Source organism: Chishuiella changwenlii, assembly GCF_900142565.1.
In the GTDB taxonomy this organism is placed as follows: Bacteria; Bacteroidota; Bacteroidia; order Flavobacteriales; family Weeksellaceae; genus Empedobacter; species Empedobacter changwenlii.
Genome location: NZ_FRBH01000011.1, coordinates 57,672 through 115,342, shown reverse-complemented (window position 1 = coordinate 115,342; position 57,671 = coordinate 57,672). Strand labels below are relative to the sequence as shown.

48 protein-coding genes and 1 pseudogene (2 of these 49 cut by a window edge) are annotated in these 57,671 nt (G+C 30.4%); 32 read left to right on the top strand and 17 right to left on the bottom strand.

Translation table 11 applies throughout. The annotated features are described in order from the left end of the window. From mutS to BUA86_RS13835, 4 genes are all read left to right on the top strand, one after another. Positions 1 to 1,289: the 3' portion of a DNA mismatch repair protein MutS gene (gene mutS / locus BUA86_RS13850; RefSeq protein WP_072933647.1), read on the top strand. Its footprint begins 1,267 nt before the window's first position; 1,289 of the gene's 2,556 nt are visible here — the last part of the coding sequence; its start codon lies off the left edge, out of view; its stop codon occupies positions 1,287 to 1,289. 20 nt (positions 1,290 to 1,309) lie between these two features. Beyond that, positions 1,310 to 2,116 (top strand): M48 family metallopeptidase, encoded by an 807-nt coding sequence (locus tag BUA86_RS13845; RefSeq protein WP_072933645.1) that lies wholly within the window; start codon positions 1,310 to 1,312, stop codon positions 2,114 to 2,116. Between the two features lie 98 nt (positions 2,117 to 2,214). Then, the gene (gene acs / locus BUA86_RS13840; RefSeq protein ID WP_072933643.1) at positions 2,215 to 4,119 is read left to right on the top strand and encodes an acetate--CoA ligase; all 1,905 of its coding nucleotides are present in this window, start codon (positions 2,215 to 2,217) and stop codon (positions 4,117 to 4,119) included. Positions 4,120 to 4,298: 179 nt separating this feature from the next. Beyond that, entirely contained in the window at positions 4,299 to 4,634 is a 336-nt protein-coding gene (locus tag BUA86_RS13835; RefSeq protein WP_143147337.1) for a hypothetical protein, read from the top strand. A 259-nt stretch (positions 4,635 to 4,893) separates the two neighbouring features. Here BUA86_RS13835 and BUA86_RS13830 read toward each other — a convergent pair whose 3' ends face one another. Further along, positions 4,894 to 5,961, bottom strand: a complete 1,068-nt coding sequence (locus tag BUA86_RS13830) for a patatin-like phospholipase family protein (RefSeq protein ID WP_072933639.1) — start codon at positions 5,959 to 5,961, stop codon at positions 4,894 to 4,896. Between the two features lie 91 nt (positions 5,962 to 6,052). Between BUA86_RS13830 and BUA86_RS13825 the strand changes: the two genes are divergently transcribed. From BUA86_RS13825 to BUA86_RS13810, 4 genes are all read left to right on the top strand, one after another. Continuing rightward, complete coding sequence (locus BUA86_RS13825; RefSeq protein ID WP_072933637.1) at positions 6,053 to 6,943, top strand: AraC family transcriptional regulator; 891 nt, start codon at positions 6,053 to 6,055, stop codon at positions 6,941 to 6,943. A 102-nt stretch (positions 6,944 to 7,045) separates the two neighbouring features. Then, complete coding sequence (locus tag BUA86_RS13820) at positions 7,046 to 9,178, top strand: TonB-dependent receptor (RefSeq protein WP_072933635.1); 2,133 nt, start codon at positions 7,046 to 7,048, stop codon at positions 9,176 to 9,178. Positions 9,179 to 9,348: 170 nt separating this feature from the next. Beyond that, entirely contained in the window at positions 9,349 to 10,791 is a 1,443-nt protein-coding gene (gene ccoG / locus BUA86_RS13815; RefSeq protein WP_072933633.1) for a cytochrome c oxidase accessory protein CcoG, read from the top strand. A gap of 231 nt (positions 10,792 to 11,022) precedes the next feature. Then, positions 11,023 to 12,489 (top strand): M20/M25/M40 family metallo-hydrolase, encoded by a 1,467-nt coding sequence (locus tag BUA86_RS13810; RefSeq protein WP_072933693.1) that lies wholly within the window; start codon positions 11,023 to 11,025, stop codon positions 12,487 to 12,489. Between the two features lie 56 nt (positions 12,490 to 12,545). On the opposite strand, the gene BUA86_RS13805 is transcribed toward BUA86_RS13810, so the two are convergent. Next, a complete protein-coding gene (locus BUA86_RS13805) occupies positions 12,546 to 12,872 on the bottom strand; it encodes a HopJ type III effector protein (protein WP_072933632.1) in 327 nt (108 codons plus the stop codon). Between the two features lie 83 nt (positions 12,873 to 12,955). Beyond that, entirely contained in the window at positions 12,956 to 13,438 is a 483-nt protein-coding gene (locus BUA86_RS13800; protein ID WP_072933630.1) for an SPOR domain-containing protein, read from the bottom strand. A gap of 382 nt (positions 13,439 to 13,820) precedes the next feature. On the opposite strand from BUA86_RS13800, the gene BUA86_RS13795 reads away from it, so the two are divergent. The 6 genes from BUA86_RS13795 to BUA86_RS13770 are packed head-to-tail and all read left to right on the top strand — an operon-like array spanning position 13,821 to position 22,438. Next, positions 13,821 to 15,239, top strand: coding sequence for a c-type cytochrome (locus BUA86_RS13795; RefSeq protein ID WP_072933628.1), 1,419 nt, complete (start codon positions 13,821 to 13,823; stop codon positions 15,237 to 15,239). 22 nt (positions 15,240 to 15,261) lie between these two features. After that, a complete protein-coding gene (locus tag BUA86_RS13790; RefSeq protein WP_072933626.1) occupies positions 15,262 to 18,423 on the top strand; it encodes a TAT-variant-translocated molybdopterin oxidoreductase in 3,162 nt (1,053 codons plus the stop codon). Positions 18,424 to 18,456: 33 nt separating this feature from the next. Continuing rightward, positions 18,457 to 19,860, top strand: coding sequence for an NrfD/PsrC family molybdoenzyme membrane anchor subunit (gene nrfD, locus BUA86_RS13785; RefSeq protein WP_072933624.1), 1,404 nt, complete (start codon positions 18,457 to 18,459; stop codon positions 19,858 to 19,860). Further along, a complete protein-coding gene (locus tag BUA86_RS13780) occupies positions 19,841 to 20,407 on the top strand; it encodes a DUF3341 domain-containing protein (protein WP_373282289.1) in 567 nt (188 codons plus the stop codon). Before nrfD ends, BUA86_RS13780 begins: the two co-directional genes overlap by 20 nt. Then, complete coding sequence (locus BUA86_RS13775) at positions 20,407 to 21,078, top strand: c-type cytochrome (RefSeq protein WP_072933622.1); 672 nt, start codon at positions 20,407 to 20,409, stop codon at positions 21,076 to 21,078. The genes BUA86_RS13780 and BUA86_RS13775 overlap by 1 nt, the downstream gene beginning before the upstream one ends. Positions 21,079 to 21,100: 22 nt before the next feature. Next, positions 21,101 to 22,438: a hypothetical protein gene (locus BUA86_RS13770; RefSeq protein WP_072933620.1), complete on the top strand. Its 1,338-nt coding sequence runs from the start codon at positions 21,101 to 21,103 to the stop codon at positions 22,436 to 22,438. A 100-nt stretch (positions 22,439 to 22,538) separates the two neighbouring features. Here BUA86_RS13770 and BUA86_RS13765 read toward each other — a convergent pair whose 3' ends face one another. The 3 genes from BUA86_RS13765 to dnaG form a co-directional block, all read right to left on the bottom strand. Further along, positions 22,539 to 22,847 carry a hypothetical protein gene (locus BUA86_RS13765; protein ID WP_072933618.1) on the bottom strand — a complete coding sequence of 103 codons (309 nt, stop codon included), beginning with the start codon at positions 22,845 to 22,847 and terminating at the stop codon, positions 22,539 to 22,541. A 127-nt stretch (positions 22,848 to 22,974) separates the two neighbouring features. After that, positions 22,975 to 23,466: a septal ring lytic transglycosylase RlpA family protein gene (locus BUA86_RS13760; protein WP_072933616.1), complete on the bottom strand. Its 492-nt coding sequence runs from the start codon at positions 23,464 to 23,466 to the stop codon at positions 22,975 to 22,977. A gap of 217 nt (positions 23,467 to 23,683) precedes the next feature. Next, positions 23,684 to 25,630, bottom strand: a complete 1,947-nt coding sequence (gene dnaG, locus BUA86_RS13755) for a DNA primase (RefSeq protein WP_072933614.1) — start codon at positions 25,628 to 25,630, stop codon at positions 23,684 to 23,686. A gap of 150 nt (positions 25,631 to 25,780) precedes the next feature. Here dnaG and BUA86_RS13750 point away from each other — a divergent pair, with 150 nt between their 5' ends. From BUA86_RS13750 to sucD, 3 genes are all read left to right on the top strand, one after another. After that, a complete protein-coding gene (locus BUA86_RS13750) occupies positions 25,781 to 26,554 on the top strand; it encodes an META domain-containing protein (protein WP_072933612.1) in 774 nt (257 codons plus the stop codon). 85 nt (positions 26,555 to 26,639) lie between these two features. After that, positions 26,640 to 27,566: a UDP-3-O-(3-hydroxymyristoyl)glucosamine N-acyltransferase gene (locus BUA86_RS13745; RefSeq protein WP_072933611.1), complete on the top strand. Its 927-nt coding sequence runs from the start codon at positions 26,640 to 26,642 to the stop codon at positions 27,564 to 27,566. A 161-nt stretch (positions 27,567 to 27,727) separates the two neighbouring features. After that, a complete protein-coding gene (sucD, locus tag BUA86_RS13740; RefSeq protein WP_072933609.1) occupies positions 27,728 to 28,597 on the top strand; it encodes a succinate--CoA ligase subunit alpha in 870 nt (289 codons plus the stop codon). A gap of 454 nt (positions 28,598 to 29,051) precedes the next feature. Here sucD and BUA86_RS13735 read toward each other — a convergent pair whose 3' ends face one another. From BUA86_RS13735 to BUA86_RS13715, 5 genes are all read right to left on the bottom strand, one after another. Next, entirely contained in the window at positions 29,052 to 29,702 is a 651-nt protein-coding gene (locus tag BUA86_RS13735; protein WP_072933607.1) for a DUF4240 domain-containing protein, read from the bottom strand. A gap of 312 nt (positions 29,703 to 30,014) precedes the next feature. After that, complete coding sequence (locus BUA86_RS13730; RefSeq protein ID WP_072933605.1) at positions 30,015 to 31,157, bottom strand: glutathionylspermidine synthase family protein; 1,143 nt, start codon at positions 31,155 to 31,157, stop codon at positions 30,015 to 30,017. Positions 31,158 to 31,167: 10 nt separating this feature from the next. Beyond that, the gene (locus BUA86_RS13725; protein ID WP_072933603.1) at positions 31,168 to 31,542 is read right to left on the bottom strand and encodes a hypothetical protein; all 375 of its coding nucleotides are present in this window, start codon (positions 31,540 to 31,542) and stop codon (positions 31,168 to 31,170) included. Between the two features lie 2 nt (positions 31,543 to 31,544). Next, positions 31,545 to 31,823 carry a hypothetical protein gene (locus tag BUA86_RS13720; RefSeq protein WP_072933601.1) on the bottom strand — a complete coding sequence of 93 codons (279 nt, stop codon included), beginning with the start codon at positions 31,821 to 31,823 and terminating at the stop codon, positions 31,545 to 31,547. 107 nt (positions 31,824 to 31,930) lie between these two features. Continuing rightward, positions 31,931 to 33,439 carry a succinyl-CoA:acetate CoA-transferase ScpC gene (locus tag BUA86_RS13715; RefSeq protein WP_072933599.1) on the bottom strand — a complete coding sequence of 503 codons (1,509 nt, stop codon included), beginning with the start codon at positions 33,437 to 33,439 and terminating at the stop codon, positions 31,931 to 31,933. A gap of 195 nt (positions 33,440 to 33,634) precedes the next feature. Here BUA86_RS13715 and BUA86_RS13710 point away from each other — a divergent pair, with 195 nt between their 5' ends. The 3 genes and pseudogenes from BUA86_RS13710 (at position 33,635) to BUA86_RS13700 (ending at position 35,731) form a co-directional block, all read left to right on the top strand. Beyond that, the gene (locus BUA86_RS13710) at positions 33,635 to 34,456 is read left to right on the top strand and encodes an AraC family transcriptional regulator (RefSeq protein ID WP_072933597.1); all 822 of its coding nucleotides are present in this window, start codon (positions 33,635 to 33,637) and stop codon (positions 34,454 to 34,456) included. A gap of 3 nt (positions 34,457 to 34,459) precedes the next feature. Continuing rightward, a complete protein-coding gene (locus BUA86_RS13705) occupies positions 34,460 to 35,122 on the top strand; it encodes an alpha/beta fold hydrolase (RefSeq protein WP_072933595.1) in 663 nt (220 codons plus the stop codon). Then, positions 35,123 to 35,731: pseudogene (locus BUA86_RS13700) on the top strand (CDP-alcohol phosphatidyltransferase family protein). A gap of 36 nt (positions 35,732 to 35,767) precedes the next feature. Here the strand turns inward: BUA86_RS13700 and truB are convergent. From truB to BUA86_RS13680, 4 genes are read right to left on the bottom strand one after another with little or no spacing between them, the layout of a single operon-like run. Next, positions 35,768 to 36,475, bottom strand: coding sequence for a tRNA pseudouridine(55) synthase TruB (truB, locus tag BUA86_RS13695; protein ID WP_072933593.1), 708 nt, complete (start codon positions 36,473 to 36,475; stop codon positions 35,768 to 35,770). 1 nt (position 36,476) lies between these two features. Next, positions 36,477 to 37,355 (bottom strand): undecaprenyl-diphosphate phosphatase, encoded by an 879-nt coding sequence (locus BUA86_RS13690; protein WP_072933591.1) that lies wholly within the window; start codon positions 37,353 to 37,355, stop codon positions 36,477 to 36,479. Beyond that, positions 37,355 to 37,657, bottom strand: a complete 303-nt coding sequence (locus BUA86_RS13685) for a DUF3098 domain-containing protein (protein WP_072933589.1) — start codon at positions 37,655 to 37,657, stop codon at positions 37,355 to 37,357. The genes BUA86_RS13690 and BUA86_RS13685 overlap by 1 nt, the downstream gene beginning before the upstream one ends. Continuing rightward, positions 37,657 to 38,550, bottom strand: a complete 894-nt coding sequence (locus BUA86_RS13680) for a cell division protein FtsX (protein ID WP_072933587.1) — start codon at positions 38,548 to 38,550, stop codon at positions 37,657 to 37,659. The genes BUA86_RS13685 and BUA86_RS13680 overlap by 1 nt, the downstream gene beginning before the upstream one ends. A gap of 107 nt (positions 38,551 to 38,657) precedes the next feature. Here BUA86_RS13680 and rsmA point away from each other — a divergent pair, with 107 nt between their 5' ends. From rsmA to BUA86_RS13665, 3 genes are all read left to right on the top strand, one after another. After that, on the top strand, positions 38,658 to 39,425 hold the full coding sequence (gene rsmA / locus BUA86_RS13675; protein ID WP_072933585.1) for a 16S rRNA (adenine(1518)-N(6)/adenine(1519)-N(6))-dimethyltransferase RsmA: 768 nt from the start codon (positions 38,658 to 38,660) through the stop codon (positions 39,423 to 39,425). A gap of 3 nt (positions 39,426 to 39,428) precedes the next feature. Beyond that, positions 39,429 to 40,784 carry a magnesium transporter gene (mgtE, locus tag BUA86_RS13670; RefSeq protein ID WP_072933583.1) on the top strand — a complete coding sequence of 452 codons (1,356 nt, stop codon included), beginning with the start codon at positions 39,429 to 39,431 and terminating at the stop codon, positions 40,782 to 40,784. 73 nt (positions 40,785 to 40,857) lie between these two features. Further along, positions 40,858 to 41,370 (top strand): YqiA/YcfP family alpha/beta fold hydrolase, encoded by a 513-nt coding sequence (locus BUA86_RS13665; RefSeq protein WP_072933581.1) that lies wholly within the window; start codon positions 40,858 to 40,860, stop codon positions 41,368 to 41,370. Between the two features lie 85 nt (positions 41,371 to 41,455). On the opposite strand, the gene BUA86_RS13660 is transcribed toward BUA86_RS13665, so the two are convergent. Together BUA86_RS13660 and BUA86_RS13655 are read right to left on the bottom strand one after the other, a co-directional pair. After that, complete coding sequence (locus BUA86_RS13660) at positions 41,456 to 42,172, bottom strand: MBL fold metallo-hydrolase (RefSeq protein WP_072933579.1); 717 nt, start codon at positions 42,170 to 42,172, stop codon at positions 41,456 to 41,458. Continuing rightward, positions 42,169 to 43,413, bottom strand: a complete 1,245-nt coding sequence (locus BUA86_RS13655) for an MFS transporter (protein WP_072933577.1) — start codon at positions 43,411 to 43,413, stop codon at positions 42,169 to 42,171. The genes BUA86_RS13660 and BUA86_RS13655 overlap by 4 nt, the downstream gene beginning before the upstream one ends. 91 nt (positions 43,414 to 43,504) lie before the next feature. Between BUA86_RS13655 and BUA86_RS13650 the strand changes: the two genes are divergently transcribed. From BUA86_RS13650 to BUA86_RS13610, 9 genes are all read left to right on the top strand, one after another. Next, positions 43,505 to 44,371, top strand: a complete 867-nt coding sequence (locus tag BUA86_RS13650; protein WP_072933575.1) for a LysR substrate-binding domain-containing protein — start codon at positions 43,505 to 43,507, stop codon at positions 44,369 to 44,371. Between the two features lie 65 nt (positions 44,372 to 44,436). Then, complete coding sequence (locus BUA86_RS13645) at positions 44,437 to 44,817, top strand: hypothetical protein (RefSeq protein WP_072933573.1); 381 nt, start codon at positions 44,437 to 44,439, stop codon at positions 44,815 to 44,817. 268 nt (positions 44,818 to 45,085) lie between these two features. Continuing rightward, the gene (locus BUA86_RS13640) at positions 45,086 to 49,411 is read left to right on the top strand and encodes a CusA/CzcA family heavy metal efflux RND transporter (RefSeq protein ID WP_072933571.1); all 4,326 of its coding nucleotides are present in this window, start codon (positions 45,086 to 45,088) and stop codon (positions 49,409 to 49,411) included. Positions 49,412 to 49,415: 4 nt separating this feature from the next. Next, on the top strand, positions 49,416 to 50,546 hold the full coding sequence (locus BUA86_RS13635) for an efflux RND transporter periplasmic adaptor subunit (RefSeq protein WP_072933569.1): 1,131 nt from the start codon (positions 49,416 to 49,418) through the stop codon (positions 50,544 to 50,546). A gap of 278 nt (positions 50,547 to 50,824) precedes the next feature. Next, on the top strand, positions 50,825 to 51,649 hold the full coding sequence (locus BUA86_RS13630; protein WP_072933567.1) for a metallophosphoesterase family protein: 825 nt from the start codon (positions 50,825 to 50,827) through the stop codon (positions 51,647 to 51,649). Positions 51,650 to 51,671: 22 nt separating this feature from the next. Next, a complete protein-coding gene (locus tag BUA86_RS13625) occupies positions 51,672 to 52,223 on the top strand; it encodes a phage tail protein (RefSeq protein ID WP_072933565.1) in 552 nt (183 codons plus the stop codon). 2 nt (positions 52,224 to 52,225) lie between these two features. Further along, a complete protein-coding gene (locus tag BUA86_RS13620) occupies positions 52,226 to 53,380 on the top strand; it encodes an ABC transporter substrate-binding protein (protein WP_072933563.1) in 1,155 nt (384 codons plus the stop codon). Positions 53,381 to 53,398: 18 nt separating this feature from the next. Beyond that, on the top strand, positions 53,399 to 57,082 hold the full coding sequence (locus tag BUA86_RS13615) for a hypothetical protein (RefSeq protein WP_072933561.1): 3,684 nt from the start codon (positions 53,399 to 53,401) through the stop codon (positions 57,080 to 57,082). Positions 57,083 to 57,248: 166 nt separating this feature from the next. Continuing rightward, on the top strand, positions 57,249 to 57,671 hold the 5' portion of the coding sequence (locus BUA86_RS13610) for a hypothetical protein (protein ID WP_072933557.1). It continues 258 nt past the right edge of the window; the window shows 423 of its 681 coding nt (coding positions 1-423); it begins with the start codon at positions 57,249 to 57,251; its stop codon lies beyond the right edge, outside the window.

Sequence of the window (57,671 nt, the reverse complement as noted above, 5' to 3'; positions counted from 1 at the left end):
GCATTCAATTTTCTGGGAAAGATTATCTGGAACAAATGTGTCAAAGAGAAACTGAACGAACAGGAATATCTTCTCTAAAAATTGCTTTTAATAATGTTTTTGGTTATTACATAGAAGTAAGAAATACACATAAAGATAAAGTTCCTACAGAATGGATTCGTAAGCAAACATTGGTAAATGCGGAACGATACATTACAGAGGAATTAAAAGAATACGAAACACAGATTTTAGGTGCAGAAGAGAAAATTCTAGCCATCGAAAATCAATTGTTTATTGAGTTATTACAAGAAATAATTACCAAACTATTAGCTATTCAACAAACAGCGAAAGCAATTGCTTTTTTAGACGTTTTATCCAATTTTGCAGAAATTGCAGAGAAGAATTCTTATATCAAACCAATTTTAAATGATGGTTTTGATTTAAAAATTCAGGATGGACGACATGCTGTTATCGAACAACAATTGCCAATTGGTGAAGAATATGTTTCGAATCATGTAGAGTTAAATCAAGATAATCAACAGATTATTATGATAACAGGGCCAAACATGTCCGGTAAATCTGCATTACTTCGTCAAACAGCATTAATTACTTTAATGGCACAAATGGGAAGTTTTGTTCCTGCGAAAGCTGCTGAGTTAGGAATTATAGATAAAGTTTTTACGCGTGTAGGCGCTTCAGATAATATTTCTTCTGGTGAATCTACGTTTATGGTCGAGATGAATGAGACGGCTAGTATTTTAAATAATATTTCGGAACGAAGTTTGATTCTGCTTGATGAAATTGGTCGTGGAACATCAACATATGATGGGATTTCTATTGCTTGGGCAATTGCAGAGTTTTTACATCAAAGTAAATTGAAACCAAAAACATTGTTTGCTACGCATTATCATGAATTAAATGAAATGTCAAAATCAATGGAACGCATTAAAAATTTTAATGTAAGTATCAAAGAAACAAAAGATACTATTTTGTTTCTAAGAAAATTAGTTCCAGGAGGAAGTGAGCATAGTTTTGGTATTCATGTTGCAAAAATGGCGGGAATGCCAGTAAATGTTGTAAACAGAGCAAATGATGTTTTAAAAGTGTTAGAAGCTTCAAAAACAGATGAAGCAATCTCAAATAAAACAGAAAAAATTACGCAAGATAATATGCAGTTAAGTTTTTTCCAGTTAGATGATCCAATTTTAGAATCAATTAGAGAAGAAATAATGAACACTAACATTGATACTTTAACACCTGTTGAAGCATTGATGAAATTAAACGAGATAAAAAAGAAACTAGGTAATTAAACTTATAAACTTAAATTAATATGAAAAAATTATTTTTAACACTAGCTGGAGTATTGGTTTTAGCTTCTTGTGCAACCAATCCAGTAACTGGACGCAAGTCGTTAGCATTGGTTTCAAATGCAGAATTGTTTCCTTCGTCTTTTACAGAATATTCTAAAGTTCTTAAAGAAGGAAAAGTAGTAACAGGAACAAATGATGCTAAAATGATTCAGACTGTAGGTACGCGTTTAGAATATGCAGCAAAAGAATATTACAAACAAAAAGGAATATCTTCTCAGTTAGATGGTTATCAATGGCAATTTACATTGTTACAAGCTAATGAAGTAAATGCTTGGTGTATGCCAGGTGGTAAAGTTGCAGTTTATTCTGGTATTTTACCAGTAACAAAAGATGCAACTGGATTAGCAGTAGTTTTAGGACACGAAATTGGTCACGCATTAGCAGGACATGGAGCAGAAAAAGTATCTCAAACAGTAATGGCACAATATGGAGGTCAAATACTTGGTGGAGCAACTTCTAACTCTCAATGGGCGAATGCTATTGGACAAGTTTATAATGTTACTGGTCAAGGTGTCTTATTAAACTATTCTCGTAAAATGGAGCTAGATGCAGATATTACAGGTTTATATTTAATGGCAATGGCTGGTTATGATCCATCTCAAGCAACTTCTTTCTGGGAAAGAATGTCTGCTAATAGTGGAGGTGCTGGAAATAATAATGATTTTTTTAGTACTCACCCTTCAGACGCAACTCGTATTGCAAAAATTAGAGAAGCTCTTCCTACTGCATTAGCATATTACAATGCTAGTCCTTATAAAGGAAAATAATAAAGGAATTTATTTATTTTGAAAATATAAGCGTGTTAATTTGATAAATTAATGCGCTTTTTTTATATTGTGTATTCAAAACCATAAAATTAACAATAATGAGTAATGATTTTAGAATTAATTCTTTTTCTGAATATAAAAAGGAGTATAAAAAGAGTGTAAAGGATCCAGAGAAATTTTGGAATAAAATTGCAGATAATTTTATTTGGAAAGAGAAATGGAATAAAACATTAGAATATAATTTTGAAGAGGCAGATTTTAAATGGTTTCAAGGAGGTAAATTAAATATCACCGAAAATATTTTAGATCGTCACTTAGAAAAAAAAGGAAATAAAAGAGCATTAATTTGGGAACCTAACAATCCTTTAGAAGAAACACGTAGTATCACTTATCGCCAATTACATTCAAAAGTTTGTCAATTTGCAAATGTTTTAAAGAATAATGGAATTCAGAAAGGTGATAGAGTTTGTATCTATATGCCAATGATTCCTGAATTGGCTATAGCAATGCTTGCTTGTGCTAGAATAGGAGCAGTGCATTCTATTGTTTTTGCTGGTTTTTCTTCAGCTGCAATTGCTTCTCGTATTAATGATGCTCAATGTAAAATATTAATTACAGCAAATGAAGTTTTTCGTGGAACAAAATCTATCAATCTAAAAGCTATTTGTGATGAAGCTTTAAAAGATTGTCCTTCTGTACAAACGTGTATCGTTTACAGAAGAGCAATTGAGCCTACATCTATGGTTGGAGGAAGAGATAAATTTTGGATAGATGAAATGTATAAAGTAAATGATGATTGTCCTGCTGAAATTATGGATGCAGAAGATCCATTATTCATTTTATATACATCTGGTTCTACTGGAAAGCCAAAAGGAATGGTGCATACTTGTGGAGGTTATATGGTAGAAACAGCCTATTCTTTTGATAATATTTTTCAGATGAAATCTCATGATATCTATTGGTGTACAGCAGATATAGGTTGGATTACAGGGCATAGTTATATTATATATGGTCCATTATTATGTGGTGTTACTTCTGTAATGTTTGAAGGAATTCCTAGTTATCCAGATTTTGGACGTTTTTGGGAAATTGTAGAAAAATTAAGAATAACACATTTTTATACTGCGCCAACAGCTGTTAGATCGTTAGCACGTGAATCGTTAGATTATGTTGAAAAATATGACTTATCTAGTTTAAAAGTTTTAGGATCTGTTGGGGAACCAATTAACGAAGAAGCTTGGCACTGGTTAAATGATTATGTAGGAAAAGGAAAATGTCCAATTGTTGATACTTGGTGGCAAACAGAAACGGGATCTATTATGATATCTCCTTTGGCTGGTATTACACCATTAAGACCAACATTTGCAACTTTACCGCTTCCAGGAATTCAGCCCGTTTTAATGGATGAAAAAGGAGAAGAAGTAGAAACAGTAAATGAAAAGGCAGAAGGACGCCTAGCAATCAAATTTCCATGGCCATCTATGGCAAGAACAATCTATGGAGATCATAAACGTTACATCGAAACTTATTTTTCAACTTTCCCAGGTTATTATTTTACAGGAGATGGTGCTTATCGTGATGCAATGGATAATTATAGAATTACAGGTCGTGTAGATGATGTTGTTATTGTATCTGGACATAACTTAGGAACGGCTCCAATAGAAAATGCCATTAATGAGCATGATGCTGTTGCAGAAAGTGCTGTAGTTGGTTTTCCTCATGATGTGAAAGGAAATGCTCTTTACGCTTATGTAATTTTACAAGATGGTTTTGAAGCTTCTGCAGATTTAGAAGCTGAAATAAAAAACGGTGTAGCTCGTTTAATTGGAGCAATTGCAAAACCAGATAAAATACAATTTGTACCAGGTTTACCAAAAACTCGTAGTGGTAAAATTATGAGAAGAATTTTGAGAAAAATTGCAAGTAACGAAACTGACTTTGGCGATACATCAACATTATTAGATCCAGATGTTGTAAAAACAATACAAGAAGGTAAAGTTTAGAAATATTAATCAATTACAAACGAATAAATCCTTAATTATCATAAAGATAATTAAGGATTTATTTTATTGATAAAAAATACGAATCAATCTTTAATTTTTTTTAAATTAACTTAAATCTTTCCTTTTTAGTTGTTGTAACAATAAATCTTTTCATTATTTTTATACAAACAATGAATGCTATGAGAAGAATTTTTTTTGAAAAAGACAGCCACAAAGATTATTTATTTTTGCTAATTGATGATGAATCAGAATTAGACCAAGTTTATAAAGTAGATAATTTTACAGATGAAATGGGAAGGGAGTACGTTTACAATTTAATGGGTGAACGTAAGAATTTAACGGAAGAAAAGTTAAATGAACATGTAATTCCTTTAACGAACGGGAATTATAAAGACTTTCATAAAGATGATGAGGTGAAAACTCCTCAGGCTTGTATCGAAAGCATTATTGATTATTATAATTTTGATAGAAAATTAGAGATTTTTATTTACGTTAGATCTAAAGTGAATCCATAGTTTTACAGTTAGATTTAAGATTTAAGATTTAAGACTTAAGACTTAAGACTTAAGATTATAAGATGTAAGTTTTTTTTGTAAAAAGTACAATTGTATTTAAATTTCTCATCCAATTATGTTGATGATCTATAATTTTAAATTTTCAGCTAATCTTTATTCTCTGCGCAATCTTTTCTTAATTGCGGTTAAGGTAATTGTATGATATAAGTAGGCTTAAAATCATAATACTTTTTACTTGGTACTTTTTACAAAAAGTAACTTACAAAATCTCACTTTTATTAAAAATTAGTTTTTGAACTAATTCATCTAAATATTCTTTATTCTTTAAAACATAATCATTCGCAACATCTAATAAAGTTTTAATGTTGTTATTAGAAATATTATCTAAATCCATCGCAGATTCTGGAATTTCTGGATTAAAACGATAATAGTTTTGATGATGTTTTGGTTTCAGTAAAGAAAACATTGCTTTCATTTCTGTATCAATCATATCAACACCAGTAGAAATAAAAATGTCAACCAAAGGATCTGTCCATTTGGATTTAGAGATACCATTCAAATCTTCATGTTTATAAGATTTCGCACGAGATCCATTTCCTATAGATATAACAACAAACTCTTGTAATGGAGCTATTCCATCAAATTTTAAATCGTCTTTAAAATACTTTCTGAAATTAATTTTATGTGTTTCTATAAAACCTACAAATGTTGGGTTATTTGCAAACACACCACCATCAATACAACAAAACTCTTGTTCGGCAAAAGAACTTATTTTAGCTGGCTCAAAATAGGTAGGAGCAGCAGAAGAAGCTCTACAAATATCTTTTACATAAAAATTTCTAAAAGGAGATATTCCATCTATCGAATTAAATATTTTTGGCTTTTGATGTTCAGTGTCATAAGCAACAATAGCACATGGACGAGTTAAATCTTTTAATTCTGTTTGTCCAAAAACTAAATTCAATTGCTGTTCCAATACAACTGTTGCAAAATTATCTTTTAAGATAGATAATGGATTATTAATAATAGTCCAGAATGTTTTAGTAAAAATATTTTTTCCTTCTCCAAGATAAATATTTAAAGCATCTGTAATAGAATGTTTAGATCTTTTTGGATGATCATCTGATGGCATTAAAAGTAAAGAAGCAATAAGAGCACCAGTACTTGTACCAGCAATAAAATCTACATAATCACCTATTTTTGCGTCTTCATCGTGTAATTCTTTCAATTTATCTTCGATGTATTTTAAAATTACACACGAAATAATTCCTCTAATTCCTCCACCATCAAGAGAAAGTAAGATGATTTTCTTTTCTTTTAAATCCATTTTTTTTATCCTAGCACCTTAAAGGTAAAATTTTTCATTTCAATAAGTACTAAATTCTCTATATTTTTACCTTTTATTAATTTTGATTTCCATGGATAAGCGATTGTTTCCCACTTTTGATATTTGTAACCTTAATGCAGATAAAAATACAAATGAATTGTTTTCCGTTGATCGTTTTAGAGGATATGTAGACAGTAATCCCCATTTACAGCAAGTACATAACCATAATTATTACCATTTGGTTTTTTTTACAGAGGGGAGTGGAGAACATTTAATTGATTTTGAAAAATTTGAAGCAAAAGCAGGTACCATGTATTTTATGAAACCTGGACAAGTACATCAATGGTATTTTAAAGAAAGATATGATGGCTATGTGGTAAATTTTTCGACTAATTTTTTAGATTGGGTAGGTATCAATTCAAACTTATTATTAGAATTCAAATTTCTACAATCTATAAAAGTAGATGATCATGTTGTTACACTCGAAGAGCATATTCAGAAAGGAGTAGCCAATTATTTCGAATTGATGATAAAGGAAAATCAATTGAATGATCATTTCTCTAATTTGAAAATAGCATTTTCTTTAATGAATATGTTTATTGAAATTAATAGAAGTTTAGAACAAGAAAATCAATCTCATTTAAAGAGTCAATCTTTAATATTTAATCACTTTCAATCTTTGATAGAAGAAAACTTTAAAACAAAAAAACTACCAAAAGAATACGCCGAATTACTTCATATAACACCTAATCATTTAAATGTTTTATCTAAAGAAATTTCTGGGATTTCTGCGGGCGAATGGATTAGAAGTAGAATAATTTTAGAGGCTAAACGTCTACTTGTAAATAAAGATGTATCGATAAAAGAGATATCATATCTATTAAATTTTCAAGATGTATCATACTTTGTAAAATTCTTTAAAAAATATACCAATTTAACTCCAGAGCAATTTCGCAAGCAATATTATGTTATGCATTCGTAAAACTGTGTGATTTTTCTTATGTTTTATAACTTAAATGTTTAAAATTTAGATTAAATCTAAATAGTGGTATATTTGCTTTAAAATTATAATTTAAAGCATACAATGAAGAAAAAACTAATTTTACTATTATTACTACAAATTACATCTCAAATTCATGCACAAGAATCAGAAAACTTAGAGTTAAATGAAACAGTAGTTGAAACAACTAGAATTCCAGAAATTGTAAAAAACTCTTCTAGCTCTGTTATTGTAGTTTCCAAGGAAACAATAGAATCTTTAGCTATGTCAAATCCAGATATGTCTGTTATATTGGGCTTAGCAGTTCCATCAATAGGATTAAGTTCTAACACGACAAGTAATAGGTCTCAAACAATGCGTGGTCGACAAATGTTGATTATGATAGATGGTATTCCCCAATCAACACCATTAAGAAATACAGATAGAGATATACGTTCTATAAGTCCTTTCGCAATAGAACGTATAGAAGTTATAGAAGGAGCAAGTTCGCTTTATGGTTCCGGAGCTATTGGAGGAGTTGTAAATTTTGTAACTAAAAAAAATAATACAGACAGATTATTTAATGGAGAAACATCTATAGGAATTACAGATGCAAGATTTAAACAAGGTGACCATGCATTTGGATATAAACTTAATCAGCAATTTTATGGAAAAGTGAATAAGTTTGATTATTTAGTAAATGGAGGAATTGTTACAACAGGAAGAGGAGTAGATGGTGAAAGAAAATTTATTTCACCAAGATATGGTTTAAGCGATGTAATGGCGAAAAGTATTATGGCAAAAGTTGGTTATAACTTTTCAACTAACACACGTATAGAAGCTATGTACAATTATTTTTCTAGTGAACAAGATACTGATTTAATTGCTGCAGAAGGTAAGTACCTTCAATCACCAAGAATCGGAATAGTTGGAGAAAAAGATGTTAGAGCAGTTAATGAAGGTACAAGATATAATCATAATGCATATGTAAAGTTTATTAGTAAAGATATTTTTAAAAATACCAATTTAGATTTGTCTTTATACACACAAAACTTATACACTATTTTTGATTATAGAGCAAATAATCCTAGAAGTCCAAGATGGGAAGAAACAGGAGGTCAAGCTGCTATAAAAGCAGAAAAGTATGGAGCTAGATTAAATTTTTTATCAGCACTAAATCTATCTAAAGACATTAAAATGTCTGTTTTATATGGAGGAGATTTTATGTTAGATGAAACAAGTCAACCTCTTGTAGATGGTCGTCTATGGGTACCAAAATTAAAAGCATATAATTCAGCCGTATTTTTACAAACAGTAACTAATTTCTATCATAAATTCAGTTTGAAAGCAGGGGTTAGATATGATAATATTTTGGTTAAAGTACCAAATTATAAAACCATACCAACTAGAGCAAATCAAGAATGGGTTTCGATAGAAGGAGGAAATCTTAGTTATGAAAAACCAACATTTAATACGTTATTACAATATCATGTAGCAAAAGAGTTTAATCCTTATGTTTCTTTTTCACAAGGTTTTGCTATTTTCGATTTGGGTAGAGTTCTTAGAACAGCCAATGCGGATGTTGTTTCTAAAATAGAAACTGATCCAGTAGCAACAACTAATTACGAAGTTGGTTTTACGAGTAAGATTGCTAAAAAAATTAATTTAAAATTTGCCTATTATTGGTCACACTCTAAATTAGGAAGCGATTTAGCTGCTGGTGATGATGGCTTTTGGAAAGTAGTTAGAAACCCACAGTTAATACAAGGATTAGAAGTTCAAGCAGATACCAAAATCAATAAATATGTTTTTGTTGGAGGAAGTTATTCTTATTTAGAAGGAAAGTTGAAATCCGAAGGTTCGTCAACATATGATGATTATATGTCAGGATTAAGTATACCAGCTCCTAAACTTACCTTATTTACAACAATCACTCCTGTAGATAATTTTACTGTTAATTTAATGTATACACATACCCAAGAAAGAAATAGATTTCATCCAGTGCTTAATAATAGTGGAAATCTTGTTTACAAAGAAGGAGAGGGAAAAGTATCTCCAATAGATTTATTTAATTTATCATCTAATTATAAAATGAACAATATGAGAATAAGTTTAGGAATAGAAAATCTATTTAATAAAACTTATTATACAAGCTCTTCTATGTTAATGGCAAGAAATAATGAATATGCCAGAGGAAATGGACGATATTATACTTTAGGTTTTACAGTTAATTACTAAAATTTTATTATTTTAAAAATAGTCTGCATTTTTTTATCATAAATAAAACAATGCAGGTTTCATTTATGATAGATATCACTGCATAATTATTACCATAGAAATAAGGAATAGTGCCAAGAGAAAATCAGTGTTAGACTCTAGCTTTGTGTAGACAATTTACATAGAGAGATATGAATAATTTTAATGAAATTTTAGTTGCGGAGGAGAATGAAAAGTTTAGAACCGAAGTTGCCACAATGGATAAAAAAGGTACACGGAAATGGGTTTATGCAAAGAAAAGTTCAGGAAAATATACCAACTATAGAGCAATTGTTTCTACAATTCTCTTAACAGCATTAATCGTTTTACCTTTTATAAAATTACCAAATGGTAATCCAATTTTTAAGTTCGATGTTTTTAATACGGTATTTATACTTTTTGGTTATCCATTTTTTACAACAGATTTCTTTCTTTTAGCAATAGGAATGATTGTGAGTGTTGTATTTATTATATTGTTTACAACAGTTTATGGTCGACTATTTTGTGGATGGCTTTGTCCACAAACTATTTTTTTAGAATTTGTTTTTAGAAAAATAGAATTTTTAATAGAAGGAGATCGCGGAAAGCAAATACGTTTAGATAAGCAAGAATGGGATGAAGAAAAAATACTGAAAAGAGGTTCAAAATGGATAACCTATTATCTTCTCTCATTCTTTTTTACCAATATATTTATGGCTTATTTGTTAGGTTCGGATGTTTTAATTCAATTTATAAAAGAAGGACCAGCGGAACATATTGGGATGTTTATTGGGATAAATATATTTAGTTTATTCTTCTATTTTGTTTTTGCTTGGTTTAGAGAGCAGGCTTGTACTTTGGTTTGTCCTTATGGACGTTTTCAGGGTGTTTTAATTGATAAAAAAACAATACAAATCTCTTATGACTTTGTTAGAGGAGAAAAAACAAAAGGGCGTGCAAAATTTAGAAAAGGAGAAGATAGAAATGCAGAAGGAAAAGGAGATTGTATAGATTGTGGACAATGTGTTGCTGTTTGCCCAACAGGAATAGATATTAGAAATGGTTCTCAATTAGAATGTGTTAATTGTACGGCTTGTGTAGATGCTTGCGATGACATAATGACTAAAATTAACTTACCAACTGGATTAATAAAATATGCTTCGGAAGAAAACATAGCAGAAGGAAGTAAATTTAAAATTAATGTAAGGTTAATTGCTTTTACATCTATATTAATTATAATGTTAGTTGCAATGACTTCTTTTATGACAAATAGAAGTGATGTTGAGGTGAAGTTTTTACAAGTTCCTGGACGAGACTTTTCGGTAGAAGGACAATATATAACGAATACTCTACAGTATAATTTAATGAATAAAACAAACCATAAATATAAATTAACGGTAGATGTAAAAACATTCAAAGAAGGTAGAGCAGAAATTTTAAGTGAATCAAATCAATTTATTTCTATTGATGAAGGAAAATTAAAACAAGGTTTAGTTAAAATAAAAATTCCAAAAAGTAAATTAACATCCTATAAAGTACCAATCGATTTAGAAATAAAAGATGAAAAAGGAAGAGTTGTAGATCATTATGTAATTAGTTTTATGGCGCCTTTTTAATTTGAATATAAATCCTCATAATTAAATGTTATGAGGTTTTTCTTTTCCTATTATTTATATTTTTTGTGTAGATAAAATTCTTTTACATCTCTATAAATGATAAATAAAAAACACTAAAACCTACTTTTTATTGATTAATATCTAAAATATTATTTAATTGTAGTAATGTTTTCTTTCTATAAGAAAAATGCAGATTTCTACTTATTTTTACACTTATTAATTAATTATAAAATGAAGCAATATATAGTATTTGCCTTTAGTTTTTTAATGATTGGAGCAGTATCTGCACAATCGTATAAAAAGCCATTAGTTTCTGCAATTAAAGAGAAAGATCTTAAACAAGATATGTACGAACTTGCAGCAGACGAATTTTGGGGAAGAGAAGCAGGAACATTAGATGAACTAAAAGTTTCTATGTGGTTAGCAAATAAAGCAAAAGAAGCTGGTATGCAACCTGCGGGAGATAACGGAACTTACTTTCAGTTTTTTGATATGTACCGTCATCAAATTATTCCACAAAGTACATTGAAATTAGGAAATCAATCTTTAAAAATTTGGGACGACTTTTTAGTTGCTGAACCAGTAAATGCCCAAATAGAAGGAGATGTGGTTTATGCAGGAAATGCAGAGCCAGAAGATTTAGCAAAATTAAATTTAAAAGGAAAAGTTTTAGCTGTAAATGCTTCTGATAAAAATATATCAAAAGATATGACGCTTTTTGTAAGAAGATACCCTGGTTTTGTACGTGCAAAATATTATGAAACTGCTGTTAGTCTTGGAGCAAAAGGAATTATTTTTATAACAGATGATATTTCTGAAAAAAGTTGGATTGAGGTTTGGCATCAAATGACAAGAGGAACTTATGGAGGAGAAGGATTAAGAGAAAAAATCACGAACAATATTCCTGTACTTTGGTTGAAAAGAGAAAATGTAAATTGGGTAAAGAATAATCCAAAAATTTCTTTAAACCTTATTACAGAATCTTACAAGTATCCATCTGTTAACATTATTGGTAAAATAGAAGGAACAGATCCAAAATTAAAAGATGAATATGTTTTAATTAGTGGTCATCAAGATCACGATGGAATAAGACACCCTGTTAAAAACGATACCATATATAATGGTGCAGATGATAATGCAAGTACGTGTGTAGCGATGTTAGCAATGGCGAGATCTTATAAAGCTCAACCATCAAAAAGAAGTATCTTATTTGTATTTCATGGAGCGGAAGAAAGAGGTCTTTTAGGTTCTAGATGGCATGCGACTCATCCAGTTGTTCCAAAAGAAAAAATAGTTGCTGTTTTAAATGGTGATATGATTGGAAGAAATGATAATAATGAAGCAGCTCTTTTAGGAGGAAATGCACCTCATAAGAATTCTGAAGAGTTAGTTAAAATGGCTGAAGATGCAAATAATGAAAGTACTAAGTTTACGTATTTAAAGGATTGGGATTCTCCAAATCATTCAGAATACTTTTATTTTAGAAGCGATCATCTTCCTTATGCATTACAAGGAATTCCAGCAATCTTCTTTACAAGTGTTTTACACGATCAGTACCACACACCACAAGACGAGTCAGAAAATATCAATTTTAAAAAATTATATAAGATGACAGAATGGATGTACCGAACTTCTTGGAAAGTAGCCAACGAAAAAGATCGTCCGACAGTTATTAAGAATTTTACGTTAGAACGATAAATAAAAAAAGAGCTATCTAATTAAGATAGCTCTTTTTTTATTATATATTTTTAATTCTAGTTTTTAGCAACTAAAACTTCATTTTCAAATTTTATACCTTCCCAACCGTTTTCCATAAACTGTCTAATATTATTATGGTCAGTTCCATTCGGATTTTCTAAAACAGCTGCATAATGTTCTGCAAATAATTTTAAAGTATCATCTTTAGAAAAGTTATTTAGTTTTGCAAAAGCGAAAACTTTAGCACTTCCCTGATTTTGATCTGATGCATTTTCTTGATTTCCGTTTGTAAAAGCAGAAGCTGTATAAGTGTAATTATCTTCGATGTATTGAATAACATCATTAAATTTTGCTTCTTTATTATTTAGTTTATCTAAAATCATTATTTTGTTATTTGGTAGTTAAAATGAAAAAAATATAAGTGAGCAATTTTAATTAATAATTAAAAACTCATCACTCATCAGATTTATTGAGCTTTTCTACATAAAACCTTAAAAGGAATAGAGAATGAGCTATTATATTTTGATCTTAATCTTCTAATATCTTTAGAAGCAGAGTTTTTAGAAAAATAATCCCCAACTAAAACACGATAATCAGGTGTATAATATGTTACTTGAACAGACATATCAGGATATAATTTGCTAAACTCATCTTTTACTTTGTTCGCTTCTTGTCTGTTTTTAGAATAATAAATCTGAATTTTAAAACCATTCACTTGAGCATTTCCTGCACAAGGATCACTAGATTTTATAGTTGGTTTCTTTTCCACACTTTTTTTAGGTGTGTAAACACATGTTGCATCTTCTTTTGCTTTTATTACATTATATATAGAAGAATCAATTTCCATATTTAATGTTCCATTATTAATAATTTGAATAGTATCAATTTTCTCTTGAGCAAAAATTGAAGAAGAAAGTATTATAAAAAAAACTGCAATAAATTTTTTCATGGGATGAATTAATTTGTACAAATATACTTTTTCCTATTTAGTTATTAATGTTAATCAAATAATTATTTACTCATTTATATATAATAAGGATTAATTAATGCGAATAAAAATTGACTATTATTAATAAAAAGAGTGGTATTATGTATTTTTACATCAATGTTTTTGAAGCAGATTGTTGAGTAAATTATTAAACCAATAAATTATTTTTATGGATGTATTTTTTTTAACAATTAATTTAGAAACGTTTTAAATTAAGCTGAATGACAAAGTTCAGTATGCAAACTTTATGATTTTATTAAGTAATGAGGTTATTTTTGCTTCTAGTTAAGTGTTCAAATAAAAACGAATTAAAAGAAACAACGAACTGAGATTATTTAAGTAAATGAAGGCAAGATTTCTAAAAAGAATACGTTTATGGAGCTGCGCGATAGTTATGTCGGCATTCTCCTTAGCAAATGCCCAAGATGCAGGTAAAGGTTACGAGTTATTCGAAGCCAACTGTACGACTTGTCACCAGATTGATGGTAAGTTAATAGGGCCGGAATTACGTAATGTTGAGAAACGCGTACAAGAAGAAGCTGGACTTGGAAAAGAGTGGTTACACGCTTGGATTAAGGACAACAAAGCTTTACGCGAATCTGGAGATGCGTACGCAAACAAAATTTTTGCTGAGTACAATAACACTGAGATGTTAGCATTCCCTAACTTATCTGATGGTGATATTGATAATATCTTAGCATATACTGCAGACCCAGACGGAGGTCTAAAAGCATTTGAAGAAGCAAAAGCTGCTAAAAAGAAAGAAGCTGCTGATAAAAAAGCTGCTGAAGCTGCACAAGGTGGAGGAGCTAATTCAGGTGTAATAGCTGTTGGATTTGTAGTTTTAGCTGCATTATTATTGTGGATCTTGGTTCGCGTTAATGCATTAGTTAAAGCAACAGCAACAGAAGATTTAAATACTGCTGAAGAAAAAGCTGCTTTTTCATTCTCAGAAGTATTTGAAAAATACAAAAAAGTTGGTACTATAGCTGTAGCTATTTTGGCATTCTTTGCATTGTACAATGTTTATTGGGGATTAATGGGAATTGGAGTTGATAAAGGTTACGAGCCAGAACAACCAATTTATTTCTCTCATAAAGTTCACGCAGGTGTACAAGGTATCGATTGTCAGTATTGTCATAGCTCTGCAAAATATGGTAAGGTTTCAGGTATTCCTTCTCCAAATGTTTGTATGAACTGTCACAAAACAATCAAAGAATACAAAGGAGATTATTTCGAAGAAGAATTAATTACTTCAGGTAAATTTGCTGATGAAGATGCTGTTAAAACGTTCTATACAGGAGAAATCCAAAAAATGTATAAAGCGATTGGATGGAATCCAGAAACGAATAAATACGATGGTCCACAAAAACCAATCGAATGGGTTCGTATTCACAATATGCCAGATTTCGTATTCTTTAGCCATGCTCAACACGTTGTAGCAGGAGAGAAAGCAATCAAAAAAGCAATAAAAGACGGAACTATTCCAAACTCTAAAGAGTTAAACATTGGTTCAGGAGATCAAGTTTGTTTCGCATGTCACGGACGTGTAGATGAAATGAACGAGGTTAAAATGGCGAATGATTTCACAATGGGATGGTGTATAGAGTGTCACAGAACTACAGAAGTAGATATGGACAACGAGTATAACAAAGAATATTACGCAGAATTACACGAAAAACTTAAAAAACAGTATGGTGATGCAACTAAGATTACAGTTGATGCTATCGGTGGTTTAGAGTGTGGTAAATGTCATTATTAATATAAAAAAGAGAGGAGTATAAATGGCTTCGAAGAAAAATTACTGGAAAAGTTTTGAGGAGTTAACTGACAATACATTAAATGAAAAGTTAACTACCAATGAATTTGCAGAAGAGATTCCTGTAGATAATTTCTTAGGGAATACTAACGCCATGGAGAATAGTCAAACTTCACGACGTGACTTTTTGAAGATTTTAGGGTTCAGTACAGCTGCTGTTACATTAGCAGCCTGTGAAGCTCCAATCGTAAAATCTGTTCCTTACGTAGTAAAACCAGAGAATATTATGCCTGGTGTACCTACTTATTATGCATCTACAGTTTTTGATGGATACGATTATGCTAACGTTTTAGTAAGAACGAGAGAAGGTCGTCCTATCCGTATTGATGCAAATAAAGGAGCGCAATATTTTGGTTCTACAAATGCAAGAGTTCAAGCATCTGTATTATCATTATACGATTCAGATAAAATAAAATCTCCATTAGTAAATGGAGGAGATAAATTCAAAGCAACATCTTGGAAAGAAATTGATGCACGTGTTACAAAAGCATTAGCATCAGTAGGAGGGAAAAAAGTGGTTATTTTAACACCATCTTTACCATCTCCAACAACTAAAAATTTGATTGCAGAATTTGCTACAAAATATCCAACAACTCAACACGTAGTATATGATGCTGTTTCTTATTCTAACGCATTAGACGCTGCTCAAGAAGTATACGGAAAAAGAGAATTACCATTTTACGATCTTAAGAATACTGAATTAGTTGTTGCTTTCAACGCTGATTTCTTAGGAGATTTTAATGGTGGTGGTATGGAAGGTGATTACGGAGTAGTTCGTAAGCCAGGTCCAAACATGTTACGTCACATTCAAGTTGAGTCTGTTTTATCTTTAACTGGTGCTAATGCTGATACTCGTTATCCATTAAAACCAACTGATACAGAAAAAGTTTTAGCGGAAGTTTATAACGGATTAACAGGAGGTGCAGTTTCTACGAAAGAAGCTAAAGCAATTGTTGCTGAATTAAAAGCGAAAGGATCTAAAGCTGTTGTAATGGCAGACGGTTCTAAAGAAGCTATTGCTATTTCTTATGCAATTAACCAAGTTTTAGGTTCTGCTGCATTAAACGGAAAAGCTGTATTATTAAAAGAATCTAACGATGCTACTTTCAAACAATTTGTTGCTGAAGCTAAAGCTGGACAAGTAGGAGTTTTATTAAACTTCCAAACTAATCCAATTTACAATGCTAAAAATGCAAAAGAAATTGAAGCTGCATTTAAAAACATCGGATTAAAAGTTGGTTTAGTTGAAAAATTAGACGAAACTGCATCTGCAATGGATGTTATTGCTCCGGTTACTCATGGTTTAGAGTCTTGGAATGATTTCAGCCCAGTAACAGGTGTATATTCATTACAACAACCAACAATTCCTCGTATTTTTGATTCTCGTCAATTTCAAGATTCATTAATCGCTTGGTTAACTGGTGTTACTAAAGTAACAGAAGTAGAAGATCCAAATGATCCAATTATGGTGATGGCAACTTCTGCAACAAGACAAAAAGTTTCTCCATTCTATTTATATGTAAAACAAAACTGGGAAACAGTTATTTTACCTAAAGTAGGTGTAGATTTTAATAAAGCATTATACAACGGTTATAATGAGTCACCAGAAACTACTTCTTTTGTAGCTAATACTGGTGTTGCTGGAGCAGCTGCTTCTAAATTAGCTTCTGCTAAAGCAACAGAATGGGAAATTCAATTCTATTCAAAATCAGGATTAGGAGATGGTACTCAAGCAAATAACCCTTGGTTACAAGAATTACCAGATCCAATTTCTAGAAACTCATGGGATAACTATTTAACAGTTAATCCAAATGATGCTACGAAATTAGGAATCAAAATTCAAGATAACTATAACGTACATAACGGAAGAATGCAATTTGACGGTGAGTTTGTAAACTTAACTGTTAATGGAACTGTTTTAGAAAATGTTCCAGTATTCATTCAACCAGGTCAAGCAATTGGTACAGTAGGTTTAGCATTTGGTTACGGACGTACTAAAGCTGGTAAAGTTGCAAACAATGTAGGTGTTAACGCATTTGCATTATACTCAGGAAACGTAGGAGCTTCTAATGTTAAGATTGAAAAATCTTCTCGTACAGATAAGCACGAGTTTGCTAACATGCAACAACAACCAACTTTAATGGGACGTTATGAAATCGCAAGAGAAGTTTCTTTAGCAGATTTTATTAACACAGACCGTGAAGAATGGAATCCAACTGCAAAATTACCAACTTGGAGAGGAGATTCTCCAATGGGTGAGGTTGATTTATGGGCTAGTTTTGATCGTTCTACAGGACCTCATTTCAATTTAACAATTGATATGAACTCTTGTACTGGATGTGGAGCTTGTGTTATAGCATGTCAAGCAGAGAATAATACGCCAACTGTTGGTAAAGAGCAAATGCGTATGTCTAGAGATATGTACTGGTTAAGAATTGACCGTTACTACTCTGATGTAACTTACCAAGATCCAGAAGGTAAATTAACTCAAAAGATCGCGATAGAATCTGATCCAGATAACGAACCACAACAATATACACGTTTAATTAAGCCAGAGGCTGAAAATCCAGATGTGATTTTCCAACCAATGATGTGTCAACACTGTAACCACGCTCCTTGTGAGACTGTGTGTCCAGTAGGTGCAACATCTCATGGTCGTCAAGGTCAAAACATGATGGCATATAACCGTTGTGTTGGTACTCGTTACTGTGCAAATAACTGTCCTTATAAAGTACGTCGTTTCAACTGGTTTAACTGGGCGAATAACGATAAATATGACTTCCACATGAATAATGATTTAGGTCGTATGGTACTTAATCCAGATGTTGTTGTACGTACACGAGGAGTAATTGAGAAATGTTCATTCTGTATCCAAGAAACTCAAGCAACAATTTTAAGAGCGAAGAAAGAAAACAGAGCTGTTAGAGACGAAGAGTTTATGGATGCTTGTGCTTGTGCTGCAGCTTGTGGAACAGGGGCAATGAAATTTGGAGATATCAATGACGAAAAATCACAAGTAAGACAAGTATCTAAAGATAAACGTTCTTATGTGTTATTAGAAGAAATTGGTACAAAACCAAACGTTATCTATCAAGTAAAAGTTAGAAACAGAAAAGAACAAGCTTAATTAAATTATAAAGAATTAATAAGGTAAACAAATATGTCACATTACGAATCACAGGTAAGAGAACCCCTTATTTTAGGACATAAAACCTACCACGATATCACAGAAGACATTGCTCGTCCAATAGAGACGCCAGCAAGTAAGTTGTGGTGGACATGTTTCAGTATTGCAATGGTAGCTTTCATCTTCGGATTAGGAGCTATCGCATACACTATTGGAACTGGTATTGGTGTTTGGGGATTAAATAGAACGATTAACTGGGGATGGGATATCACCAATTTCGTATGGTGGGTAGGTATTGGTCACGCCGGTACACTTATCTCAGCCGTTTTATTATTATTCCGTCAAAAATGGAGAATGTCGGTAAACCGTTCTGCGGAAGCTATGACTATCTTCGCCGTTGTACAGGCAGCGTTATTCCCTGTAATTCACATGGGTCGTCCATGGTTAATGTATTGGGTATTCCCAATTCCTAATCAATTTGGATCTTTATGGCCTAACTTTAACTCTCCATTATTATGGGATGTATTCGCGATTTCTACTTATTTCTCTGTATCAACAGTTTTCTGGTTGATGGGATTAATTCCTGATTTCGCTATGGTACGTGACCGTGCAACTAAACCATTTGCTAAAAAAATCTATGGAATTTTAGCATTCGGATGGGGTGGTGGAGCAAAACACTGGCAACGTTTCGAAGAGTTATCTTTGGTATTAGCTGGTTTATGTACACCGTTAGTATTCTCGGTACATACAATTGTATCTTTTGACTTTGCTACATCGGTTATTAAAGGATGGCACTCAACTGTATATCCACCATATTTCGTTGCTGGGGCAATTTTCTCAGGATTCGCGATGGTACAAACATTATTGAGTGTTATGCGTAAGATTTTACATTACGAAGATTATATTACTCGTAAGCATATCGAATACATGAACATCGTAATTGTTGTTACAGGTGGTATGGTTGCAGTAGCATATTTAACTGAGTTATGGATTGCTTGGTATTCAGGTTCTCGTTATGAGGATTTCACATACTTCTCTCCAGGAGCTGCAACAGGACCTTATTGGTGGGCATTCTGGGCGTTAATTATCTGTAACGTTTTAGTACCAGGATTATTATGGATTCGTCCTATTAGACGTTCTTTCTTCTGGACATTCGTTATCTCTATTGTAGTTAACATCGGTATGTGGTTCGAGCGTTTTGATATTATCGTTATCAACTTATCTCGTGACTATTTACCATCAAGCTGGACAATGTTTATGCCTTCATGGGTAGACGTAGGTATCTTCTTAGGTACTATGGGATTCTTTTCTGTGTTATATCTATTGTACGCACGTACATTCCCAGTTATTTCACAATCTGAATTAAAAACTATTTTGAAATCATCAGGCGAAAGCTATAAAAAACATCATACTGAAGATGAGCATCACGAACACTAAAATCGTTTACGGTCTTTACGGAGACGACGATGATTTATTAAAAGCGGTAAAATCTATTCGTAAACAAGGTATTACAATAGATGAAGTATATACACCTTTCCCTGTACACGGTTTAGATAAAGCGTTAGGATTAAAGAAAACTCGTATTTCTGACTTAGCATTTTTCTATGGTGCATTTGGAACAACTTTAGCATCTTTAATGACATGGTTTATTATGAATCATGACTGGGCACAAGATATCGGTGGTAAACCATCATTTTCTTGGGGACAAAATATGCCAGCTTTCGTTCCGATTATGTTCGAGTTGACAGTATTTTGTGCTGCGCACTTTATGTCATTAACATATTTAGTACGTAACAAAATGTATCCAGGAGCTAAAGCAAAAAATCCAGATCCTCGTACAACAGATGACAAATTCTTAATTGAAATTGCTACTTCTGATGTAGAGAAAATCAAAAATGTTTTTGTTGAAACTGGTGCTGAAGAAGTAACTGTAAAAGGTGATTTTGTTCAATCAAATGATAATAATTTAGTACAAGAAGCATAATGAAAAAGATAGCATTACTTATAGGATTAGGAAGTATTATTATCACTTCTTGTTCTGATAAAAAACGTCACTCAAGTATCGTATATATGCCAGATATGTATTATGCAACAGCATATGATCCATATCAGAAAGCAACTATGGGATACCCTGACGATGAAGAAAATTCTGATGTTCCTGTATTTAGTAAAAATCACAACATGTCTGCATTAGAATCTGTAGAAGGTGCTGTGGCAAGAACAGATGGAAATATCTTACCTTGGACTTTTAAGAACAATAACGCAGGTTATGCACAAGCAAAAGCTGTAACAACATCTCCTTTAAATGCTGCTAATAAAGCTGCAGACTTAGAAAGAGGTAAATTATTGTTCGGACAAAACTGTGCTGTTTGTCACGGTGAATCGGGTGATGGACAAGGTTCAATCGTAAAATCTAAAGCTTATTCAGGAGTTCCTAATTATAGCGAAAGAGATGTTACTGTAGGATCTGTTTATCATGTAATTATGTATGGAAAAAATGCGATGGGTTCTTATGCCTCTCAATTAACTCCTGCAGACCGTTGGAGAGTTGCTGAATATGTAATGAGTTTAAAAGGTGGTTCTACTGCTGAAGCTGCACCTGCAGCCGCCGCAGAAACAACAACTGAAAAAACTGAAGAAGCAGCAACTAAATAAATAATAAAATAAGTTAATTATTATGCAATATACATTTTCCCCAAGATTAAAAAATGCATCTTTTATCATGATTGTGATAGGAGTTGTACTTTACGGGATAGGATTTTTCTTACATCAACAAGATGTGGCAAATTCACATGAATATATAAACGGTTTAATAGAAGCTCATCCAACTGAATTTTTCGGTGATTATATTTCAGATTCTTATGCGTCTTTAAATACTGATCATGATGCGCACATGCACCATTTAGAAAACTTATTGAAAAACAGACCATGGGCTGCATTTTATGTGCCAGCTTACTTATCTTTTGGTATTGCAGCTTCTGCATTGTTTTTCTTATGTATTCAATTTGTGGCTAATGCAGGTTGGTCTATGGTTGTTTCTCGTGTTATGGAAGCTATCGCAACATTTTTACCAATTGGATCTCTTTTAGTTGGTATCGTAGCTTTAGCATCTGCAGGAGGTTTAACTCACTTATACCACTGGATGGATCCAGATTTAATTGATCCAAATAGCCCTAAATATGATATTTTTATGGCGAATAAAGCAGATTTATGGTTAAATACACCATTCTGGACAATTCGTATAATTATCTATTTAGTTGTTTTATCATTCATGGTATTTGTAATTAAGAATGCAACTAGAAAATTAGATGAAGCTAATGGAGATTTAAAGTTATATTCTAAATTATACACTAAATCTGTAATTTACCTTGTAATCTTTGCAATTTGTTCTGCAGCGTTTTCATGGGATTTTATTATGTCATTAGATCCACACTGGTTCTCTTCTTTATTTATGTGGTACGGAATGGTTTCATACTTAGTTTCTGCGGTTGCTATTATGGCTATTATGTCTATCTACTTAAAAAAGAAAGGTTCTTTACCATTATTTAATGATAACCACTTACATGATTTAACTAAATTCATGTTCGGTTTCTCATTATTATGGTCATACTTATGGTTCTGTCAGTTTATGTTACAATGGTATGCAAACATTCCTGAGGAGGTACAATACTTCCAACAACGTATGGCTCAATATCCTTTATACTTCTGGATGTTGATTGTAAACTTAGTAGCTCCATTCTTGATTTTAATTTCATCAAGTATGAAACGTAGATTCCAAATCGTTTTTGTAATGGGATTTGTAATTATAGTAGGTCACTATTGGGATTTCTATAACCAAATTATGCCAGCAGCAGTTGGTCCATTCCACAACTTCGGATTTATGGAGATTGGTGCATTAGTTTCGATTTCTGGATTATTTACATTTGTTGTAATGAATGCAGTATCTAAATTAAACTTAGAAGCTAAAGGACATCCTTACTTCCACGAGTCTAAAATTTATGAATATCCTTTCTAATTGAAAGTTTCACAATAAACTAAAAAGCTCGATGCAATTTGCATCGAGCTTTTTTTATAACCTTTTGATTTAAATAGGCTATTAGATTAAATTTATTTTTCTAACTGTCTTTTCTTCGCTTGATTTCTAATTCAACTAAGAACTGATCTACTTCATCATCTAAAGATAAATTACCAACAACATATACACCTTTTTCATTGTTATTACTATTGACAATTCCATAAACAGATGATTGGTCATCTGGATCTGTCATTCCTTCGTATCGATAAATGAAAGTAATATCAAAACTCTCTGGATCAGATTTTAATTGATCTTTCTCAATATTATAATCAATCGTATAACCATCTTTTTTTAGCTCTTCTAGAGCCTCACTAACTGTTTTATAGCGGTATTGGATTCTTTCTTTCATGATCTGTTGTTTAAATAATTAAAAACAAATATTATTCCACTATATTTTGGTTACTTAAATTTTGGACATAAAAAAAGGATTAAAACAATGTTTAATCCTTTTTTTATCTAAATATCTAAAATTTGTTTTAATCTATTATTTCCATCTCTACATTTAATGTTCCAGAACTTGTAGAGCCGATAGATGAAAACGCTGCTCTGCTTAAATCCATTAATCTTGATTTTGTATGTGGTCCTCTGTCATTTACTTTTACAATTACAGATTTCCCGTTTCTTGTATTGGTAACTTTAACCTTTGTACCAAATGGTAAAGTTTTGTGTGCTGCAGTTAATCCTTCTTTATCATATAACTCACCACTTGAAGTTTTTTTACCGTGAAATTTATCTGCATACCAAGAAACGATTCCGCTAATTTTTTTACTAGCCTTTTCTACAATATCTTTTGCAGTTATTTCATTAGCAACTTTGTTTAATAAGTCAGAATTTAAAATTAACTTCTTTGTTAGTAAAGCTGGTAAAGGCTTCTCTATAGATAACATTTTTTGCTCTTTAGCTTTAGCTACCGAAATAGTTGCTATTAAAATAAAAAACGTTAAAATTTTTTTCGCTGCTTTATTCATTTTTTCAAAATCAGTATACTAAAATAAAAAATAAAACACTCGCTCGACCACCAGCTGTTTTTTTACAATGAAAATGAATAGTTTATGCACGTGTAAAACCTTATGTATAGTATTACTATACTTAAAAGTTAATGAAAAGTTAAAAAAAATAGTGTTTGCTAAAAAAATTAAGAATTAGAATGATTTAATATTTAAGTTATTGATAATTAATTGTTTATTAAATAACTCGATTTAAGTGTTCATTCAAAATATTCTTTAATCCTGTAAAATGAATAATTTGTTGCAAAGCTTGTCTTATTTCTTCTGGAGGTAATTCTGTATTTTTAGTCTTATTCATTAAATCCTTTATAAAATTATCAATGTAAATAATTTTAAATCGTAATAAGACATCAAACAAATCTTTATGAACAAATTCTTCTTTCTTCTTAATGTGAATACCTTGTTTTGTTGTCCAGTTTTCACTTAAGTTATATTTTTCAATCATCATTTCCGAAGCTAAATTCACAACTTCAGGATTTATAGAACGAGAAAAGAAAATACCTGTTCTTAATTCATCTTTTTCCAATCCATTTTTTACATCTTCTAAAATAAGTTGATAAAGTGGATTAGATAATTTTAATTCATTTTCATCGAACTGAGAGATGATTTCTTCGTTAACTGTAGTTTTATATAGTTCGTTGTTTTCATTTTTAAGTTCAACTTCTAAATCACCATTTTGCATAATTAGTTTAATAATTTCTGTTTCAACAGTCTGTTGAACATTAATTACTTCTTTATTACCAGTAACAATAGAAATATTAGGCTGTTTTTGTCTAGCCTTATCTGTTATATGAGAATTACTTTCAGAACTTTTATTTCCAGATTTTTGTAATTGAGCTAATTCTTTAAAAAGAACTTCTTCTCTAATTCCCATAATTTTAGAAGTCTCTGCAATATATACTTCCTGTTTTATGATATTTGGAATTAATGAAATAGATTTTACAATTTCGCGAATAAGTTCTGCTTTCTTTATAGGGTCGTTATTTGCTTCTTCTAAAAGAACATTTACTTTAAATCGAATAAAATCTGTAGCATTCTCTTTTATATAATTTTCAATTTCTGAAGAAGAATGTTTTTTAGCAAAAGAATCTGGATCCTCGCCTTCTGGTAAAAGAAGAACTTTTACATTCATCTCTTGTTCAAGAATCATATCAATTCCACGAAAAGATGCTTTTATTCCTGCATTATCACCGTCGTACATAACGGTAATATTTTCAGTTAATCTTTTTATTAATCTAATTTGTTCATTGGTAAGTGCTGTACCAGAACTGGCAACTGTATTTTGTAATCCTGCTTGATGTAGTGCTAAAACATCTGTATACCCTTCAACTAAGAAACACTGATCAGCTTTTATAATTTGTTGTTTGGCTTGAAATAAACCATAAAGCGTTTTACTTTTATGATAAATTTTATTTTCGGGAGAGTTTAAATATTTTGCAGCTTTTACATCATTACGTAAAATACGACCACCAAAACCTAATGTTCTACCAGAGAAACTGTAAATAGGAAAAATTACACGTTCGCGAAATTTATCATATTTTTTGTCGTCTTCTTTAAAAGTTGCTAAACCAGCTTCTTCTATTAATTCTTTAGAATAACCACTTTTTAAAGCATGTTCTGCAAAAGCATCCCATTGCTTAGGAGAATATCCTAACTCAAACTTATCAATGATTTCTTTGGTGAATCCTCTTTCTCTAAAATAACTTAACCCAATTAAATTACCTTCTTCTGAATTATGTAATTGATTTGTAAAATATTTTTTAGCAAAATCTGTCAAGATATAAAGACTTTCTCTTTCTTTTTCTTCTTGCTGTTGCTCAAAATTATATTCTACATCTTCTTCAATCTCTATATTATAGCGTTTAGCTAACCAACGTAAAGCTTCTGGATAAGTAAATTGCTCAACTTCCATTAAAAATGTAACCACATTTCCTCCACGTCCAGAAGAAAAATCTTTCCAGATTTGTTTGGCTGGTGAAACGACAAAAGAAGGCGTCTTTTCATTTCCAAAAGGTGAAAGACCTTTTAAGCTAGAACCTGCGCGTTTAAGATTTACAAAATCTCCAACTACTTCTTCTACACGAGCAGTTTCAAAAATAATATCGATTGTTCTTTGAGAAATCAAACTGATTAAATTTTAATAGAAAATTAATTAAATTCAAAATTAAGACAAATTCTTCACATCAATCTTTTTCTACTTAAATGATTTATTTAAAAAAGGTAAAAAATATGGTATGATATTCGCTTAATGCTAATCAATATAAAATTTTAATTTATGAAATCAGTAATTTTTAGACTAACATTAGTTCTTAGTTTAATTATTGTTATTACATCCTGTACTACAATGAATAATTCAACATCTGGAAACTCAGACAAACAATCCATTTTAGGAAAATGGGAGCTTGTACAAATTAATCAAATGAAAGCAACTAGCATTTCAGAGGCTTATCCTGGTGGGGCGCCTGTGCTTAATTTTATTTCTACTAAAATGTTAAGTGCTTCTGATGGTTGTAACTCATTAAATGGAGGTGTAACAGTTGCTGATGGTGAGGTTACTTTTGGTGATATGATGTCTACTATGAAAGCTTGTGCAAATGTAGAAGACAACAATTTTACTTCTAAATTAAAGGGTAAATTAAAATATTCTATTGTAGATGATAAATTATTATTAATACAAGGCGATATTGTTATTATGACTTTTGCCCGTCCATCTACTTTAGCAGGAACATGGGAATTAGAAGAATTTATTGGAAAAGATAAAAGTGCAAAAACTTTAAATGATCGCTTTCCAAATAAAAAACCAATGTTAACTTTCCAAAATAATATGGTTTCTGGTAATGACGGATGTAATAGTCTAAACGGTGCTTATATTGCTGTCGGAAATTCTTTAACAATGAAAAATGTAGCTTCAACAAGAATGTTTTGTGAAGGAGTAGATGATGCCGCTTTTATGGATCGTTTTAACAACGTAAATAAATTTGAAATGAAAGATGATAAATTAGTATTATTTGCGAATGATATTAAAACTATGGTTTTCAAGAAAAAATAAAATAACTATTTATTATAATTTTTTAAAAGCTAACTTTCTGAGTTAGCTTTTTTTTATATTTGTGCTACGTTTTTTAAGTAAGAATATGAAATTTCCACACGTACATAAATTAAAAGAAATAGCGTCAATAATTGATGCTAAGTATATTGGTGACGAAAATTTTCCAATTGAAGGAATAAATGAAATTCACAGAGTAGAGGCAGGAGACATTGTTTTTGTTGATCACCCAAAATATTATGATAAAGCGTTAGAATCTAACGCAACAATTATTTTAATTAATAAAGAAGTAGATTGTCCAGAAGGGAAAGCTTTATTAATCTCTGATGATCCATTTAGAGACTTTGTAAAAATTGGACAACATTTTCTTGCTTTTGAAGCAAGCACTAAACAAATTTCTGATTCTGCCGAAATAGGAGAGAGTACAATTTTGCAACCAGGTGTTTTTATAGGTAATCATGTAAAGATCGGTAAAAACTGTGTTATCCATTCTAACGTATCTATTAATGACCATTCAATTATTGGTGATAATGTGATTATTCGTTCAGGAACAGTTTTAGGAGCTGATGCATTTTATTATAAGAATAGAGAAACAGGATTTGATAGATTAAAATCTGTTGGAAATGTTATTATTGAAGATAATGTAGAAATCGGTGCAAATTGTACAATAGATAGAGGAGTTTCTGCTTCTACTATTATTAAGGAAGGAACAATTATGGATAACTTAATTCAAATTGGTCACGATACAATAATTGGTAGAAAATGTTTAATAGCTTCTCAAGTCGGTATTGCTGGTTGTGTAAATGTAGAAGATGAAGTTTCTATTTGGGGACAAGTGGGAATTACTAGTGGAGCAACAATTGGTAGTAAAGCTGTACTTTTAGCGCAAGCGGGTGTAAGTAAATCGCTAGAAGGAGGAAAAACTTATTTTGGTTATCCTGCGGAAGAAGCGAGAGGCCTTTACAAAAAAATGGCAATTACAGAAATTATGGTTAGAGAATATCGAAAAAAATAACAATTAAATAATTATAAATACTTAGCTCGATTATAAGCCATTTTTTTTAAATTTTATTTGATAATTTGACCCTTTTGAATAAAATTATGGTATATTTTTTAGGGTGAATATTTTTTAAAAAGAGAAAGACCTTTTATATTTGTCTAACTAAAAAAATCACAATGTCTGTATTAGTAAACAAAGATTCAAAGATAATCGTTCAAGGTTTCACAGGAAAAGAAGGAACTTTTCATGCCGAGCAAATGATTGAGTATGGAACTCAAGTAGTTGGAGGGGTTACACCAGGTAAAGGAGGACAAACTCACTTAGGATTACCAATTTTTAACACTGTAAAGGATGCTGTAGATCAAGCTGGAGCAGATGTTTCTATTATTTTCGTTCCGCCAGCATTCGCAGGTGACGCTGTTATGGAAGCTGCAGAAGCTGGAATTAAAGTAATTATTTGTATTACTGAAGGTATTCCTGTAGAAGACATGGTAAAAGTTCAGGCTTATGTTGATCAAAGAGATGTTACATTAATTGGACCTAACTGTCCAGGTGTTATTACATCTGAAGAAGCTAAAGTTGGTATTATGCCAGGATTTATCTTCAAAAAAGGTAAAGTAGGAATCGTTTCTAAATCAGGAACTTTAACTTACGAAGCTGCTGATCAAGTAGTAAAAGCTGGTTACGGTATTTCTACTGCAATTGGTATTGGTGGAGATCCAATTATTGGAACTACAACTAAAGAAGCTGTAGAATTATTTATGAATGATCCAGAAACAGAATGTATCGTAATGATTGGTGAAATTGGTGGACAATTAGAAGCAGAAGCTGCTCGTTGGATTAAAGCTAATGGAACTAAACCAGTTGTAGGTTTCATCGCAGGTCAAACTGCTCCAAAAGGACGTACAATGGGACATGCAGGTGCTATCGTTGGTGGTGCAGATGATACTGCTCAAGCTAAAATGGCAATTATGGAAGAATGTGGAATCCACGTTGTTGCTTCTCCTGCTGATATTGGTGCTACTGTTGCAAAAGTTTTAGGATAATAAAATTACAATATCTAGTAAAATATAAAAGGAACTCTAAATTAGAGTTCCTTTTTTTAATGGTTAATTTTTTCTTCTATTTAACCTGTTTAGAGTTTTAAATATTATATTTTAATTATTTAGCTAATTTTCTTTTTTAAACGGATTAAAAAAAATGGTATTTAAATGTTTGACGTTAATAAAATTGAAAGAGCGTAGGATACAAATGATTTAATGAACGTATGTGAATTTTTAAATCATTCCGTAGCGTTGATAATTTTTAGTCAAAGATTTACGACCTTGATGGATCTTGTACTGAGGCTCTCGAAGTATTGTTTCGTTTTTTTATCAAGATTCCCCGAACGGCATATGAATTCATATGAAAACAATTAAAAGTTCATGAATAAAAAATGAAAATAAAACTATATTCTTAGTATTAAAAATTCTATATAAAAACTTTTAACATGAAAAGAATTTATAATATATCATCCTCATCTTCTTCTTCATCTTCCTCGTCTACAAAATAGTCTTCGACAAATATTTTATATAGTTTGGGACAGAAGATTTGTAAATTGGTGAAATTTTCATCGTCCCAATCAAAATCTGGTTTAGGAAAATTCTCTGTGAAATTTTCTAATTGTTTTTTCTCTATGTAGTTGGCAATAGGTAGACCAACTTTTACCATGAAGAGTTCATTGGTAATAGAATGAAAATTCTCAAATTCGTACAAATCATCTTCGTTAAAGCCCTCTTTAAAATAATAAGAAAGCCTATCAGGATGCGATAAAGCTTTTTCGAATAATTCTCTACCTTGAGAAACAATCCAATTTTTAAAATAAAAAAAATGTTTTGGATCAGTTTCATCATTCATTATACAAGCAGCACACCATATTTCTGGTGAATGTAAAGAAAATAATAAATTTTCTAATCTTATTTGAAATCCAATAATATCTTCGGCAGTAAGTCTTTCTAATTCTAATGCTAAAGACTGTCTTTGTTCGTTCAAATTACTAGCTTCTTGTAAAGAATTTTCTATAATTTGCCAAAATAAATCTTCTTCGAGCATTCCCGAAATTGGTTCTGCTGGAACTGAAAAAGAATTAAATAAATCATCTAAAAAATCCATATAAAGCTATATTTAGGTTGTTGTTATGCTAAATTTTATTGACTGTTGCTTTCTCATTTTTTTTAATTGTCTAATTATTAATTATTTAAAATAAATTGAAAATAGTCATCAATCTTCTGTTTAATTTATGAAAAAAAAGTTTAAAAAACAAGATGAAAAAATGAAATAAGGTAATTTGGTTAGATTTAAAAAAGATGAGCATAATATGAAGTTTATTCAAATTATGCTCATTATTTTTTTTAATTGAAATCCGAGATTTGAAATTCGGAGTAGGAATTTAGAAACTAGATGTTGTTAATTCAATTCTAATTGTTATTCTATAATATGAGGAATAAATCTACTTTTATCTGTTGTAATAAATTGGTTACTTTCTCTGAAAGTAATTCCTGCAGATTCTTGACCAATTATCCAACTACCAATAATAGAATAACCCGTTTCTTCTTTTCGCAGATTTGCTAACTCTTGGTATATAAATCCTTCTTCACCATATTCACCCAAAGTCTGCTCTGTAATACGACCTTCTTTTACAACTTCTATATTTGCACCTTCACGAGATAAAAGAGGTTTTTTTACATAATTTTTCATCTCTTTAGGAGAATCAAAATAAGCCTCTAAAAGTAGAGGATGATTTGGATATAGTTGCCATAAAACAGGAAGTATAGCTTTATTAGAAAGAATCATTTTCCAAGCAGGCTCTATCCAATTTGCTTTTGCTTCATCATTTTTGATATTGTATGCAAAAAGCTCATTCGTCATCCATTCCCAAGGATAGAGTTTAAAAATATCAGTAATTATTTCATCTTCTAAATCAACAAAATTTATATTATTCCAACCAATATCATCAATAAAAATTAATTTAGTGTTTATACCAGCTTGTATTGCAGTATCGCGTAGATATTCTGCATTTGTTAAATCTTCTAATGATTCTTTTACACAAGAAAAATGTAACGTATCTCCTTTAAGATAGGGTTTTAAAATTTTCCATGTATCAATAAGTTTATCATGAACAGAATTAAATTGATCTTTAGTGTCTCCAAAATAATTTTCCATCCAAAGCCATTGCACAACGCCACACTCAAACAAAGAAGTAGGTGTATCAGCATTAAACTCTAATAATTTTATCTGATTATTTTTCTCATCATAAGAAAAATCGAATCTCCCATAAATACTTGGTACATCATTTTCCCATGTTTCAATAAGATAAGGTTGAATAAATTTTGGAATTTTAAACAAATCGAGCATATTATTTTCTATAACATGTTCCACTGCATGTAGGCACATATCCCACAATGTTTTTGTCGCATCAAAAATTTGGTCAGCTTCTTTTTCAGAAATAGAATAATAGTAATCTTCTATCCAATAAGGTATACCTTTCTCATCTGTATGATAACCAAAACCAATGTTCTCTAATCGTTCTTGCCAATTAGAATCTTTTTTTAATTGTTTAATTTCCATTGATTATTTTTTAAGATGAAGCAGATGAAGACGAACTTCCGAAACCACCACGTACTGCTTGGTCTCTCATAGCTTTATCTTTCATTGTATTTGTTCCAATATTAGATTTTTGATGTATACCTGGGCTCGAATATCCCATTCCTCCAGTTAAACTACGAAATGCCATAAACCAAAGTAAAGAATTTCCCATTCCTCCATTATGAGATTGGTTATTCTGAGAATAATTTTGTGTTACATCTGTATATGGTGCTGTAGAATCTGCACGCATAAATACTTTTTGAGGATTTGTAGCAACAGCTTCTTCTTTATTAACACAAGAACTAAGAACAGAAGAAATTAAAACCAATGTAACAAGTTTACTTGCTTTTTTATCTTTATTATTCATTTTTATTGTATTGTAACATAAATTGGAACAGAAGCAGAATCTGTTGGAGTAGATTTTTTTGATGTAATTAGTGTATCAATTTTTTCATTAATAACGACATCATTTGCCCAGATTTTTTGTTTTGTAATATGAAAAACAGAGTCACCAACAGTTTTTGTTGTTAAAACTACTTCACGAGCAGATTTTTTATCAATTTGTTCTAAATTTTCACTATTTCCCTGATTAGATTGACAAGAATAAAATAAAGTGAAAACAGAAATTATAAGTAATTTTCTTTTCATTGTCTTTTATGAGATAGTCACAAAGTTACATTATTTCATAAAAAAAAGCACAATTCAGAGTTGATCTGAATCATGCTTTTAAAAAAAAGTATAGTTTTATTATTTAGTTATTTCAAAGCAAATAGGCTCTCTTTTTTCATAGAACCAGTTTCTTTTAATCTTGTATGCCAAGAAAAAGCTTCTTCTAATATATGTGGTGTTTGTCCACCTCTTTCTGCGCATGCTCTCTCAAAATAAGATAATAATTCACCTTGATAATCAGCATGAACACAATTATTAATAATTTCAATTGCTCTTTCTCTTGGAGCTAATCCTCTTAAATCTGCCAAACCTTGTTCAGTAACAATAATATCTACATCATGTTCTGTATGGTCTGTATGAGAAACCATTGGAACAATAGAAGAAATATTTCCTCCTTTTGCAATAGATGATGTTACAAAAATAGAAATGTAGGCATTACGTGCGAAATCTCCAGATCCTCCGATACCATTCATCATATGAGTACCAGAAACGTGTGTAGAATTTACATTTCCATAAATATCACATTCTAAAGAAGTATTAATTCCGATAATTCCTAAACGGCGGATAACTTCTGCAGAGTTAGAGATAGATTGTGGACGTAAAACGATTTTGTCTTTATAATTCTCGATATTATTAATTACACGGTCATAACACTCTTGAGAGACTGTCATAGAAGATGCAGAAGCAAATTTCATTTTTCCAGAATCTATTAAATCAAAAGTAGAATCTTGTAAGACCTCAGAATACATTACTAAATCCTCGAAATCAGAATTTTCTAATCCACCTAAAACAGCATTTGCAACTTTACCAATACCACATTGTAAAGGCATTAAAGATTTTGTTAAGCGACCTTCTTCAACTTCTTTTTCAAAGAATTTTACAATGTTTTGAGCGATTGCAATCGTAGCATCATCAGCCGGCTGAATATCACCAGGCATATCTTGAATATCATGAAAAACAATACCAACAATTTTAGAAGGGTCAACTTTTATAGTTTCAGTTCCTATCTTAGTATCAATTGTTGTAATATTAATAGGTGTACGTTTTCCGTATTCTTCTACATTGTATATATCATGAATTCCTTTAATATTTGTAGGAATAGTCGTATTAATCTCTATGATTAATTTCTCAGCACTTTTTACAATTTCAACATTATTACCAATAGATGTTGTTGGGACTAAAGAACCATCTTCTAATATTTCAGCAACTTCTAAAATTCCTAAATCAATTTTAAATTGACCATTTAATATATGTTCAGCACTTTCACCTAAGTGTTGGTCTATAAAAAGTAGATTACCAGCATTAATATTTTTTCTCATTACAGTATCTACCTGAAATGGTAAACGCTTTTTTAATGCTCCACTTTCAACTAAAGCAGCATCGGTACCATGTCCTAATGAAGCTCCTGTAACTAAAGTTAATTTTAAATCTTCTGTTTTAGCACGTTCTGCAACAGCTTTTAATACAACTTTTGTATCTCCACCTCTTGTAAAACCACTTGAACCTACAGTCATTCCATCTTCAAAAAACTTAGCAGATTCATCCGCTGTCATTATTTTTGAATGTAAGTCAGTTAATTTTATTCTTTCCAACATATGCAACTTTTATTTTTGTCTCTTTTCTTAAAATATTTATCCTCTTTGTACAGAGGGAATTACAAATATTAGATAATTTGAAAAATTGTTAATATTAAAAAAGGTCAAATAATTATTCAAAACAGCCACTTAATTTGTGTACATTATACATTATATAAAAAATATCTGTATCTTAGTTGTCTATATAAACAAACAATGAATATACACTTAGATAATAAATTTGAGACACGATATTATTTAACCGAGATTGATAAATATCCAACATCAATTTTCTGTTACCACAAAGAGATTTCGGAAGCATACGTGGTTGAACATAAACATAATAAAGCTCAATTTCTATATTGTGAAGGTGGAATTGTTTATGTAAAAATAGGAAAAGATACATTTTATTTGCCTGCTAGACACTATATGTGGATACCTCCTCATGTAGAACATAGTATACACCCAAATACACCAGAGGTAATCATGAGAAATTTATATTTTCCGATTAATGAAGGCGATGATTCTTTTTACAAAAAAGTAGGAATTTATCCGACAGATGGATTATTACTTGAACTTTTATTGTTTTCTAATCAATGGAAAGGAGATATACTTCCAGATGATAAAAGCGAATTTATTATAGCACAAGCATTCAAAGAAATCTTACCTAAAGTAAGTAAAAATAGCTTGAGATTAGCTTTACCACTTCCTCATGACGAACGTCTTAAAAAAATTGTACAATTCTTAGATGATAACATGGATTCATCTATTACAATGAAAAAAATCACTGCTGAGTTTGGGTTTTCGGAACGTTCTTTGTCAAGATTATTTCAGAAAGATTTAAATATGACATTTGTTCAATATTTTACAATCTTAAGAATGTTAAGAGCTTTACAATTGTTAATTGATGGTACTTATTCTATTAGTGAAATATCTAACATGGTTGGATATAATAGTTTACCAACTTTTAGTAACACTTTTCAGAAAGTAATTGGTGTTCGACCAACAGATTATTCTAAAAAGAAAGATATATTATAAAGAATGAAAATTTATCAAGTAAGTGGTTTAGGAGCAAATGGAAATGCGTTTAGAAATTTGCGCTTAGCAGATGGATTTGAACAAGTTTATATTCCTTGGTTAAAACCAGAAAAGAATGAAACATTAGCTCATTACACAGAAAGATTAATTAATACTATAAATCCCACAGAAGATTTTCTTTTGATGGGATTATCTTTTGGAGGAATAATTGTGCAGGAAATGAATCGGTTTATTCATCCTAAACATACCTTTCTTATATCAACAGTAAAGAATAGAAGAGAACTTCCTAATCTACTTAAGTTTTCTGCCTCAACAAATGCTCATAAAGCAATTCCTATGAGTTTTCTTACATCAGATAGGGCTTTCTCTTATATGATGTTAAGAAAGTTATATTACACAGAGAAAGACAAGTCTAATATTGATGATATCTTTGAGTTTAAAGATAAAGATTACCTAAGTTGGTCTATTCATAAAATCGTAAACTGGGAACATTCTACTGCTTATCAAGAAGAAAATGTAACACATATACATGGTACGAAAGATATTGTTTTCCCTATCAATAATATTCAAAATGCGATTAGAGTAGAAGGGGGAACACATATTATGGTAATGCAAAAACCAAAAATTATTAGCGAAGAAATAAACAAGGTTCTTAATTTACTTTAAATGAAAAAAAGAATTCCTTTACTTCTTATTTTTTTTAGACTTTTATTAGCTCCAATTATAATAGCATTAGCTTATTATTTAAAGGAAGAATCTAGAGGTATTTTAGTTACTTTAATTTTCTTAGGGTTAATTTCAGATATTTTTGATGGAATTATCGCAAGAAAATTAAAAGTAAGTTCTGTAAAATTGAGAAGATTAGACAGTCAAGTAGATTTAGTTTTTTGGATTACTGTAATGATTGCATGCTACATATTAAACGCGGAAATACTACAATAAAATAAAGTAGGATTATTTCTTTTACTCTTCATGGAATTTTTATGTTATGCGATTAGTTTTATTCGGTTTTCTAAAGAAACTTGTACACATGCATTTCTTTCAAAAATATGGGGACTCTTTCTATTTTCTAGCTTTGTATCTATAATAGGATTTGGATACGGAGGTATTCTTTTACAATTAACTATTTATTGGGGAATAATCTCTCAGTTAGATGTCATTTTAATTATTCTATTATTACCAAAATGGCAAAATGATATTCCAAGCTCTTATCATGCAAATCTTATTAGAAAAGGAATTCCTTTCAAAAAAAGTAAATTGCTAAATGATGAATAAAAAAAACTTAATGTTTCCATTAAGTTTTATACTATTTTAAAGTTCTAATTTGTTTTCTGTTTCGAAATAACTTTTTTCTAAAGCTAAATTTTCAGCATTTATTACATCAAAATCTCCAATTTTAGTTCGACGTAGAGCAGTTAAATAACCACCAGAATTTACAGCTTTACCAAAATCGTACGCTAAACTTCTAATGTATGTTCCTTTACTACAATTTACTTCAAAATCTACAAAAGGCAAATCTATTTTAGTAATTTTAAAATCGTGAATTGTAATTTTTCTAGCTTTTCTTTCTATTTCTTGTCCTTCTCTTGCTAACTCATACAAACGTTTACCATCTACTTTTATAGCAGAATGCATAGGAGGAAACTGTTCTATTTCTCCAATAAACTGTTCTGTAGCTTCGTAAATTATTTCTTCTGTTAAATGATCTGTAGGAAAAGTTTGATCTTCTTCAGATTCTAAATCATAAGTAGGTGTAGTAACACCTAATTTTATAGTACCTGTATATGTTTTTTCTTGCGCCTGAAATTCATCTATTTTTTTAGTTAATTTTCCAGTACAAACTAATAAAAGACCAGTAGCTTTAGGATCTAACGTTCCTGCATGTCCAACTTTTATCTTCTTTAAATCGTAAGATTTTCTAATGTTCCAACGAATTTTATTTACAACATCAAAAGAAGTCCAATCTAACGGTTTATCAATCAGAAAAACATGTCCTTCTTGTATTTTCTCTACATTCATTCTATTTATGCTGAATCATTGTTGTTTCTACAGAAGTATTATTTTCTGTAGAAGATTGTGGATTATTCCAAAAGTAAATTAATAGTACAATTCCTATTATAATTCTGTACCAACCCCAAAATTTAAATCCATATTTAGTTAAAACAGAAATAAAAGATTTTACAGCGATTAATGCTACTACAAATGCAATAACATTTCCAAGAATAAATAACGTAATATGTTCTTGATCTTGTAAAATCATTTCGTAACCTTTCATAGGAGTTACAGTATCTTCTCCCCATGTTTTTACAAAAACTGAATAAACAGTTACTGCTAACATTGTAGGAACAGCTAAAAAGAAAGAAAATTCTGCTGCTGCTTTACGAGATAAACCTTCTGTCATACCTCCAATAATAGATGCTGCAGAACGAGAAGTACCAGGCATCATAGCTAAACATTGCCAAAAACCAATTGTAACAGCTTTCTTTATTGTGATATCTTTTTCGTTATCAATTTTAGGATTTTTAAACCATTTGTCTACAAATAATAAAATAAATCCACCAAAAACTAACATTCCAGAAATAGCGACTTGATTTCCTAAGACAGCTTCTATTTTATCATCAAATAATTTTCCTAAAATTAAAGCAGGCACAACAGCGCATGCTAATTTGATGTAAAAGTTAAAATTAAAATCCTGGAAGTTGAAAAACTTTTTCCAGTATAAAACGACAACTGCTAAAATGGCTCCAAATTGTATAGAAACCTGAAACATTTTTAAAAATTCGCTTTCAGGAAGTCCCATTAAAGCGGCAGTAAATCCCATGTGAGCAGTAGAAGAGATAGGCAAATATTCTGTCAATCCCTCAACAATTGCAATAATAATTGCTTGTAAAGTATTCATTATTTTTCCTTATTCGGATTGATTAAAATAGCATAAATTTCGACAATAAAACCAGCAACAACTAAAAATGGAGCTAAACGAATTCTACGAAATGAGTAAATATCATCATTCCAATAATTCGCATCCCAAGTTCCGTCTGGTCTTGTATTCGCATCATGTCCTGTCATTAATAAAAATCCAAGTCCAATTAATGCTAATCCAATTGCCATGAAAATATAATTTCTTTTCCCGAATAAAAAAGTAAAACCAGCACCATTAGTTGATGCTGATTCTTTAGTTGTATTTATTGAATTTGTTTTCATTAATAAAGTTGATCAGTTTTTAATCTTAAGTAACGCCATGCAGCAAATAATGTACTAAAAATAGCGATAATAACACCAATTGCAATTAAAATAAGAATTAATGCTGTGTAATTAGGATTCCATAATAGTAAACCTACTTTTGTTGCTAATGTGTACCATAAAGCACTTAGTCCAATAATTGCTATTGTCGCAGCAAAAAATCCTAAAATAGCTCCTTCTATAAGGAAAGGCTTCATAATAAAACGTCTGCGAGCACCAACCAATTGCATTGTTTTTATGCTGAAACGTTTTGCGTATATTTTTAATCGGATAGAGTTGTTGATTAAGATAACAACAATTACCAAGAATATTACAGCAAAAATCATTAACCAAAAAGTAATTTTATTAATGCTTTGGTAAATAGTTACCATTGCTTCTTTATCACTTTTTACTTCATCTATAATTGTATTTTTTGCTAAAACTTTATTGATAGAATCTATTTGCTCAACAGATTGTATGGTGTTTGGATTTAAAGTAATTTGTACAGAGGCAGGGAAAATACTTTCTTCAAAGAAATCACTTCCATCAGTTCCTAAATCTTTTTTAGCAATTTTACCAGCTTCTTCTTTGCTAATATACTTTGTAGCTTCAACAAAAGAATACTTCACCTTCAACGAATCGATATAAGATTTTTGCAAATCAAGCTCTTTATCTTTTAATTTTGGATCTTCGACATCTTTAAAATAAGCTTCAATTTTTAATTCTCTTTTTAGATGTTCTGCGTAACTTTGTGCATTAATGACAATTAAGCCGAAAATACCTAATAGAAATAAAACAAGCGAAATACTAATTATTACAGTAATATTAGAAGAACGCAGTCTTTTTTTCTCAAATTTATCGTTCGTTTTTGACATTTGGGTTAATTTTGGGGCTAATATAAAAAAAACTTATCTTGAAAGAAAGATATTCTAATAGATATTATAAGATAAGTGGGTTAAAGAAAACTTAAAATTTATAATTTTTGAAAGTAAAAGCTAAAAAACATTTAGGTCAGCATTTTTTGAATGATGAAAATATTGCTCGAGATATCGCCGAAGGTTTAACTTGGGAGGGATATGATCGTGTATTGGAAATTGGTCCAGGAATGGGAGTGTTGACAAAATATATTTTGCAAGCAAAGAAAAATATAGAGGTTGTAGAGATTGATGCAGAATCTGTAGAATATCTAAAAGAATATTATCAACCTTTTTATCCAGGATTTAAAATTCATTCCGAAGATTTCTTAAAAATGGATTTCTCTTCTAAATTTGACGAGCAAATCGCAATCTTAGGAAATTTCCCTTATAACATTTCTTCTCAAATTATTTTTAAAGCGTTAGAAGAAAGAGAAAATGTGCCAGAAGTTTGTGGAATGTTTCAAAAAGAAGTTGCAGAAAGAATTGCATCAAAAAAAGGAACAAAGGATTATGGTATACTTTCTGTGTTAGCACAAGCATATTACCATTGCGAGTATTTATTTACTGTTCCAGAGCATGTTTTTACACCACCACCAAAAGTGAAATCAGGTGTAATTATTATGCGTCGTTACAGAACAGAAATAGAAGGAGTAGAAAGAAAAAGATTTTTTCAGGTTGTAAAAGCCGGTTTCGGTCAAAGAAGAAAAACATTAAGAAATGCTTTAAAATCTTTAGGTATTCCAGAAGATTTAATGGAACATGAGTTCCTAAACATGCGTGCAGAGCAATTGTCTGTAGAAGATTTTATTGAGTTAACGAAAAGAATGAAATAAATTATGGAGGTAAAAATTACAAAAGAGTTTATAGAAATTTTAGTAGAAAGAATAAACGAACAAAATGCAAAAGAAGTTAAGGAGATGTTGCAAGATCTTCACCCAGCAGATATTGCCGAATTGTTTGATGAACTTTCGACCAAAGAACAATCTTTTGTAATTGATTTACTTGATAATGAGATTTCTGCTGACATCTTACTTGAATTAGAAGAAGATGATAGAAAGAAATTTCTAAAAACATTAACAGCCAAAGAAATTGCTGAAGATGTAATTACCGAAATGGATACCGACGATGCTGTTGATGTTATTAACGAGCTTTCTGAAGAGAAAAAAGATGAGGTAATTGCACAGTTAGAAGATCAAGAACATGCCAAAGAAATTGTAGACCTTTTACGCTATGATGAAGAAACCGCTGGAGGTTTAATGGGAAAGGAGCTCGTAAAAGTGAACAAAGATTGGTCTGTAATTACTGCTGTTAAACAAATGCGTAAGCAGGCAGAAGATTTAGAAGAAGTTTTTTCTATTTATGTGGTAGATGAAGACGATAAATTATTAGGAACTTTAAGTTTAAAGCGTTTATTGACAACATCTGCGAATGCTAAAGTTGCAGATGTTTACAACGAAAAAATACAATACGTAAAAACATATGCGAAAGATGCTGAAGTAGCAAAAGTTATTGAAAAATATGATTTATACGAAGTACCTGTTGTAGATGAATTAATGCGTTTAGTTGGCGTAATTACGGTTGATGATGTGATTGATGTAATCCGTGAAGATGCAGAAGAAAATTATCAATTAGCAGCCGGTATTACGCAAAATGTAGATTCTGATGATAGTATTTGGAAATTAACAAAAGCACGTTTACCATGGTTATTACTGGCATTGGTAGGTAGTTTTATCGCTGTAAATGTTTCGCAAAGTTTTAGCGATGCAATGAATTTATTTCCTCAGTTATTCTTTTTTACACCTCTTGTTGCTGCCATGGCAGGAAATGTTGGTGTACAATCCTCAGCCATTATTGTACAAGGTTTAGCGAATAATAATATTACAGGTTCTATTTGGAAAAGATTAGGAAAGGAAATGCTTTTAGCCATGCTAAATAGTGTTGTTTTAGCTATGTTACTTTTATTAGCAACTCATTTTATCATGAGTACGAGTTATGAAATCTCATCAACAATTGTATTGGCATTGGTTATTGTAATGATTTTGGCAAGTTTAATCGGAACATTTATTCCGATTATGTTACATAAATATGGTGTAGACCCTGCAATTGCTACAGGGCCATTTATTACCACAAGTAATGATATTTTTGGATTACTTATTTATTTTTCTATCGCAAAAATGATATTAGGGTTCTAAACTCTATAAATATCATAGTTTAATAAATTTTAATAAATTAATTTAGTTTTCGAATTATATAAATAAGAATATAATGAAATTTGCTTATTTACACGGTTATCAAGGATTTGTAACAGATGAAAAAAGAATTTATTTAGATTCTTTAGGAGAGTGTTATGCACCTTTAATTGATTACGATACAGATAATACAATTATACAAGAACTGTTGGTAAAGTTTAAAGAAGAACCTATAGACTTTATTGCAGGAACTAGTTTAGGAGGAATGATAAGTTATTATTTGGGAATGATGTTAAATATTCCAGTTTTAATGTTTAATCCTGCTGTAATTGCAATAGAGCGTTTAAAACCATTTCTACCAGAAGTTTTACTAAATAGTGTTCCATCTAAAAAAAATACTGTTTTTACAGGTTTAAAAGACGATGTAATAGAACCTCAGCTTCAAATAGAGTTTGTTGAAAATTTACAAAAACAAAACGGAAATATTGAACAATTTTTTGATGCAGAAATGACACATCTAGTAACCTTAGATGAGTTTGAAAGAGCTTTTAAGAAATTTATAGAGTTGAAGAAGGTTTCTAAGTTATAATGTTTTTAAGTTATTAAGTTTATAATTTAGAAAAACAATACAATAGCTTTGTTCATCTAAAACTTTAAAAACATAACCACTAAATTTAAAATTGAAATGTAGGATTCTTCAAATCATGATAGAATAAAACTTTCCAATGATTTTCTATTGCTAATTCTTCCCAGTTTAATCTATCTTGCATGGCTTTCTTTCCATCAAAATCACTTTTATATGCGATACGATGTTTAAGATAAGCTCTTAAAGGTAAATTATCAGAGCCAAAAAAAGCAATTTCATTTTGTTCTTCTATCCAAAAAACTTGTAGAAAAGGAGTGTGTCCTCCAGTAACTTCAAATCTAATTTTATCTGTTATGTTTCCTTTGTCATCATTCAACCAAATGATTTCACTATTTTTTATAATAAAATCTAAGACAGATAAATCATAAGACAAACTTTCTGTTTGAGTAATCGCAAATTCATATTCACGTTTCTGAATATAAAGAGAAGCATTCGGAAAAATTAATTCCATATTTCCATTTACTTTTTTCACTAAACCATCTACATGATCTTTGTGTAAATGAGAAAGTAAGATTTTAGATATAGTAGAAGGGTTAAGATTTAAATGCTCTAAATTCTGAATAATTTTTGGTTCATTATTTTCTAGCCATCCTAATCCAGCATCCAATAAAATATTTTCGTTATCAATTTGTATCAGAAATGGTTGTACAGCCATTTTTAATCCTTCATTTTCTTCATTTAATAAAGAAAAATTCTTCTCTTTATCTACATTAAAATGACCATCAATTAAAGGAAATATATTCATAAATGTATTTTTGATAATAATATTGTTTTGTATCGTTTAAGATTAATTCTATAACCTTTCAATACTTTTTGTAAAATAAATAACGGAACCAAGTTAAAAGCTGCTAGAAAACATAAACAGTAAACAAACGATTTTATTCCTAAATATTGTATAATCAATCCTCCTAAAAATGGAGTAGCAGCTTGTGCAACTAATGGTAATAATGCTAAATTCCCTATTATTTTTGCATATATTTTTGGACTAAATATCCACAAAGGCAATGTTCCTCTTAAAATAGAGCGCATACCATTTCCTAATCCAAATATAATAACTCCTATAAACGCTATTTTATAAGAAAGTAATAGCAAAACAAATGATATAAAAATTGCAAAAGAAGAGATTAACGCTGTAATAATAGGTGTTTTTTTAGGAAATAGAAGATCTAATAAACGTACACCAACTTGGCTTGGGCCTAATAAAGCTCCAATTGCTATAGCTTCTTTTAATCCAATCCCTTTATCTTTAAGAATTTCGATAATGTAAACATATAAACCAGTCATAAGAAATGAGCCAATAGAAAAATTGATGAGTAATAAATAGAATGATAATTTAAGATCAGGAACAACGTTTGTTTTCTGAATAATTATTTTATTTTCTTTCTTCTCATTTATTTCTTTGTGATCTTGCTGGTAAGCAAAACTAAAAAAGTGTATTGGAAGAGTAAATATGATTAATAAAATGGCAAAAATTAATAAAGAATTTCTCCATCCATAATTTGTGCTACAATAAGATAAAATTGGCCAAGCAACAGTTGTTGCAAATCCAGAAATTAATGTAATCTGTATTATAGATCCAGAAGCTTTTTTACCATATTTTTTTCCTAAAGAAGCAAATAAAGCATCATAAAGCCCAAAACCCATTGCAACTCCCAATAAAATCCATCCTATTAAGTAAACTATTTTTCCAGAAGAAAATGAAATGGTTATAAGACCTAATGCCATAATAATTCCAGATAAGAATAGAATATAATTTTTCTGTGAATTATTAATTATTTTTCCAATTTTTGGAGAAATTAGCCCAGAAATTAAGATTGAAATAGACAGACATCCATAAATAAATTGAGGAGACCAATTTGTTTCTTTCATAATAGGATCAGCTAAGATAGAAAGGACAAAATAAGAACATCCCCAAAGTAATATTTGGGCTATACCAAGAAAAAAACTCTCGATATATTGAAAATAGTTTTGATTTAAGAATTTCATTATCATATTGTAAAACAAATTTCTGTTATTTTTATAAATTTGTAAAACACTTTATTTCGATTAGATCAATCGATAAAACCGATTAATAAAAATGGAGCTAAGACAATTAAAATATTTTTTAAAAGCAAAAGAATTACTCAACTTTACAGCTGCTGCAGATGAGTTATATATTAGTCAAAGTACACTATCACAGCAAATAAAACAGTTAGAAATAGAGTTGGGAGTACCATTGTTTGATCGTATTGGGAAACGAATTGTTCTTACACAAGCAGGTGAAGAATTTGCAATTTATGCTAAAAAAAGCTTAGATAAATCGAAAGAAGGTTTTCTAGCTATGCAAGATTTGAAAGAATTAAAGAGTGGAAAATTAGAAATAGGCGTTTCTTATGGTTTACGTTTAACATTGTTAGCTGCATTAAAAAGTTTTACATCTAAGTTTCCATCTATTCAGATTAAAATTACTTTTAATACAACGCAAACATTAATTCACTTATTAGAGGAATCTAAATTAGATTTTATACTCACTTTTAAAGACGATTTTTATTATACAAATTTAGAGTATACGCCATTGTTTTCTTCAAAAATGTCTTTTGTAACAACAAAGGAGAATAATTTAAATAGGGAAGACATTAAATTGGCGGAAGTTGTAAACTATCCTCTTATTATGCCTTCTATGGAATATAGTACAACACATTTTATTATAGATGCATTACGAAAAGAAAATATCAAACCAAATTTTTCTATAGAAATAAATGACATTCCAACTTTAATAGAAATGGTAAAAACAGGACAATGGTATACGATTTTAGCAAAAACAACTATTTCTTCTGATACAGATTTGAAGAGTATTCCAATAAAAGGAAAAAATATGGAAAGAGAAGCTGTTATTATTTCTCAAAAAGAAGCATATAAAACAATGGCGATGCAAAAATTTTTAGAGATTTTAAAGCAAGTTTAATTATTTAATTCGATATAATTCTTTTAGAAAAAATAAAAAACGTTACTTTTGTTTCCGTGAAACTTTTGGTAACAAAAATATTAATCTTTTTATATATTACAACTTCAACACAGTTTTCTCAACTGTATAAGTTGCCAATATTCGTTTCGCATTTTATAGAACATGTTCAAAAAGATAAATTAGGAAGTATTTCCGAAGAAATGGTATTTTTTATAGAACACCATTATGGTGGGCATGAACAAGATGAAGATTGGCAAACAGACCAGAAATTACCATTTATTAAAATCGAAATTTCACATGTCGATCACAGTTATCTTCCTATTATTACTTTTGAAGTTCCACAATTAAATAAAGAAGTTCATCAAGAACATACTTTACAATTCTATGAAGAACAATTTTCTTCAGATTATCTAGATTCTATTTGGCAACCGCCTAAACAAGCGTAATTTTTTAGTTTTACTAAGAGCCTGTTTAAAATATTCATCTAATAATTTGTCTATGTCTCTTTTTGGCTATAAAAAGCGTTAAATTTTTCATGATAACTTCAGCTATCCTTGCAAAATTTGTCTATTTATTTCTCAAAAATAAACTATAAACAATTTCATAATATAAATTTAAACAAGCTCTTAATGCTGTAGATATACGCTACGCATTATTTACATTTATAGCTATTGAAAATTTCTTTAGCACAAATTTCAATTTTAAAATTTTACGATGTTAAATAAGATTATTGATTTTTCAATCAAAAATAAATTTATCGTGGGATTATTTACGTTCGCTTTGTTACTGTTTGGAGTTTACGAAGCAACAAAATTACCCATAGATGCACAACCTGATATTACATCTAATCAGGTACAAATTATAACTGTAGCGCCATCTTTTAGTGCAGAAGATATAGAGCGTTTAGTTACTTTTCCTATAGAGCAAGCCAATTCTAATATTGGAGGAATAACAGGAATTAGAAGTTTTTCTCGTTTCGGTTTATCATTAGTAACCATTGTTTTTGATGATGATACCGACGTTTATTGGGCTCGCCAACAAGTAAGTGAAAGATTATTACAAATTCAGAGTGAGATCCCAGAAGGAATTGGACAACCAAGTCTAGGACCAATTTCTACAGGTTTAGGAGAAATCTATCAATATGTAGTTCGTCCGGCAGAAGGATACGAAGATCAGTACGATGAAACTGAATTACGCACGATACAAGATTGGGTTGTTCGCCGTCAATTATTAGGAGTTCCTGGTGTTGCAGATGTGAGTAGTTTTGGAGGGAAATTAAAACAATATGAAATAGGAATAGATCCTCAGCGCCTACAAGCATTTAATTTAACAATAAATGATTTGTTTGATGCATTAAGTCAGAACAATCAAAATACGGGAGGAGCTTATATAGAAAAAGGTTCTACATCATTATTCATTCGTTCCGAAGGTTTAATTGGTAAAATAGAAGATATTGAGAATATCACTGTAAAACATTCTGATAGTGGTACGCCAATTTTAATGAAGGATGTTGCCGAAATTAAAACAGGATTTGCGACCAGATATGGAGCAATGACTTATAATGATAAAGGAGAAGTTTCTGGAGCAATTGTAATGATGCTGAAAGGAGCAAACAGTAATGAGGTTGTAAAAAACGTACAAGCTCGTATAGAAGAAATAAAAAAGACATTACCAGAAGGTGTAGTAATAGAACCATTTTTAGATCGTAAAAAAATGGTTGATAATACCATCCATACAGTTCAAGTAAATCTTTTAGAAGGTGCATTGATTGTTGTCTTTATATTGGTTCTATTTTTAGGAAATTTACGTGCAGGTTTTATTGTAGCATCAGTAATTCCTCTTTCTTTATTATTTGCCATTATTATGATGAATATCTTCGGAGTAGGAGGTAATTTAATGAGTTTAGGAGCATTAGATTTCGGATTGATTGTAGATGGAGCTGTAATTATTGTAGAAGCAGTAATGCATCAACTGGTTCATAGTAAAAAATTCGGGTTAAATAATAAACTAGCTCAATCCGATATGGATGAAACAGTAGGTTCTTCTGCTAAGAAAATGGTGAATTCTGCTGTTTTTGGACAGATAATTATTCTAATTGTTTACTTACCAATTTTTACATTACAAGGAATAGAAGGAAAGATGTTTAAACCAATGGCACAAACTGTGGCTTTTGCTTTAGTTGGAGCATTTATTTTATCATTAACTTATATTCCAATGATGAGTAGTTTATTTCTTAGTAAAAAGAAAAAATTACGACCAAATCTATCTGACCGTGTGATGGAAAAAGTAGAAATTTTTCATCAGAAATACCTTATTAAAGCATTAAAAGGACGAAAAATAATTTTAGCAGTTGTGTTGTCTTTATTTGCTTTTTCAGTATTTGTAATGACAAGATTAGGAGGAGAGTTTATACCCGCATTAGAAGAAGGAGATTTTGCAGTAGAAGCCCGTATATTAACAGGAAGTAATATCTCAACAACCATTGAATATACGAGTAAAGCAGCTAAAATCTTAAAAGATCGTTTTCCAGAAGTGCAGATGGTGGTAACTAAAATTGGTAGTGGAGAAATTCCGACAGAACCAATGCCAATGGATGCTGGAGATATGATTATCGTTCTTAAACCCAAGAAAGAATGGACTTCGGCAAAAACTTTCCCCGAGTTATCGGACAAAATGAGTAAAGCTCTAGAAGATGTTCCTGGTCTTTCGACTGGATTCCAATTTCCAGTACAAATGCGTTTTAACGAATTAATGACTGGTGCGCGTCAAGATGTTGTGGTGAAGATATTCGGAGAAGATTTAAATATTTTAGCTGATAATGCTCAAAAATTAGGAAAAATTATTCATACCGTAAAAGGAGCACAAGATTTATACATAGAACCAATTAATGGAATTCCACAAGTTGTCATCGAGTTCGATCGTGCATTATTAGCACAATATGGTTTATCAATTGGTGAAGCAAATAAAATTATTAATATGGCATTTGCAGGTCAATCTACAGGTATGGTTTTCGAAGGTGAAAAAAGATTTGATTTGGTTGTTCGTTTAGCTGAGCATAAAAGAGAAAATATAGAAGATATTCGAAACCTATTAATTCCTCTAGCTTCTGGAAATCAAATTCCACTGAGACAATTGGCTAAGGTTGATTATAAAAATACACCAAACCAAATTCAGAGAGAAGACGCAAAACGTAGAATTGTTGTTGGGTTTAATGTAAAAGGAAGAGATGTAGAAAGTGTTGTAACAGAATTACAACAAAAAGTAGATGCTCAGATTAAATTACCAACAGGTTATTATACAACATACGGTGGCGCATTTGAAAATTTAAATGAAGCCAAATCTCGTTTAGGTATAGCAGTTCCAGTAGCATTAATTTTAATTCTAGTTTTATTATACTTTGCTTTTAAATCAATCAAAGAAAGTTTATTAATTTATACAGCAATTCCACTTTCATCTATTGGAGGAATATTATTCTTAGCAGCTCGTGATATGCCATTTAGTATTAGTGCTGGAGTAGGATTTATTGCGCTATTTGGTATTGCCGTGTTAAATGGAATCGTATTAATCTCAGAGTACAATCGTTTAAGAGATTATGGAATAAAAAATATGACGCGCATTGTTGTGATGGGAACTAGGACAAGACTTCGTCCTGTTTTAATGACGGCAGCAGTTGCCTCTCTAGGATTTTTACCAATGGCTTTAAGTAATGGTTCTGGTGCGGAAGTTCAGCGTCCATTAGCAACAGTTGTTATTGGAGGTTTAATGGGAGCAACACTATTAACTTTATTTGTTTTACCAATTTTATATGTTATGTTTTCACATTTTAAAATCAAAAAGAAACACAAAAAATCTAAAGCATTACCAACTTTATTATTTATAGGTTTGGCTTTAGTTGGATCGATAGGTCATGCACAAGAAAGAATGAATTTTGATGAGGTAATGAAATTAGCCGAATCAAATAATTTAGAAGTTAAACAAGCTGAGTTAACAACAGTTTATCATGAAAAAAATGTGTTTTCTAATCGTTCTATTGGACCTACAGATATTTCATCAGAATTTGGACAAGTAAATACAGGAAATTTTGATACTAAATTTACAGTAGCTCAGTCTTTTCAGTTTCCTATTGTTTATAAACGTCAAAAGGCATTAAATGAACAATTAATTAATGCATCTAAAGCAAATGAAACACTTACCAAAATAGAAATTAAACAGCGCTTGGCTCGAATTTATACTTCGATGCAAAATTTGGAAGCTCAAGAAAGTTTATTGAAAGAAAACCAGTTGATTTATCAACAGTTTTTAGATAAATCTGCTTTGCGTTTAAAGAAAGGAGAGGCGAATAAAAGTGAGGTTTCTACTGCAACTATTCAATTAAAATCAATCGAGAATCAATTGAAATTAGTGAAAACAGAATTAGAGAACTTTTCACGACAAATTCAGTTTTTAACGAATTCTAAAGCGAAGATTTATCCAACAAAAGAACCTATCAATTGGTTTCAATCAAATGATTTAATTATTTCTAATGCACATCCATTAATGAAGTTGGCAGAAGAGAATATCGAAACATCTACGTTAGAAGCTGAAATAGAAAAATCGAAAAGAGCACCAGTTCTTACGGTTGGTTATTCTAATCAAAGTTTTTCTGATTTAGATCAAAATAGATATAATTCTTTTCAAGTGGGAATAGGTTTACCATTGTTTACAAAAGGAATAAAATCGAACATAGAAGCATCAAAAGTAAAAGTTGATATGGCAAAGCAAAGCTTTGCTTTACAAGAAGCTAGATTGCAACAAGATTTAGATGTGTTAAGAAATCAAGTAATGAATTATAACGAAATTATTACTGATTTTGAACAAACTCAACTTCCAGCTTCGGAAGATTTACAGAAAACAATTAATAACCAATTGTTAGAAGGTGAAATTAATTTTTTGGATTGGGTAATTCTTAATAATCAAATAATTGAAGTGAAAACGAATTATTTAGATACAAAAAATAAATTGGAATTAATCTTTGCCGAAATGTCTTACTATACATTATAATAAAATGAAAAATTATATCATAATACTTAGCGCTGCATTATTTTTAGGAAGCTGTGCAAAAGAAAATAAAACCGAAGAGAAAGAAAAAGAAGTAAAGGCTTCTGCGTCTGTTTTAACTTTAACGGATAGTCAATTAAAAAGTATCCCAGTAGATACGGCTTCTTTTCAGAATAAAAATTTACCAACAGTAATTCGTTTAAATGCGAAAACAGAGGTAACTCCACAAAACACTGTTTCTATAACAAATGCGTTTGGAGGTTACGTGAAAAGAATTGCACTTATTCCTGGTAATTATGTAAAAAAGGGAGCAGTTGTTGTGGTTTTAGAAGATCCGCAGTATATCCAAATGCAGGAAGACTATTTAACAACTAAGGCTTTGTTAGATCAGGCAAATGCAGATTATAATCGTCAAAGAGATTTAAATGCTTCGCAAGCTGCAAGTGATAAAACAATGCAACAAGCAAAAGCAACACAACAAACATTGTTGGTTAAAAAGAGAGCGTTAGAAGAAAAATTACGTTTAATGAATATTAGTCCAAGTTCTGTTACTTTAAATAATATTCGTAGAACAATTAATGTTTATGCACCAATTAGTGGAACAGTAAATGAAGTTTTTGTAAATACAGGACAATATGTTTCACCAGCAGATGCTATGTTAAAGATTATTAATTCTTCGAGTTCTTTATTAAATGTAAAAGTTTTTGAAAAAGATTTAGGCAACATTCAAGTTGGTCAAACTTTACAAGCCTTTACAAATGCAAATACCAATCAGAAGTTAGATGCTGTTGTATCATCTATTTCTAATGATGTTAATGCAGACGGAACAGTTGAAGTGTATGCAAGAGTTACAAATCTAAATGGAATGAGATTAACTGCAAATATGTATTTTAATATAGAGTTAAGTGTTAATCAACTTCACACAAATGTTTTGCCAGAAGAAGCTGTTGTAGAGTTTGAAGGTAAAAACTATGTTTTTGAACGAGAAAATAAAAATCGTTTTAAATTAATTCCCGCAGAAATAGGGATTTCTGCTAATAAAATGATTGAGATTAAATCGCCATCAAATTCAGGAAAAGTTTATGTAACAAAAGGAGCTTATAACCTGTTAACAGCAATGAAAAATAACGGAGAGTAGTAAATAATTAATTCTTCTTAAAACTTACCTCAGTATTCTAAAATAATGATTTTGGAATGCTGAGGTTTTTTTATTTCCGAAATAATGAAATTTAAAATATTGATAATAAGTGAATTAATTGAAATTTACTTTTTAATAAGTAGGTGTATTTGTCCACCTATTTGTCCACCCTATTCTTATAGAAATGTTAAATTTTTATATTTAGATTTGTTGTATTCCCTACTTATGTTTCTATTAAACTATCTAGGTGATAAAAAGAACGTTTAAAAAACATATATATGAGCGATCGTCGTGAATTTTTGAAACATTGTGGAATACTAGGAGGTCTTTTCCTAGTTAGTCAACAAGAAGTTGTTAATTCCTTGTCTCAATTTAGTCGATTCAATCTCAAATTAGATTTAAATAACCTCAATCTTTTCTTCACAGGAAATTTAAAGGGAAATCTATCAGAATTGGGTCAGATAAAAGACACTTCTTCTTTGTTGTTTGATGCAGGGAATTTTATTTCTTCTTCCTCTGAAATAGAAAATCAAATAAAGAAAATGAATTTCTTGGGTTACCAAGTTGCTGCTTTGGGTAAGAACGAACTTGCCTTAGGAGAAGAAAAATTAATACAATTAGCCCAAAAATCAGAGTTTGCATTGGTTAATAGTCATATTAATTTTGAGAATAAAGTATTATCGAAATTGGTAAAACCTTTTCAGATAATAGATTTAGTAGAAAAGAAAGTTGGTGTTTTAAGTATTTCTTCTGGATTTAAATCGAGTAGAGATTTAAAAAAGATAAATGAACTTGCAAATACCTTGAGGAACAAACAGAACTGTGGAATTATAGTTTGCCTTATTGCAAATAATATACAAAAGAAAACAGCGCATAGTTTGTTGAGAAAAAGTGAAAATATAGACTTGTTCTGGACGCCAGAAATACCAAATACCAAAGGAGGAAATTTTATTTCTCGTAATGCATTAGCACAAGAAGTAACATTAATTTACGGAACAAAAAGTAAAAGAGAAATAGGTTATTATCAAGCCGATTTATCAAATGATTATTATTTGCCAAAACAAATAATACATGAAGTAAAAACAAAACAATTTATAGGATAATTAACACTAAAAAAATAAAGATATGGAAGAATATATTGCAGTTATAAGAATGTTTGCAGGTAATTTTGCTCCAAATAGTTTTGCATTTTGTCATGGACAGATAATGGCTATTATGCAAAATACCGCACTGTTTTCTTTGGTGGGAACAACTTACGGAGGAAACGGACAAACAACGTTTGGTTTACCAGATTTAAGAGGAAGAGTTCCTGTAGGATTTGGTCCAGGAATTGGTGGAGCACCAAATATTACTTTAGGAGAAGTATCTGGAGTTCAAAATACAACTTTGACAGTTACTAATTTACCTGCTCATAATCACGGAATAAGTGTTAGTGAGGCTAAGCCTACTGAGTCTACACCTGTTGGTAATTTATTAACGGTTTCACCAACTGTAGGATCGGGACCTAATGCTACTCAGCTAAAAAGTTTCGCGCCAGTTCCTGTTCCAGGAACAACTTTAAAACAAATGGCACCAACAACTCAAGCAGGACTTGGTTACCCATTTTCTATTATGCAACCTTATTTGGGAATTAATTTTATAATTGCATTGTATGGAATATTCCCTGCAAGATCATAAGAATGAATAAAAAACTAAAAATAGGATTTCTAATGCCATTTTCTGCTGTATATCCTCATTATGGTTTACATCTTACAGCAGGAATATTTACGGCATTCCAATATTTTGGCGTACAGCAAAAGGATGTAGAAATTGTTCCAGCTTTTATAGCACAAGGACAGCATAAACTTATAACTGAAGCAGTCCAAAAATTAGTTTTTTTTGATGGAGTTGATGTGGTAATAGGGATGGTAAACATAAAAAGCTTACCAGAAATTAGTGCCATTCTAGAAACATATAATAAGCTGGGGTTATTTATAGATTTTGGAGAACTTGTACATCCTACTACTAATTTTGGAACAAACATAGGTTGTCTTTCTATGAACTATTGGCAAAGTGAATATGTTTTGGGACAATGGGCAGCAAAAGAGTTTGGGTCAGATGGGCAAGTTGTATTACCATTATTTGAAGCAGGATATAATTTGCATTATACTTTTTTACAAGGAGCAGGAAAAGGAGGTTCGGAAGCATTGCATCAAATGGTTTTACCACAAGAATATGCAACGAAAGAACATTTAAATCTTACACCTTTTTTTGAAGCGATAGAAGAAGATGAACCTAATTATGTACATGCCATTTTTAATGGAAGTTTAGGGACCCAATTTTTTAACCAATGGAAACAAAGTAAATTTTATAATCATATTCCGCTTATAGTGGTAGAAAATATGGCATACGAAGATATTTTACAAGATGTACAGCATTTAGATTTAAATTTTTACTCAGCTGCAAGCTGGAAAAGAGAAAATCAGCTTGTAACAAATCAGAAATTTGTACAATCGTTTGAACAAATGCACCATCAACCAGTTTCTGTATTTAGTATGTTAGGTTATGAACTAGGATTAACATTGGGACAAGCTTATCAAGATTTAGTAAAAGGAGATACAAAAACAGTTATCCAAAAAATTAAACAATCAACAATAGAAGGACCTAGAGGAAGAATTGCAATAGAAGGTTTTACAGAAGGAATTTGTCCGATGATTGATATTTATAAAGTAAAAACCAATCATCAGAAGATAACAAATACAATTCTAGAACAAGATACAGCAATAGGATTCGATACAACGTCTGTTTTCGAAGAAACAGAAAGTGGTTTTTTAAACCCTTATTTTTCTATTTAATTAATAAAAATAGTTTTTATGAAAAGAATATTTACTCATTTTATTCGTACAATATTTTTACTTTTCTTTTTTGTTACGTCGCTTTATGGACAAGATTATAGCGCAAGCGTTATAGCAAGCAATGGTCCATTTTCAGCATTAACAAAAGACAGAGATGGAAATATTTATGCGATAAAAGCAACATCTGGAACAACAGCAGCTGTTGTAAAATATGCAAAAGGAACAACAACGGAACAAGTTATTTATAATGGATTAACACGAGATGCGTTTACTTATCCTTGGGGATTAGCGATATCTTCTTTAGGAGATATTTATGTGTCAAAAAGTTTTGATGATAATATTAGCAAAGTAATAAAACTTACTAAAGCAACTAATTATGTAGCATCAGATTTTTTAACAGCAAATAATTATTATACAGGTTTAGCAATTGATGCTAATGATAATCTGTATACATTACAATATAATGCGACTTCAACTAAATACGAAGTTGTACGTTATAATCAGTTAGCTACTACATCGCCAACTGTTTTATACACAGGAATAAATTCGCAAGAAGGATTAACTTACCCAACAGGTTTAGTTGTGTCTAATAATGGAGAAGTTCATTTTACAGAACCAATGAGCAATGATGGTACTAATACTAATAAAGGAGGTGTCACTAAAATAACATCTGGAACAACAACACTTGCTATTTCATCAGAAAAATATACGACAGCTTTAACTTTTGATGCTCAAAATAATTTATTTGCATTAGAAGGTAATGGATCAAATTCTGATTATAGAATTTTTAAGTATACAAACGGAGTAGGAACAGGAACAGCTTTAAGTGTAGAAAATGATACTAAAGCAAAATCTTCTGATTTTGTATATCCATGGGGTATTGTTACGGATAACAATACCATTTATTATTTAGATGGAGATAATGGAATAGATGGAGGAAAATTAATGAAATTAACACGACTTAATTTACCACCAACATTAGAAACAGATGATGAGTTACCATCTTTTGTAGAATCAGAAACAGGAAATCCTACACCAGTTGTAATAGATCCTTCTATTAGAATTGTTTATGACAATGCGCCAACAATAACTTCTGCAAAAATAAAGATTTCAGATAATTTAGTAACAGATGAAGATATGCTTTCTTTTATAGGAAATGTAACTTTATATGGAAATATGTCTGGTATATATGATGGAACATTAGGAGAATTAGAATTAACTTCTTCTAGTTCGACTGTACAACAATGGCAAGCTGCCTTACGTTCGGTTGGTTATTTAAATACTTCTTCTAATCCAACTACTGATAACAGAACAGTTTCTTTTCAGTTAATAGGACAAGATTATCAAACGAATGTGATCACAAAAATACTTTCTGTAATTGCAACAAATAATGCACCTACAATTACGACTTCATTAACAAGTGTAGATAATACGGATTACTCGTATGTTTTTGCTACTGTTAATAGTAATGGTATTTCAATTAGTGATGTTGATGCAGGATCAAATAATGTAAAAATATCATTAAGTGTAAATTCATTATCAAAACTAACATTATCTACAGTAACAGGTCTTACTTTTACAACAGGAGGTGGAATAGATGATAGTACAATTGTAGCAGAAGGAACAATACAAGCTATCAATACAGCTTTAAATGGATTAACTTATAATTTAACTTCTAATTATCCATCAGAAGATGAATTGGTAATTGTTGTAAACGATTTAGGAAATACGGGTGATGGTGGAGCAAAAGAAGATACAATAACACTTCCTATCTCAAATACTCCTGCACCAAGAGTTATAGAAGTAACTTCTTCTAATAATGATGGAACATATGGAGTAGGTGAAGTTATCCAAATTAATGTAGGCTTTAACCAAGATGTTTTAGTAACAGGTTCTCCAGTTCTAGAATTAGAAACAGGTGATGTAAAGAGAAATGCTATTTATAAAGGAGTTGAAAATAATATAGTAAGATTTGAATATACTGTTGAAGTAGGAGATGTCTCAGCAGATTTAGATTATACTTCTTCTAATGCTCTTTCAGAAGGTTCTATAACATCTACAACTAATAATGTAGCGGCAGATTTATTATTACCAATTCCAGGAGAAGTAGGGTCTTTAGGATATAATAAATCAATTGTGATTAATACATCAAGTACAACTGTTTGGGAAAATGGAACTTGGAGTAATGGTATGCCAGACTTCTCAAAAGATGCTATTTTAAGAGAACCTTACGAAGGCGATATATTAGCAAATAAATTAACATTTGAAACTGATATTGTTGTTAAAACTGGTACAACTTATACAATTTATGGTGCCGTAATTAATAACTCAAATCAAGTTACTTTCGAGAACGAAGCATATCTTGTACAAATAGATGATAATACCGCAACAAATATTGGGGATATAACATTTAAGGTTAATTCTAAACCTATTTATAAATCAGATATAATGGATTGGTCTTCACCAGTATCTAACCAAAATATTTTAGCACTTTCTCCAGATACATTACCTTCAACATTTTCTCGATTTGTTGAAGCTCAAAACAACTGGGTAAACAATGTTACACCTACAGATGTATTTAATCCAATGGAAGCAATTTCTTTTGCTGCACCAAATAATTTTAATACGTATGGGCAAGGAGAAGCAAGAGTATTTGAAGCTATATTTAAAGGAACACCTTTAAACAAAGTTTATGCACAAATATTAATTAAAAGTAATAAAGGTTATAATGCAGTAGGTAATCCATATCCTTCACCAATCGATTTAACTAAATTAATGCAGTTAAATAACAACACGGTTTCTAATGTGTTTACTTGGTCAACTAATCAAGCAAATGTAAATGGTAAATATGTTTCTGGTAATTGGAATTCATATAATAGAAACTTAGGTTGGAATGATCCTTCTGTTGATAATACATTAATTGGTGTAGGTCAAGGTTTTATTGTTAAAAATGAATTGCAAGTTACTCCTCTATTTATAAATAATTTTGTAAGAGCAGCAGTTATGCCACTAGTAAAAGAATCTGCAGTAGATGATGATAAATTCTGGTTAACATTAGAAAGTGATACAAACACAATTAATTCTACATTAGTAGGTTATAAAAATGGTTCTACTAAAGAATTAGATGCTGATTTTGATACAGAACCTTTTATGGCAGATTACGGAATATTCTCTGTTCTTGATGATAAAATAATGTCTATCCAAGGTAGAGGTGATGTATTTGATGCTAACGATCGCTTTAATTTAGCTGTACAATTACCATCTATGGGTAATTACACAATTAAGTTATCTAAAACAAGTGGTTTATTTGCTTCAGGACAATCTGTTTATTTATTAGATCGTGAAACTAATTCTGGTGTAGATTTAACTAAACAAGATTATAATTTTGTTGCTAATGAAGGAAATAATCAGAATCGTTTCGAAATCTTATTTGATGATGAATCTTTAAATACTTCAGATTTAACGAAATTTAAAGATGTTATAGTTTACAATGAAAGAAATTCTATTGTTGTAAAATCTAATAAAGAGAAATTAAAAACAATTAAAATTTACAATTTAAATGGAGAGCTTATCAAGAATGTAACTGATATAAATACTCTTCAAAAAACAATTAATACAAATCTTAATGCACAAGTATTAATTGTACAGATTGAATTAGTAAATGGATCAAAATTGTCAAAAAAAGTTTTAATTAAAAATTAAACTTTTGTACTATTGTTTTATAAGAAAGGCTTAGATATTCTAAGCCTTTTTTTATTCTCAAATTATAGGCATGAATATTGTAATTTATTGGAAGAAATTTTTTCTAAAATATTTTAATATAGTCTCATATAAATAGTTAACTTTGAGTAAATAAAGTACTTGCGCCATGAAAAATACTTATTATCTAATTATCGCATTATTTGTTTTTATTTTACAATCGTGTGAATCAAAAAAAGAAACAAAAGAAAACTTAGCAGAAAATAATACTGCTACTTACGAAAATGTTCTTGATGTCCCTGTAGAAAAATTAGCAGTTGTTGTTAATATAGACTCTTTAGGCTTCTTTAATCACAATTCTCAAAATTTAGAAACAGAAATTCCATCTGCCACAATAGAAAAAGAGCTTAAACAAGTTAATTCGAAGTTTGATGTTTGTCAAGCTGTAAAAGATAAGTCAGCCAAAATTTTAAAAGATAATAAGTACGATTTTGAAATGATGAAGGAGTTGAAGCAAATAAAACTTCCTACAGATTTAATAGAAGAAAAACACCTGAAAGAAATTAAATTCGACGAATTAAAAAAGCAAATA

Coding starts and splice junctions, on each gene's coding strand:
- BUA86_RS13845 (WP_072933645.1), top strand. CDS start 1,310: ATGAAAAAATTATTTTTAACACTAGCTGGAGTATTGGTTTTAGCTTCT.
- acs (WP_072933643.1), top strand. CDS start 2,215: ATGAGTAATGATTTTAGAATTAATTCTTTTTCTGAATATAAAAAGGAG.
- BUA86_RS13835 (WP_143147337.1), top strand. CDS start 4,299: ATGAGAAGAATTTTTTTTGAAAAAGACAGCCACAAAGATTATTTATTT.
- BUA86_RS13830 (WP_072933639.1), bottom strand. CDS start 5,961: ATGGATTTAAAAGAAAAGAAAATCATCTTACTTTCTCTTGATGGTGGA.
- BUA86_RS13825 (WP_072933637.1), top strand. CDS start 6,053: ATGGATAAGCGATTGTTTCCCACTTTTGATATTTGTAACCTTAATGCA.
- BUA86_RS13820 (WP_072933635.1), top strand. CDS start 7,046: ATGAAGAAAAAACTAATTTTACTATTATTACTACAAATTACATCTCAA.
- ccoG (WP_072933633.1), top strand. CDS start 9,349: ATGAATAATTTTAATGAAATTTTAGTTGCGGAGGAGAATGAAAAGTTT.
- BUA86_RS13810 (WP_072933693.1), top strand. CDS start 11,023: ATGAAGCAATATATAGTATTTGCCTTTAGTTTTTTAATGATTGGAGCA.
- BUA86_RS13805 (WP_072933632.1), bottom strand. CDS start 12,872: ATGATTTTAGATAAACTAAATAATAAAGAAGCAAAATTTAATGATGTT.
- BUA86_RS13800 (WP_072933630.1), bottom strand. CDS start 13,438: ATGAAAAAATTTATTGCAGTTTTTTTTATAATACTTTCTTCTTCAATT.
- BUA86_RS13795 (WP_072933628.1), top strand. CDS start 13,821: ATGAAGGCAAGATTTCTAAAAAGAATACGTTTATGGAGCTGCGCGATA.
- BUA86_RS13790 (WP_072933626.1), top strand. CDS start 15,262: ATGGCTTCGAAGAAAAATTACTGGAAAAGTTTTGAGGAGTTAACTGAC.
- nrfD (WP_072933624.1), top strand. CDS start 18,457: ATGTCACATTACGAATCACAGGTAAGAGAACCCCTTATTTTAGGACAT.
- BUA86_RS13780 (WP_373282289.1), top strand. CDS start 19,841: ATGAGCATCACGAACACTAAAATCGTTTACGGTCTTTACGGAGACGAC.
- BUA86_RS13775 (WP_072933622.1), top strand. CDS start 20,407: ATGAAAAAGATAGCATTACTTATAGGATTAGGAAGTATTATTATCACT.
- BUA86_RS13770 (WP_072933620.1), top strand. CDS start 21,101: ATGCAATATACATTTTCCCCAAGATTAAAAAATGCATCTTTTATCATG.
- BUA86_RS13765 (WP_072933618.1), bottom strand. CDS start 22,847: ATGAAAGAAAGAATCCAATACCGCTATAAAACAGTTAGTGAGGCTCTA.
- BUA86_RS13760 (WP_072933616.1), bottom strand. CDS start 23,466: ATGAATAAAGCAGCGAAAAAAATTTTAACGTTTTTTATTTTAATAGCA.
- BUA86_RS13750 (WP_072933612.1), top strand. CDS start 25,781: ATGAAATCAGTAATTTTTAGACTAACATTAGTTCTTAGTTTAATTATT.
- BUA86_RS13745 (WP_072933611.1), top strand. CDS start 26,640: ATGAAATTTCCACACGTACATAAATTAAAAGAAATAGCGTCAATAATT.
- sucD (WP_072933609.1), top strand. CDS start 27,728: ATGTCTGTATTAGTAAACAAAGATTCAAAGATAATCGTTCAAGGTTTC.
- BUA86_RS13735 (WP_072933607.1), bottom strand. CDS start 29,702: ATGGATTTTTTAGATGATTTATTTAATTCTTTTTCAGTTCCAGCAGAA.
- BUA86_RS13730 (WP_072933605.1), bottom strand. CDS start 31,157: ATGGAAATTAAACAATTAAAAAAAGATTCTAATTGGCAAGAACGATTA.
- BUA86_RS13725 (WP_072933603.1), bottom strand. CDS start 31,542: ATGAATAATAAAGATAAAAAAGCAAGTAAACTTGTTACATTGGTTTTA.
- BUA86_RS13720 (WP_072933601.1), bottom strand. CDS start 31,823: ATGAAAAGAAAATTACTTATAATTTCTGTTTTCACTTTATTTTATTCT.
- BUA86_RS13715 (WP_072933599.1), bottom strand. CDS start 33,439: ATGTTGGAAAGAATAAAATTAACTGACTTACATTCAAAAATAATGACA.
- BUA86_RS13710 (WP_072933597.1), top strand. CDS start 33,635: ATGAATATACACTTAGATAATAAATTTGAGACACGATATTATTTAACC.
- BUA86_RS13705 (WP_072933595.1), top strand. CDS start 34,460: ATGAAAATTTATCAAGTAAGTGGTTTAGGAGCAAATGGAAATGCGTTT.
- truB (WP_072933593.1), bottom strand. CDS start 36,475: ATGAATGTAGAGAAAATACAAGAAGGACATGTTTTTCTGATTGATAAA.
- BUA86_RS13690 (WP_072933591.1), bottom strand. CDS start 37,355: ATGAATACTTTACAAGCAATTATTATTGCAATTGTTGAGGGATTGACA.
- BUA86_RS13685 (WP_072933589.1), bottom strand. CDS start 37,657: ATGAAAACAAATTCAATAAATACAACTAAAGAATCAGCATCAACTAAT.
- BUA86_RS13680 (WP_072933587.1), bottom strand. CDS start 38,550: ATGTCAAAAACGAACGATAAATTTGAGAAAAAAAGACTGCGTTCTTCT.
- mgtE (WP_072933583.1), top strand. CDS start 39,429: ATGGAGGTAAAAATTACAAAAGAGTTTATAGAAATTTTAGTAGAAAGA.
- BUA86_RS13665 (WP_072933581.1), top strand. CDS start 40,858: ATGAAATTTGCTTATTTACACGGTTATCAAGGATTTGTAACAGATGAA.
- BUA86_RS13660 (WP_072933579.1), bottom strand. CDS start 42,172: ATGAATATATTTCCTTTAATTGATGGTCATTTTAATGTAGATAAAGAG.
- BUA86_RS13655 (WP_072933577.1), bottom strand. CDS start 43,413: ATGAAATTCTTAAATCAAAACTATTTTCAATATATCGAGAGTTTTTTT.
- BUA86_RS13650 (WP_072933575.1), top strand. CDS start 43,505: ATGGAGCTAAGACAATTAAAATATTTTTTAAAAGCAAAAGAATTACTC.
- BUA86_RS13640 (WP_072933571.1), top strand. CDS start 45,086: ATGTTAAATAAGATTATTGATTTTTCAATCAAAAATAAATTTATCGTG.
- BUA86_RS13635 (WP_072933569.1), top strand. CDS start 49,416: ATGAAAAATTATATCATAATACTTAGCGCTGCATTATTTTTAGGAAGC.
- BUA86_RS13630 (WP_072933567.1), top strand. CDS start 50,825: ATGAGCGATCGTCGTGAATTTTTGAAACATTGTGGAATACTAGGAGGT.
- BUA86_RS13625 (WP_072933565.1), top strand. CDS start 51,672: ATGGAAGAATATATTGCAGTTATAAGAATGTTTGCAGGTAATTTTGCT.
- BUA86_RS13620 (WP_072933563.1), top strand. CDS start 52,226: ATGAATAAAAAACTAAAAATAGGATTTCTAATGCCATTTTCTGCTGTA.
- BUA86_RS13615 (WP_072933561.1), top strand. CDS start 53,399: ATGAAAAGAATATTTACTCATTTTATTCGTACAATATTTTTACTTTTC.